The 54007-nt window shown below is 67.7% G+C and carries 49 protein-coding genes, 1 tRNA gene and 2 pseudogenes; 31 read left to right on the top strand and 21 right to left on the bottom strand.

Features of this window, described 5'->3' with window-relative positions; translation table 11 throughout:
• The 3 genes and pseudogenes from clpX to ACEQX1_RS08150 form a co-directional block, all read left to right on the top strand.
• A pseudogene (gene clpX, locus ACEQX1_RS08160) lies at window positions 1-1001 on the top strand (ATP-dependent Clp protease ATP-binding subunit ClpX); the annotation flags it as partial.
• A gap of 246 nt (window positions 1002-1247) precedes the next feature.
• Window positions 1248-3668, top strand: coding sequence for an endopeptidase La (gene lon / locus ACEQX1_RS08155; RefSeq protein WP_081651953.1), 2421 nt, complete (start codon window positions 1248-1250; stop codon window positions 3666-3668).
• 102 nt (window positions 3669-3770) lie between these two features.
• Window positions 3771-4115, top strand: a complete 345-nt coding sequence (locus ACEQX1_RS08150; protein WP_277026358.1) for an HU family DNA-binding protein — start codon at window positions 3771-3773, stop codon at window positions 4113-4115.
• 270 nt (window positions 4116-4385) lie between these two features.
• Here the strand turns inward: ACEQX1_RS08150 and ACEQX1_RS08145 are convergent, their stop codons facing one another.
• From ACEQX1_RS08145 to ACEQX1_RS08135, 3 genes are all read right to left on the bottom strand, one after another.
• Window positions 4386-5018, bottom strand: coding sequence for a cold-shock protein (locus tag ACEQX1_RS08145; protein ID WP_370195524.1), 633 nt, complete (start codon window positions 5016-5018; stop codon window positions 4386-4388).
• Between the two features lie 164 nt (window positions 5019-5182).
• The gene (gene recQ / locus ACEQX1_RS08140) at window positions 5183-7081 is read right to left on the bottom strand and encodes a DNA helicase RecQ (RefSeq protein ID WP_370196703.1); all 1899 of its coding nucleotides are present in this window, start codon (window positions 7079-7081) and stop codon (window positions 5183-5185) included.
• A gap of 127 nt (window positions 7082-7208) precedes the next feature.
• A complete protein-coding gene (locus tag ACEQX1_RS08135) occupies window positions 7209-7793 on the bottom strand; it encodes a DNA-3-methyladenine glycosylase (RefSeq protein WP_370196702.1) in 585 nt (194 codons plus the stop codon).
• Window positions 7794-8004: 211 nt separating this feature from the next.
• Here ACEQX1_RS08135 and ACEQX1_RS08130 point away from each other — a divergent pair, with 211 nt between their 5' ends.
• Window positions 8005-8190 carry a DUF3008 family protein gene (locus ACEQX1_RS08130; RefSeq protein WP_188077467.1) on the top strand — a complete coding sequence of 62 codons (186 nt, stop codon included), beginning with the start codon at window positions 8005-8007 and terminating at the stop codon, window positions 8188-8190.
• Between the two features lie 195 nt (window positions 8191-8385).
• The gene (locus ACEQX1_RS08125) at window positions 8386-9891 is read left to right on the top strand and encodes an inorganic phosphate transporter (RefSeq protein ID WP_370195526.1); all 1506 of its coding nucleotides are present in this window, start codon (window positions 8386-8388) and stop codon (window positions 9889-9891) included.
• Here ACEQX1_RS08125 and ACEQX1_RS08120 read toward each other — a convergent pair.
• Window positions 9884-10357 carry an NUDIX hydrolase gene (locus ACEQX1_RS08120; RefSeq protein WP_230786098.1) on the bottom strand — a complete coding sequence of 158 codons (474 nt, stop codon included), beginning with the start codon at window positions 10355-10357 and terminating at the stop codon, window positions 9884-9886. The genes ACEQX1_RS08125 and ACEQX1_RS08120 overlap by 8 nt on opposite strands.
• A gap of 515 nt (window positions 10358-10872) precedes the next feature.
• Between ACEQX1_RS08120 and ACEQX1_RS08115 the strand changes: the two genes are divergently transcribed.
• The 9 genes from ACEQX1_RS08115 (at window position 10873) to ACEQX1_RS08075 (ending at window position 20789) form a co-directional block, all read left to right on the top strand.
• A complete protein-coding gene (locus ACEQX1_RS08115; RefSeq protein WP_370195527.1) occupies window positions 10873-12216 on the top strand; it encodes a murein L,D-transpeptidase in 1344 nt (447 codons plus the stop codon).
• Window positions 12217-12378: 162 nt separating this feature from the next.
• Window positions 12379-13695, top strand: a complete 1317-nt coding sequence (gene glyA, locus ACEQX1_RS08110) for a serine hydroxymethyltransferase (protein WP_009209296.1) — start codon at window positions 12379-12381, stop codon at window positions 13693-13695.
• Window positions 13696-13782: 87 nt separating this feature from the next.
• Window positions 13783-14289, top strand: coding sequence for a transcriptional regulator NrdR (gene nrdR, locus ACEQX1_RS08105; protein ID WP_370195529.1), 507 nt, complete (start codon window positions 13783-13785; stop codon window positions 14287-14289).
• Window positions 14286-15437 carry a bifunctional diaminohydroxyphosphoribosylaminopyrimidine deaminase/5-amino-6-(5-phosphoribosylamino)uracil reductase RibD gene (gene ribD, locus ACEQX1_RS08100; RefSeq protein ID WP_370195530.1) on the top strand — a complete coding sequence of 384 codons (1152 nt, stop codon included), beginning with the start codon at window positions 14286-14288 and terminating at the stop codon, window positions 15435-15437. The genes nrdR and ribD overlap by 4 nt, the downstream gene beginning before the upstream one ends.
• Window positions 15437-16054: a riboflavin synthase gene (locus ACEQX1_RS08095; protein WP_370196701.1), complete on the top strand. Its 618-nt coding sequence runs from the start codon at window positions 15437-15439 to the stop codon at window positions 16052-16054. Before ribD ends, ACEQX1_RS08095 begins: the two co-directional genes overlap by 1 nt.
• A 147-nt stretch (window positions 16055-16201) precedes the next feature.
• Window positions 16202-16651 (top strand): 6,7-dimethyl-8-ribityllumazine synthase, encoded by a 450-nt coding sequence (locus tag ACEQX1_RS08090; RefSeq protein ID WP_370193021.1) that lies wholly within the window; start codon window positions 16202-16204, stop codon window positions 16649-16651.
• A 2-nt stretch (window positions 16652-16653) separates the two neighbouring features.
• The gene (nusB, locus tag ACEQX1_RS08085; RefSeq protein WP_187391021.1) at window positions 16654-17187 is read left to right on the top strand and encodes a transcription antitermination factor NusB; all 534 of its coding nucleotides are present in this window, start codon (window positions 16654-16656) and stop codon (window positions 17185-17187) included.
• Window positions 17184-18428, top strand: a complete 1245-nt coding sequence (locus ACEQX1_RS08080; protein ID WP_370193024.1) for an MFS transporter — start codon at window positions 17184-17186, stop codon at window positions 18426-18428. Before nusB ends, ACEQX1_RS08080 begins: the two co-directional genes overlap by 4 nt.
• Before the next feature lie 210 nt (window positions 18429-18638).
• Complete coding sequence (locus ACEQX1_RS08075) at window positions 18639-20789, top strand: sodium-translocating pyrophosphatase (RefSeq protein ID WP_370193026.1); 2151 nt, start codon at window positions 18639-18641, stop codon at window positions 20787-20789.
• 86 nt (window positions 20790-20875) lie between these two features.
• On the opposite strand, the gene ACEQX1_RS08070 is transcribed toward ACEQX1_RS08075, so the two are convergent.
• Window positions 20876-21340, bottom strand: coding sequence for an outer membrane protein assembly factor BamE (locus ACEQX1_RS08070; protein WP_024351418.1), 465 nt, complete (start codon window positions 21338-21340; stop codon window positions 20876-20878).
• Window positions 21341-21554: 214 nt separating this feature from the next.
• On the opposite strand from ACEQX1_RS08070, the gene ACEQX1_RS08065 reads away from it, so the two are divergent.
• The 8 genes from ACEQX1_RS08065 (at window position 21555) to ACEQX1_RS08030 (ending at window position 26682) form a co-directional block, all read left to right on the top strand.
• Entirely contained in the window at window positions 21555-22094 is a 540-nt protein-coding gene (locus ACEQX1_RS08065; RefSeq protein WP_370193028.1) for a ubiquinol-cytochrome C chaperone family protein, read from the top strand.
• A complete protein-coding gene (locus tag ACEQX1_RS08060; protein ID WP_228240603.1) occupies window positions 22091-22672 on the top strand; it encodes a DUF177 domain-containing protein in 582 nt (193 codons plus the stop codon). The genes ACEQX1_RS08065 and ACEQX1_RS08060 overlap by 4 nt, the downstream gene beginning before the upstream one ends.
• 88 nt (window positions 22673-22760) lie before the next feature.
• The gene (gene plsX, locus ACEQX1_RS08055; RefSeq protein ID WP_210310320.1) at window positions 22761-23834 is read left to right on the top strand and encodes a phosphate acyltransferase PlsX; all 1074 of its coding nucleotides are present in this window, start codon (window positions 22761-22763) and stop codon (window positions 23832-23834) included.
• Window positions 23831-24817: a beta-ketoacyl-ACP synthase III gene (locus tag ACEQX1_RS08050; protein WP_188077474.1), complete on the top strand. Its 987-nt coding sequence runs from the start codon at window positions 23831-23833 to the stop codon at window positions 24815-24817. Before plsX ends, ACEQX1_RS08050 begins: the two co-directional genes overlap by 4 nt.
• Before the next feature lie 105 nt (window positions 24818-24922).
• Window positions 24923-25291 (top strand): integration host factor subunit alpha, encoded by a 369-nt coding sequence (locus tag ACEQX1_RS08045; protein WP_024351413.1) that lies wholly within the window; start codon window positions 24923-24925, stop codon window positions 25289-25291.
• A 25-nt stretch (window positions 25292-25316) separates the two neighbouring features.
• A complete protein-coding gene (locus ACEQX1_RS08040; RefSeq protein ID WP_370193032.1) occupies window positions 25317-25937 on the top strand; it encodes a MerR family transcriptional regulator in 621 nt (206 codons plus the stop codon).
• 156 nt (window positions 25938-26093) lie between these two features.
• Window positions 26094-26170, top strand: a tRNA-Pro gene (locus ACEQX1_RS08035).
• Window positions 26171-26448: 278 nt separating this feature from the next.
• Window positions 26449-26682: a hypothetical protein gene (locus ACEQX1_RS08030; RefSeq protein ID WP_187391027.1), complete on the top strand. Its 234-nt coding sequence runs from the start codon at window positions 26449-26451 to the stop codon at window positions 26680-26682.
• Between the two features lie 96 nt (window positions 26683-26778).
• Here ACEQX1_RS08030 and ACEQX1_RS08025 read toward each other — a convergent pair whose 3' ends face one another.
• The 4 genes and pseudogenes from ACEQX1_RS08025 to ACEQX1_RS08010 form a co-directional block, all read right to left on the bottom strand.
• The gene (locus ACEQX1_RS08025) at window positions 26779-27405 is read right to left on the bottom strand and encodes an efflux RND transporter periplasmic adaptor subunit (RefSeq protein WP_370196706.1); all 627 of its coding nucleotides are present in this window, start codon (window positions 27403-27405) and stop codon (window positions 26779-26781) included.
• Window positions 27406-27636: 231 nt separating this feature from the next.
• Window positions 27637-27765 (bottom strand): annotated as a pseudogene (locus tag ACEQX1_RS08020) (RND transporter); the annotation flags it as partial.
• Between the two features lie 234 nt (window positions 27766-27999).
• Window positions 28000-30372 (bottom strand): FtsX-like permease family protein, encoded by a 2373-nt coding sequence (locus ACEQX1_RS08015; RefSeq protein WP_370196700.1) that lies wholly within the window; start codon window positions 30370-30372, stop codon window positions 28000-28002.
• Window positions 30369-31079: an ABC transporter ATP-binding protein gene (locus tag ACEQX1_RS08010; RefSeq protein WP_370193036.1), complete on the bottom strand. Its 711-nt coding sequence runs from the start codon at window positions 31077-31079 to the stop codon at window positions 30369-30371. The genes ACEQX1_RS08015 and ACEQX1_RS08010 overlap by 4 nt, the downstream gene beginning before the upstream one ends.
• Before the next feature lie 224 nt (window positions 31080-31303).
• Between ACEQX1_RS08010 and ACEQX1_RS08005 the strand changes: the two genes are divergently transcribed.
• The gene (locus ACEQX1_RS08005) at window positions 31304-31978 is read left to right on the top strand and encodes a hypothetical protein (protein WP_370193038.1); all 675 of its coding nucleotides are present in this window, start codon (window positions 31304-31306) and stop codon (window positions 31976-31978) included.
• Window positions 31979-32011: 33 nt separating this feature from the next.
• Here ACEQX1_RS08005 and ACEQX1_RS08000 read toward each other — a convergent pair whose 3' ends face one another.
• A complete protein-coding gene (locus tag ACEQX1_RS08000; RefSeq protein WP_228240597.1) occupies window positions 32012-32446 on the bottom strand; it encodes a potassium channel family protein in 435 nt (144 codons plus the stop codon).
• A 229-nt stretch (window positions 32447-32675) separates the two neighbouring features.
• Here ACEQX1_RS08000 and ACEQX1_RS07995 point away from each other — a divergent pair, with 229 nt between their 5' ends.
• From ACEQX1_RS07995 to ACEQX1_RS07980, 4 genes are all read left to right on the top strand, one after another.
• The gene (locus ACEQX1_RS07995) at window positions 32676-33047 is read left to right on the top strand and encodes a hypothetical protein (protein WP_370193040.1); all 372 of its coding nucleotides are present in this window, start codon (window positions 32676-32678) and stop codon (window positions 33045-33047) included.
• A gap of 84 nt (window positions 33048-33131) precedes the next feature.
• Window positions 33132-35549: a phosphoenolpyruvate synthase gene (gene ppsA / locus ACEQX1_RS07990; RefSeq protein WP_370196699.1), complete on the top strand. Its 2418-nt coding sequence runs from the start codon at window positions 33132-33134 to the stop codon at window positions 35547-35549.
• A 28-nt stretch (window positions 35550-35577) separates the two neighbouring features.
• A complete protein-coding gene (gene trxC, locus ACEQX1_RS07985; RefSeq protein ID WP_370193044.1) occupies window positions 35578-36024 on the top strand; it encodes a thioredoxin TrxC in 447 nt (148 codons plus the stop codon).
• A gap of 148 nt (window positions 36025-36172) precedes the next feature.
• Window positions 36173-37807, top strand: coding sequence for an MBL fold metallo-hydrolase (locus ACEQX1_RS07980; RefSeq protein WP_370196698.1), 1635 nt, complete (start codon window positions 36173-36175; stop codon window positions 37805-37807).
• Window positions 37808-37880: 73 nt separating this feature from the next.
• Here the strand turns inward: ACEQX1_RS07980 and ACEQX1_RS07975 are convergent, their stop codons facing one another.
• Together ACEQX1_RS07975 and ACEQX1_RS07970 are read right to left on the bottom strand one after the other, a co-directional pair.
• A complete protein-coding gene (locus tag ACEQX1_RS07975) occupies window positions 37881-39311 on the bottom strand; it encodes a phospholipase D-like domain-containing protein (protein ID WP_370193048.1) in 1431 nt (476 codons plus the stop codon).
• A 121-nt stretch (window positions 39312-39432) separates the two neighbouring features.
• On the bottom strand, window positions 39433-40356 hold the full coding sequence (locus tag ACEQX1_RS07970; RefSeq protein WP_370193050.1) for an acetamidase/formamidase family protein: 924 nt from the start codon (window positions 40354-40356) through the stop codon (window positions 39433-39435).
• 227 nt (window positions 40357-40583) lie between these two features.
• On the opposite strand from ACEQX1_RS07970, the gene ACEQX1_RS07965 reads away from it, so the two are divergent.
• Together ACEQX1_RS07965 and ACEQX1_RS07960 are read left to right on the top strand one after the other, a co-directional pair.
• Window positions 40584-41402 carry a universal stress protein gene (locus ACEQX1_RS07965; RefSeq protein WP_370196697.1) on the top strand — a complete coding sequence of 273 codons (819 nt, stop codon included), beginning with the start codon at window positions 40584-40586 and terminating at the stop codon, window positions 41400-41402.
• 138 nt (window positions 41403-41540) lie between these two features.
• The gene (locus ACEQX1_RS07960) at window positions 41541-44261 is read left to right on the top strand and encodes a cation-translocating P-type ATPase (RefSeq protein ID WP_370195728.1); all 2721 of its coding nucleotides are present in this window, start codon (window positions 41541-41543) and stop codon (window positions 44259-44261) included.
• Between the two features lie 26 nt (window positions 44262-44287).
• On the opposite strand, the gene ACEQX1_RS07955 is transcribed toward ACEQX1_RS07960, so the two are convergent.
• From ACEQX1_RS07955 to ACEQX1_RS07925, 7 genes are all read right to left on the bottom strand, one after another.
• The gene (locus ACEQX1_RS07955) at window positions 44288-45076 is read right to left on the bottom strand and encodes a carbon-nitrogen hydrolase family protein (protein WP_370196696.1); all 789 of its coding nucleotides are present in this window, start codon (window positions 45074-45076) and stop codon (window positions 44288-44290) included.
• Window positions 45073-45879, bottom strand: a complete 807-nt coding sequence (locus tag ACEQX1_RS07950) for an ABC transporter permease (protein WP_370195726.1) — start codon at window positions 45877-45879, stop codon at window positions 45073-45075. The genes ACEQX1_RS07955 and ACEQX1_RS07950 overlap by 4 nt, the downstream gene beginning before the upstream one ends.
• On the bottom strand, window positions 45876-46670 hold the full coding sequence (locus ACEQX1_RS07945) for an ABC transporter permease (RefSeq protein ID WP_370195731.1): 795 nt from the start codon (window positions 46668-46670) through the stop codon (window positions 45876-45878). The genes ACEQX1_RS07950 and ACEQX1_RS07945 overlap by 4 nt, the downstream gene beginning before the upstream one ends.
• Before the next feature lie 68 nt (window positions 46671-46738).
• Window positions 46739-47782: an ABC transporter ATP-binding protein gene (locus ACEQX1_RS07940; RefSeq protein WP_370196695.1), complete on the bottom strand. Its 1044-nt coding sequence runs from the start codon at window positions 47780-47782 to the stop codon at window positions 46739-46741.
• Window positions 47783-47856: 74 nt separating this feature from the next.
• On the bottom strand, window positions 47857-48945 hold the full coding sequence (locus tag ACEQX1_RS07935) for a PotD/PotF family extracellular solute-binding protein (RefSeq protein ID WP_228240585.1): 1089 nt from the start codon (window positions 48943-48945) through the stop codon (window positions 47857-47859).
• 33 nt (window positions 48946-48978) lie between these two features.
• Window positions 48979-50040, bottom strand: a complete 1062-nt coding sequence (gene speB / locus ACEQX1_RS07930; RefSeq protein WP_370196705.1) for an agmatinase — start codon at window positions 50038-50040, stop codon at window positions 48979-48981.
• The gene (locus ACEQX1_RS07925; RefSeq protein ID WP_370195724.1) at window positions 50027-51253 is read right to left on the bottom strand and encodes an aminotransferase; all 1227 of its coding nucleotides are present in this window, start codon (window positions 51251-51253) and stop codon (window positions 50027-50029) included. Before ACEQX1_RS07925 ends, speB begins: the two co-directional genes overlap by 14 nt.
• A 295-nt stretch (window positions 51254-51548) precedes the next feature.
• Here ACEQX1_RS07925 and ACEQX1_RS07920 point away from each other — a divergent pair, with 295 nt between their 5' ends.
• Both ACEQX1_RS07920 and ACEQX1_RS07915 read left to right on the top strand, forming a co-directional pair.
• Window positions 51549-52457 (top strand): LysR family transcriptional regulator, encoded by a 909-nt coding sequence (locus ACEQX1_RS07920; protein WP_370195723.1) that lies wholly within the window; start codon window positions 51549-51551, stop codon window positions 52455-52457.
• Between the two features lie 158 nt (window positions 52458-52615).
• On the top strand, window positions 52616-52966 hold the full coding sequence (locus ACEQX1_RS07915) for an RcnB family protein (RefSeq protein WP_370195722.1): 351 nt from the start codon (window positions 52616-52618) through the stop codon (window positions 52964-52966).
• Between the two features lie 12 nt (window positions 52967-52978).
• Here ACEQX1_RS07915 and ACEQX1_RS07910 read toward each other — a convergent pair whose 3' ends face one another.
• Entirely contained in the window at window positions 52979-53806 is an 828-nt protein-coding gene (locus ACEQX1_RS07910; RefSeq protein WP_370195721.1) for an alpha/beta hydrolase, read from the bottom strand.
• Window positions 53807-53852: 46 nt separating this feature from the next.
• Window positions 53853-54007: acyl-CoA dehydrogenase family protein (locus ACEQX1_RS07905; RefSeq protein ID WP_370196704.1), on the bottom strand; the 155-nt coding region annotated here is incomplete at its 5' end.

Here is a 54007-nt window from a genome sequence, read left to right as displayed (position 1 = left end):
CGGTTCACAACCACTACAAGCGTCTCAACCATGCCGGCCAGAACGGCGAGGTGGAGCTGTCCAAGTCCAACATCCTGCTGATCGGTCCGACAGGTTGAGGCAAGACGCTGCTGGCGCAAACGCTGGCGCGGATCCTGGACGTGCCCTTCACGATGGCTGATGCGACCACGTTGACCGAAGCTGGTTATGTGGGCGAAGACGTGGAGAACATCGTTCTCAAGCTGCTGCAGGCGGCGGATTACAATGTCGAGCGCGCCCAGCGCGGCATCGTCTATATCGACGAGATCGACAAGATCAGCCGCAAGTCGGACAATCCCTCGATCACCCGCGACGTGTCGGGCGAGGGCGTCCAGCAGGCGCTGCTGAAGATCATGGAAGGCACCGTGGCTTCGGTTCCGCCGCAGGGTGGCCGCAAGCACCCGCAGCAGGAATTCCTGCAGGTGGATACGGCGAACATCCTGTTCATCTGCGGCGGCGCCTTTGCCGGTCTCGACAAGATCATCTCGGATCGCGGTCGCAAGACCTCGATCGGCTTCGCGGCGAATGTCGCGGGTCCCGACGACCGGCGCACGGGCGACGTGTTCCGTCAGGTCGAGCCCGAGGATCTCCTGAAGTTCGGCCTCATCCCCGAGTTCGTCGGTCGTCTGCCGGTTCTGGCGACGCTCGAGGATCTCGACGAGGCGGCACTGGTCCAGATCCTGGAAGAGCCGAAGAACGCACTGGTCAAGCAGTACCAGCGTCTGTTCGAGATGGAGAATGTCGAGCTGTCGTTCCACGAGGACGCGCTGCGCGCCATCGCCCGCAAGGCGATCGAGCGCAAGACCGGCGCCCGCGGCCTGCGCTCGATCATGGAAGCCATGCTCCTCGACACGATGTTCGACCTGCCGACGCTGGAAGGCGTGCAGGAAGTCGTGATCTCCGAGGACGTGATCGACGGCAATGCCCGTCCGCTCTACATCTATTCCGAGCGGAACGGCGAGAAGGAAAACGTCAGCGCCTGATGTGAATCATCAAGGCGAGGTTTGACGGCTTATGAGCCCGTCCCGGCTTGGCGCCGGGGCGGGCTTTTCATTTTCGAGGACCGTCGCCTGCGACATCGGACAGCACCCGCGTCCCGCTGCCGAATCGCTTGAATAGCAGGCGTGTGACGCCCACATTACGGTCGTGATGGCGCTGGACCCGCGCGCTTCGAAGAAGGCGCAGGATCGGTGGCCGAACACGGCGAGGATGCCGTAGAAAGGAATACCATGTCTGATATGCAAGAACGCCAGGGTGCCGCCGGGGCGGCTCTGTACCCGGTTCTGCCGCTGCGCGACATCGTCGTGTTTCCGCACATGATCGTGCCGCTCTTCGTCGGCCGCGAAAAATCGATCAAGGCGCTCGAGGAGGTGATGGGTGCCGACAAGCAGATTCTGCTTGCGACCCAGAAGAACGCCTCCGACGAGGACCCGACCGCGGATGCGATCTACGAGATCGGCACCGTGGCCAACGTGCTGCAGCTCCTGAAACTCCCGGACGGCACCGTGAAGGTGCTGGTCGAAGGCATGGGCCGGGCGAAGATCGAGAGCTTCTCGCCGCGGACCGAGTGGCACGAGGCCTCCGCCAGCCTGATCGAGGAGACCGAGGAAGACCCGGTCGAGATCGAGGCGCTGGCGCGTTCGGTGGTCTCGGAGTTCGAGAACTACGTCAAGCTGAACAAGAAGATCTCGCCCGAAGTGGTGGGGGCTGCCGGCCAGATCGAGGACTACTCGAAGCTCGCCGACACGGTCGCCTCGCATCTGGCGATCAAGATTCCCGAGAAGCAGGACATGCTGGCGATGATCAGCGTGCGCGAGCGGCTGGAAAAGGCCCTCGGCTTCATGGAATCGGAGATCTCGGTTCTGCAGGTGGAGAAGCGCATCCGCTCGCGCGTCAAGCGCCAGATGGAGAAGACCCAGCGCGAGTACTACCTGAACGAGCAGATGAAGGCGATCCAGAAGGAGCTCGGCGACGGCGAGGACGGCCGCGACGAGATGGCCGAGCTGGAGGACCGGATCAAGAAGACCAAGCTCTCCAAGGAGGCTCGCGAGAAGGTCGCCGCCGAGATGAAGAAGCTGAAGCAGATGTCGCCCATGTCCGCCGAATCGACGGTCGTGCGCAATTATCTGGACTGGATCCTCGGGCTGCCCTGGGGCGTGAAGTCGCGCGTCAAGGTCGATCTGAAGAAGGCCGAGGACGTTCTCGAAGCCGATCATTTCGGGCTCGAGAAGGTCAAGGAGCGGATCGTCGAGTATCTCGCCGTGCAGAGCCGCCAGTCGAAGCTGAAGGGGCCGATCCTGTGCCTCGTCGGCCCTCCGGGCGTCGGCAAGACCTCGCTCGCCAAGTCGATCGCCAAGGCGACCGGCCGCGAATATGTGCGCATGGCGCTGGGCGGCGTGCGTGACGAGGCCGAGATCCGGGGCCACCGGCGGACCTATATCGGCTCGATGCCCGGCAAGGTCATCCAGTCGATGAAGAAGGCCAAGAAGACCAACCCGCTGTTCCTTCTCGACGAGATCGACAAGATGGGTCAGGACTTCCGCGGCGATCCGTCGTCGGCGCTTCTGGAGGTGCTCGATCCCGAGCAGAACGCCAGCTTCGTCGATCACTATCTCGAGGTCGAATACGATCTGTCCTCGACCATGTTCGTGACGACGGCCAACACGCTGAACATCCCGGCGCCGCTGATGGATCGGATGGAGATCATCCGCATCGCCGGCTACACCGAGGACGAGAAGGTCGAGATCGCGTCGCGGCACCTGCTGCCGAAGGCGATCCGCGACCATGCGCTGAAGCCCGAGGAGTTCTCCGTCAGTGCCGATGCGCTGCAGGAGATCGCCCGTCGCTACACCCGCGAGGCCGGCGTGCGGAACTTCGAGCGCGAGCTGATGACGCTCGCCCGGAAGGCCGTCACGAAGATCCTCAAGGGCGAGGAGAGCAAGATCGAGGTCACGGCCGCGAATCTGTCGGACTATCTCGGCGTGCCGCGTTATCGCTACGGCGAGGCGGAGACCGAGGATCAGGTCGGCGTGGTGACCGGGCTGGCATGGACCGAGGTCGGCGGCGAATTGCTGACGATCGAAGGCGTCATGATGCCCGGCAAGGGCAAGATGACGGTGACCGGCAACCTCAAGGAGGTGATGAAGGAGTCGATCTCGGCTGCGGCCTCCTATGTCCGGTCGCGGGCCCTCGACTACGGCATCAAGCCGCCGCTGTTCGAGAAGCGGGACATCCACGTCCACGTGCCGGAAGGCGCGACGCCGAAGGACGGTCCGTCCGCCGGTGTCGGCATGGCCACGGCCATCGTCTCGGTGCTCACGGGTATTCCGGTGCGCCGCGATATCGCCATGACCGGCGAGATCACCCTGCGTGGGCGGGTCCTGCCGATCGGCGGCCTGAAGGAGAAGCTTCTGGCGGCGCTGCGTGGCGGCATCAAGAAGGTTCTGATTCCGCAGGAAAACGCCAAGGATCTGGCCGACATCCCGGACAATGTGAAGAACGGGCTGGAGATCGTGCCGGTGTCGCGGATGGGCGAGGTGCTGCGGCACGCGCTGATCGAGATGCCGACTCCGGTCGAATGGTCGGAAGTGGACGAGCCGATGTCCGGTCAGCCGCTGGTGGAAAACGGCGCCACGGCTGTTGCCCACTAGGCTCACCTTCACATCTTGTTAGTAATGCCGCCGCTCGTCGGCGGCATTTTTTTGCCCCAAAGCCCTGAAAACAGGGGCTTTGGCGTTGCAGAACGTTGTATCATCCGCGAAAGTCGCGGCCGTACTCACGGATCGCTAAGATGCGCGAACGATAAAAGGAGGGTATCCATGAACAAGAATGAACTGATCGCCGCCGTATCCGAGAAGGCTGACCTGTCCAAGCAGGACGCCAGCTCCGCAGTGGACGCGGTGTTCGACACGCTGCAGGCCACCATGGCGAAGGGCGACGACATCCGCCTCGTCGGCTTCGGCACCTTCTCGGTGTCGCATCGCGCCGCCTCCAAGGGCCGCAACCCCTCGACCGGTGCCGAGGTCGACATCCCGGCCCGCAACGTGCCGAAGTTTGCTGCCGGCAAGGGTCTCAAGGACGCCGTCAACAACAAGTAAGTTCTGGCGCGGCCCCCGCGGCCGCAGCAGTGCGAACGTAAAGACACCGGTCCAGGCGACAAGCCTGACCGGTGTTTTGCGTTTTAGGGGCCGGTATCGCACAGCGAACAAAGGCCGGCGTCGTGGCTTGCAGTCAGAAATCGGAGGGAATGTGCGGCAGGGCCGCAGGGCCGGAGCGGGCAGGGCGCCGCTGGCAGGGTGCGGCCCGCGCGGCATGGCGCTGCGGACGGCTGGCGTCGGGGCAGGCGCGAAGGCCCGCCCCGCGGCGTATCAGTCGGCGCTGAGGGTCCGCGCTTCCGGGCCCTTGTTGCCGTGGACGAAGCGGACGGTGACCTTCTGGCCGTCGGCGAGGGTGGTCAGGCCGGAGCGGTTGAGGGCCGTGGCATGGACGAAGACGTCCTTGCCGGCGCCGTCGTCCAGGCCGATGAAGCCGAAGCCCTTGTCGGCATTGTACCACTTGACCGTGCCGGTGGCCTCTTCCTCGGGACCGCCGGGAGCACCGCCGCCCTGCCGCTGCGGCGCGGGACGGGCGCGTGCCGGTGCGGGGTTGCCGGAGCCGGCCGCAACCGAGAGCACCTCGGTGACCTGCATGCCCTTCTGCCCCTGGTCGATCCGGACCGTGAGGCGGGTGCCTTCGGTCACGCCCTCGGCGCTGGCGCCGGCCGCCTCGAGGGCCCGCACGTGCAGGAATGCCTCGGTGCCGTCGGCAGCCTTCACGAAGCCGAAGCCCTTGGTGGCGTTGAACCACATCACTTCGGCGTCGGACGGCAGCGATCCGCCGGACCCGCCAGCGGGCGACGAGCGCTGGAAGTAGCTCGGCTCGGCATCCCGCTCCGCCGGCAAGGCGCCGTCATCATCGAATCCGCGGCGGCGCGTGTCGCGGTGGTCTCGGTATTTACCCATGGTGGTCTCAGCTTGGACATGTTCGGATTGCGGAATATGTAAAGGAAACGGCATCACGCGCAAGCGGCAGAGGATGCGTTTTACATCCTCCGCTCGCGCGATAGCTGTTTCCCGCGAATGATTTACCAGCAAATGGTCGCGCATGCGACGGCGAAATATCGCCGTCAGGCGCGTTCCGCCGCATCGGCGATGACAGCAAGGAAGGTGTCGCCGTAGCGTTCCAGCTTGGCGAGACCGACGCCCGGAACCGCGTGCAAGGCGTCGGCATCGTGCGGTCGCCGCTCGGCCATGGCCCTGAGGGTGGCGTCGGAAAACACCATGTAGGGCGGGACCTGCTGCTCCTTGGCGAGCCGCAGCCGTTCCTGGCGCAGGGCCTCGAACAAAGTCGCCGCGGTCTCGTCCATCCCTTCCGTCGCATGGTCGCTGCGGCGGAACTGGGTGGCCTTGCGGACCCGGTCCTTGCGCAGGATCACCTTGCGCTCGCCGCGGAACACGGCGCGGGCATCCTCGCCCAGCTTCAGGGCGCCGAAAGCGGCGTGGTCGATAGTAAGAAGGCCCGACGCGGTGAGCTGCCGGGCGACGGACTGCCAGACACGCTGTTCGGTATCCTTGCCGGCGCCGAAGACCGGGATGCCGTCCTGGCCGGCGCGCACGACCTTGTCGGTCGCCTTGCCGGTGAGAACGTCGATCACATGGCCCGAGCCGAACCGCTCGCCGGTGCGGTAGACGGCGGCGAGCAGCTTGACCGCCGCCTCGGTGCCGTCCCAGGTCTCGACCGGTGACAGGCAGGTGTCGCAATTGCCGCAACGCCCCTCATGGTGCTCGCCGAAATGCGCGAGGATGGCGGCGCGGCGGCAGTCGGCTGTCTCGCAGATGGCCAGAAGGGCGTCGAGCTTCGCGCGCTCGACCCGCTTGATGGTCTCTTCCGAGCCGCCCTGATCGATCATCCGCCGGCGCTGGACCACGTCCTGCATGCCGTAGGCCATCCAGGCGTCGCTCGGCTGGCCGTCACGGCCGGCGCGGCCGGTCTCCTGGTAATAGGCCTCCACGGAGGAGGGCAGGTCGAGATGGGCAACGAAGCGGACGTCCGGTTTGTCGATGCCCATGCCGAAGGCCACGGTCGCAACGAGGCAGAGATTCTCCTCGTTGAGAAAAGCCGCCTGGTTGGCCGCGCGCACGCTGGCATCGAGCCCCGCATGGTAGGGCAGGGCCCGGATGCCCTGGGTGTTCAGCCAGGCCGCCGTCTCTTCCACCTTGCGGCGTGACAGGCAGTAGACGATGCCGCTGGCGCCTTCATGGCGTTCCAGGAACGACAGGAGCTGCTTCTTCGGATTGTCGCGCTCGACGATGGCGTAGCGGATGTTCGGCCGGTCGAAGCTGGTCATGTAGACCGGCGCGTGGGTCAGCCGCAGGCGCTCGATGATGTCGGCACGTGTCGTCGGATCGGCGGTCGCGGTCAGGGCGATCCGCGGCACCGAGGGAAAATCGTCGGCAAGGGTTTCGAGCAGCCGGTACTCGGGCCGGAAATCGTGACCCCAGGCGCTGACGCAATGGGCTTCGTCGATGGCAAAGAGGGCGATGCGGACACGCGACAGCGTGCGCCGGAACCCCTCGCTGACGATCCGCTCCGGCGTGACGTAGAGAAGGTCGAGCCTGCCGGCGAGAAGGTCGGCGCGCACCGTGTCGCGCTCCTCGTCGCTCATGGACGAGTTCAGGGAGGCGGCGTTGACGCCGGCCTGGCGCAGACCCTCGACCTGGTCGTGCATTAGCGCGATCAGCGGCGAGACGACGATGCCGACGCCCGGGCGGCAGAGTGACGGGATCTGGTAGCAGACCGACTTGCCCGCGCCGGTCGGGAAAAGAACGACGGCATCGCCGCCGGCGACGACCTGATCGACCACCGCTTCCTGCTGGCCGCGAAAGGCCGCGTGGCCGAAGACCGTCCGCAGCATCTCGCGCGGATCGGCCGTCGCGCCGGCATTGGTCGCCTGCGTCGGGCCGTTTCTGTCGAACAGGGGATCGGTCTTGGCCGGCCCGGCGGACCGGCGTCCTTCTTGCTGCATCATCGTCTCCGGGAATCGCCGCGCGAGGGTCGGCCATCGGGCGGCGCAACGCAACTCGTCGGCCGATGTCGGGCCGGCGGCGATCCGTCACGTGTAGGTGGTGGCCCGTGACGGGGCCGCATCGGCGTCATCTGTCGCCCGGTCGGGCGTCGACCGGAAAGCGGGCGCTGAGAAAGCGGGAGCCCGCGAGGCCGAACCGCCACGGCGTCTCGGCGCCCCGGGTGATGCCGATCCGCGGCCCGACGACGATCTGCGGCGATGCGGCTGGCGGCTCCAACCGGAACGGCGGCGCGTCGAGGCGGCAGTTGTCCTGCGCGCCGGTAATCCCGAGAGCCTGGGTGAGTCGTCCCGGACCGGCGCAGAGCTTGCGGATGTCGGCGAGGCCGCGCCGCTCCGCCATGGCATCGAGGCCGAGCGTCGGTTCGATCGCCCGGATCAGGACGGCGCTGGCATTGCCCGGCGCCTCGCAGACGAAATTGAGGCACCAGTGGATGCCGTAGGAGCGATAGACATAGGCCCGGCCCGGTTCGCCGAACATCGCGGCGTTGCGCGCCGTCGCGCCCTTGAAGCTGTGGGAGGCGGGGTCCTGCTGGTCGTAGGCCTCGGTCTCGACGATCGTACCGCCCACGGTGCCGTCGACGACAAGCGTCGCGCCAATCAGGTCCCGGGCGACGGACACGACGTCACGGTCGAAGAAGCGTGTTGGGATCATCATGCTCGGCGGTGGCTGTTCAGGGCGCTTGGCGATCGGCGGTGCTTCGACGACGCATGGCGCGCCGTTTCGTTCCGGCTGCGGCGAGGCGGGACGCATCGATTTCGCGCGTCCGGCACCTTGCCACATAGGTTGCCCACCGGATGGCGGTGGTCGGGAACGGCATCGACGCCATGACGTTTCGCGGTCGAGGCAACTCGAGGAGGTATCCATGCCCGCTCAGTCCAAGTCACAGCAGAAGGCCGCCGGCGCAGCCCTGTCCGCCAAGCGCGGCGACACCAAGGTCTCCGATCTGCAGGGCGCGTCGAAAGGCATGTACGAATCGATGAGCGAGAAAGAGCTCGACGACATGGCGTCCACCGAGCGCAAGGGCAAACCGGAGCACAAGTCCGACTAGCGCCACCGTTCTTCGGCTTGAAGCAACAGCCGGCAGGTGACCCTGCCGGCTGTTGCCGTATCGGGGAGGCGAGTTCGGCCCCCGGGGCCGTGGCGTCTGTGCGACAGCGGCGCCGGCATCGTGAGCCGCGGCGTGCATCGGGGAACACATGTGCTAAGGGCGCCCGACATTATGTGACGGAGCCGTTTTCAAGAAATGCCGAAAAGCGCCCTCGACAAGGATCTGAAAAAGGTCGTTTCACTGGAAACGGCCACCTACGGTTCGGCCCGCTCGGTCGCGGCGCCCGGCATGGCGGTGCTCTTCCTTCTGGGGGCGATGGCGCTGGCCAGCGTCTTCGTGGCCGATGGTCCGCTGACCTATCTCGTCGTCATCGCCGCGGTGATCGCCGGCTACATGGCGCTGAATGTCGGCGCCAACGACGTTGCCAACAACATGGGCCCGGCCGTCGGGTCGAAGGCGCTGACGCTGGCCGGTGCGCTGGCGATCGCCGCGGTCTGCGAGGGCGCGGGCGCCATCATCGCCGGCGGCGACGTGGTCAGCACGATCTCCCGCGATCTCCTGCAGCCGCACGCGGCGATGGAGGCGATCGACTTCATCCTGATCATGATGGCGGCGTTCCTGGCCGCCGGCCTGTGGATTCATCTGGCGACCGTCTTCGGCGCGCCGATCTCCACCACCCACGCCATTGTCGGCGGCGTCGTCGGCTCCGGCGTCGCGGCAGCGGGCGCGGGGATCGTCGCATGGCCGATGCTGGGCGCGATCGTCGCCAGTTGGATCATCTCGCCGGCCTTGGGCGGCGGCATCGCGGCGCTGCTCCTGGCACTGGTCGAGACCCTGATTCTCAACCGCGAGGATCGGCTTGCGGCGGCCCGGCGCTGGGTGCCGGTGCTGGTGGCGCTGATGTCCGGCATCTTCGCCATGTATCTGATGACCAAGGGCCTGAAGCGGCTGTGGACGCCGGAGCCGATGCATGTGCTGGCGGGCGGGCTGGCTTTCGCCATCGTCGGCTGGCTCGTCGCGCGGCCCTGGATCCGTCGGCGTTCCACGGGGATGGACAGCCGCATCAAGACGATCAGCGGCCTGTTCGTGCCGCCGCTGATCTTTGCGACTGCGCTGCTGTCCTTTGCCCATGGCGCCAACGACGTCGCCAATGCGGTCGGACCGCTGGCCGCGATCGTGGCGACCGCCACGTCGGGCTCGACCGCCGACGGGCAGGTGGTCCTGCCGCTCTGGGTGCTCTCGATCGGCGCGATCGGCATCGCCGTCGGCCTCGCATTGTTCGGGCCGCGGGTGATCCGCACCGTCGGCGAGAAGATCACCAAGATGAACGAGATCCGCGCCTATTGCGTCGCGCTGTCGGCCGCGATCACGGTTCTGCTGGCCTCAAGCCTCGGCCTGCCGGTGTCCTCGACCCATATCGCGGTGGGCGCGATTTTCGGCGTCGGCTTCCTGCGCGAGTTCAAGTCGAACCGCGGGCTGGTCAATCCCGGCGTGCAGCCGCGGACACTGTTCCTGAAGACGTCGCGGCTGAACGCGACGCCGGAGGAGGCGGTCGCCAATTTCCAGAAGCGGGAGCGGCGGCGCCTGGTGCGGCGTCAGCACCTGTTCGGCATCGCCGCCGCCTGGGTGATCACTGTGCCCGCGGCGGCCCTGCTCTCGGCGCTGCTCTACCTCGCCATGTCGGCCATGGTCGTCAGCTAGCGGTCAGCCGGCGATAAAGCTTCTCGGTCAGCTCGACGACCGGCTTTTCCGTCAACAGGCGGCGGGTCTCGGCGAAGGTTGCCCAGTGCCGGTAGCGCTGGCGCATTTCCTGCCACGCGTCGTGCTGCTGCTCGACCCGCAGCGGATAGAGCGTCACGTCGAGGACCTTGGTCTGGCGAAGCCCGCGCTTGAGCGTGCGGTAGGTGCCGAGCGGAGCCGGATCGACGTGCCCCTCGACACCGGCTTCCTCAAAGGCTTCCTGCGCGGCGCTCTCCCAGGGGGCCAGACCCTCCATCAGGGAGCCCTTCGGAAAGATCCAGCGGCCGGTCCGGCGCGAGGTGATCAGCAGGAAGACCGGCTGGTCGCCGACCACCGCATAGGGGATCGTCCCGGTCTGGGTGCCCGAGGGGTCGCTGCCGCGCAGCATCGAACGTTCGGCGAGTCTTTCGCGCAGCACTTCCATCATGGGGCCGGTTCCTCTCTCGTTCCGCTCGGCGTGCAGGCCGTCCCGGCGCGCGCAAAGCAGATCATCATCATATCAACTGCATTGAACTTGCCCCGATCTGGCGGCGGCAAGTTGCCTGTAAAGATTGTGTCGCAGCGAGCGCGCGCGGCGCCTGCCAGAGGCAGGGCGGCAGATATCGAATCGCAGCGTATCATCCGTGCATGAGTTATAGGGCGCACCTCGTGCGCTTTCCAGCCCCTGCTGTCGGGTGCGACAGGAAAAGCCCTGTGGCGCCAAGCGTTTGTCTTCACGCTTGCGTGAATCGCGCGACGCATCGGTGGCCGTTCGGACACGGTCGCGGCGAGAGCCCGCAAGGCCGCGCCGAGCGGACTTCCGGCTTCATGCTTTGGCCATATTGGAGTGCGTTACGAGCTTGTAACGCTTGGTCAGCAAGCGAATCCGGCAAGACCCGTCAGCTTCCGTTTACCATGACGGGCTAGGTTCTGCAGGGACGTGCATATCCACGAGGAGTTTCGATGACGATTTCCAACGACGCGTGCAACGGCAAGCGGCTCAGCCGCCGTCGCTTCGTGCTCGGCACGGCGGCCGCCAGTGCAGCGATGCTGCCCGGTGCCGCCTTTGCGCAGAACGCCCTCGGCGAACTGCTGCAGGCGCCGACGCGCGGCAATTGGGACGATCAGTTCGACACGCGCGGCTCCAACGTCCGTCAGGTCGCCTCGAACTCCCCGGTGCTTTCCGAAAACACGATCTATTCGCTGCAGGAGGCGATCAACAGCTATTCCGCCATCGTGCAGGGCGGTGGCTGGCCGATGGTGCCGGAAGGCGAGACGCTGAAGATCGGCGTGCAGTCGCGCACCGTGCCGGTGCTGCGGCAGCGCCTAGCGATCGCCGGCGACCTCGGCAGCAATGCCGGCGGATCGCCCGCCTTCGACACCTATGTCGATGCGGCGGTGAAGCGCTTCCAGGCCCGCCACGGCCTCCCGGCCGACGGCGTCGTCTCTGGGCACACCTACAAGGCGATGAATGTCGGCGCCGATTTGCGTCTCGGCCAGCTCCAGACCAATTTGCAGCGTCTGCGCGAGAAGGTGGCCACCGATCTCGGCCAGCGCTACGTCGTGGTCAACATTCCGGCCGCCTCGATCGAGGCCGTCGAGAATGGCCGCGTCGTGCAGCGCCATACGGCGGTCGTCGGCAAGGTCGACCGGCAGACGCCGATCCTCGACTCGCGCATCACCAATCTCAACCTGAACCCGTACTGGCATGCGCCGGTGTCGATCGTCCGCAAGGACATCATCCCGCTGATGCAGAAGGACCCGACCTATCTGGAGCGGAACGCCATCCGCATCTTCGACGGCAATGGTCAGGAAATCCCGCCGCAGACGATCGACTGGAACACGGAAGAGGCGGTGAAGTACCTGTTCCGCCAGGATCCGGGCAAGATCAACGCGATGGCGTCGGTGAAGATTAACTTCCCGAACCCGCATGCGGTCTACATGCACGACACGCCGCAGCAGAGCCTGTTCTCGGAGCTGATGCGCTTCGAATCGTCGGGCTGCGTGCGCGTGCAGAATGTGCGCGACCTGATCGTCTGGCTGGCCCGCGACGTGCCGGGCTGGGATCGCCAGCGCATCGAACAGGTGATCGCCGCCCGCGAGCGCCAGGACATCGACCTCCTGAACCCGGTGCCGGTGCATTTCACCTACATCACCGCCTGGGCGACCGACCCGACGGTCGTGCAGTTCCGCGACGACATCTATCACCGCGACGGCGTCGAGCAGTTGGCGATGAGCGAACTGACGGCGACGGCCTATGCGCCGAACCAGCAGAACCCCTACGCCCGCGGCGACGACGGCTACTGAGCCACGCCAACGCGACGACATGTGAGCCGGGCGCAGCGATGCGCCCGGCCTTTTTCATGCGCGGCCTTTCGCCGTTGGTGCTGCGCAAGCGGCTATGGTATTGGCGCAGCCATCTCGTGGCAGGACCCCGCCGGGTCGCCGCGCCGCCCGAAGGAGACCATCATGAGCCAGGCCATTCGTAACGATGCGTCGCGCGAGTTCGGCGATTTCTTCACCGCCTCGCTGGCCGACCGCGACCCCGATATCTTCGGCGCCGTCGGCAACGAACTGTCGCGCCAGCGCCACGAGATCGAACTGATCGCGTCCGAGAACATCGTGTCGCGCGCCGTGCTCGAGGCGCAGGGCTCGGTGCTGACCAACAAATATGCCGAGGGCTATCCGGGCCGGCGCTATTATGGCGGCTGCGAGTTCGTCGACGTCGTCGAGACGCTGGCCATCGACCGGGTCAAGCAGCTCTTCGGCTGCGAGTTCGCCAATGTGCAGCCCAATTCCGGCAGCCAGGCCAACCAGGCGGTGCTGCTTGCCCTTTCGAAGCCGGGCGATACGCTGCTCGGCATGAGCCTCGACGCCGGCGGCCATCTGACCCACGGCGCCAAGCCCAATTTGTCGGGCCGCTGGTTCAACGCCGTGCAGTACGGTCTCGATCTGGAGACCGGCCTGATCGACTACGACCAGGTCGAGGCGCTGGCCGTCGAGAACAAGCCGGCGATCATCGTGGCCGGCGGTTCGGCCTATTCGCGGCAGATCGACTTCGCCCGCTTCCGGGCGATCGCCGACAAGGTCGGGGCGTATCTGTGGGTCGACATGGCGCATTTCGCCGGCATCGTGGCCGCCGGGCTTCACCCGAGCCCGTTCCCGCACGCCCATGTCGCCACCTCGACGACCCACAAGACCCTGCGCGGGCCGCGCGGCGGCATCGTCCTGACCAATGACGAGGCGATCGCCAAGAAGATCAACTCCGCGGTGTTCCCGGGCCTGCAGGGCGGACCGCTGATGCACGTCATCGCCGGCAAGGCCGTGGCCTTCGGCGAGGCGCTAACGCCGGGCTTCCGCTCCTATATCGGCGCGGTCTGCGAAAACGCGCGGGCGCTGGCGGAGACGCTGCGCGAGGGCGGCGTCGACATCGTGTCGGGCGGCACCGACACCCATCTGATGCTCGTCGATCTGCGGCCGAAGGGCCTGACCGGCAAGGCGTCGGAGCTGGCGCTCGGCCGCGCCAACATCACCTGCAACAAGAACGGCGTGCCCAACGACCCGGAGAAGCCGATGGTGACCTCGGGCATCCGGCTCGGCACCCCCGCGGCCACCAGCCGCGGCTTCGGCGTGCCGGAGTTCCAGGAGGTCGGCCGGATGATCGTCGAGGTGCTCGACGGCCTGAAGGCGGCGAACTCCGAAGAGGGCAACGCCGCCGTCGAGGCTGCGGTGAAGGAGAAGGTCGTCGCGCTGACGGACCGGTTCCCGATCTACGAAGGCCTCTGACAGCCGCCCGGGCCGGCACGGCCCAGCCAGGGATCATGCGCGCCGGCCATCGGCACGCATGATCGCTTCCAAGATCGAAGAGGTGCCATGCGCTGTCCCTATTGCGGCTCGCAGGACAGTCAGGTGAAGGATTCGCGCCCCGCCGAGGATGGCGGCACGATCCGGCGCCGGCGGGTCTGCCCGGATTGCAACGGTCGCTTCACGACCTTCGAGCGCATCCAGCTCCGCGAGCTTCAGGTGCTGAAGAAGTCCGGCCGCAAGGTGCCGTTCGATCGCGACAAGCTGGCCCGTTCGGTCGAGGTGGCACTGCGCAAGCGCTCCGTCGATCCCGACCGGGTCGAGCGGCTTATCTCCGGCATCGTGCGCCGGCTCGAGCAATCCGGCGAACAGGAAGTGCGGTCCGAAGCGCTGGGCGAGATGGTCATGGAGGCCCTGAAGGGCCTCGATGACGTCGCCTATGTCCGCTTCGCCTCGGTCTATCGTGATTTCCGAGAGGCTAGCGATTTTCAGTCGCTGCTCGGCGAGCTGGGACGCGGCGACGGCCCCGCGGCGATCGACGAGGACGAGACCACGCCCGACGAGCCATCCTCGTGAACGGGCAGGGCACTGCGACGACGAGCCCCGAACGGCCGGCCACTGAGGTGGACCGGCGCTTCATGGCGGCCGCCATCCGCTACGCCCAGCGGCATGTCGGACGCACGGCGACCAACCCGTCCGTCGCGACGCTGATCGTACGCGACGACGGAACCGGCCCGCGCATCGTCGGGCGCGGTATCACGGCGATCGGCGGCCGGCCGCATGCGGAGACGGGCGCGCTCGCCGAAGCCGGTGAGCTTGCGCGCGGCGCGACTGCCTATGTCACGCTGGAGCCCTGTGCCCATCACGGCCGCACGCCCCCCTGCGCCGAGGCGCTGGTGACGGCGGGAATCACGCGCGTCGTTTCGGCGGCGGCAGACCCCGATCCGCGTGTCGACGGCCGCGGCCACGCGATCCTGCGGGCCGGCGGATTGTCGGTCACGCCGCGGGTCATGGCCGCCGAGGCCGCCGCGCCGATCTCTGGCTATCTGACCCGGCACGGCGCCGGCCGCCCGGAAATCCTTCTGAAGATGGCGCTGTCCCGTGATGGCCGGATCGGCATTCGTGGCGGCGGCCAGGTGAAGATCACCGGGGCCATCGCCGACGCCCAGACCCATCTCGCGCGGGCGCGCCACGATACGATTCTGATCGGCGCCGGGACCGCGCAGGAAGACGATCCGCGGCTCGACTGCCGTCTGCCGGGCATGGCCGACCGGTCGCCCAACCGCATCGTGCTCGATCCGCGGCTGCGGACCCCGCCGGATCTGACCATCGCCCGCACCGCCGGCGAGACGCCGACGCTGATCGCCACCCTCGCCAGCGCCGATCCCGAGCGCCGGGCGGCGCTGGCCCGGCAGGGCGTGCAGTTCATCGCCTGCGAGGCCGATCCGGAGACCGGCCGCATCGCACTGCCCGAACTGCTGGAGGATCTGGCGGCGACGGGCGTTGCGAGCGTGCTGGTGGAGGGCGGCGCCGAGACCGGCGCCAGTTTCCTCGACAGCGATCTCGTCGACCGGCTGATCCTGGTGCAGGGGCCGGTGGAGATCGGCGAAGAGGGCGTGCGCGCGCCCATCGATGTCGCCGCGGCGCGCAGTCGCTTCCGCCTGGTCCGCGAATATCGCTTCGGCGACGACCATTGGTACGAGTTCGAGAGAAGGGCCGCCTGATGTTCACCGGGATCGTCACCGACGTCGGCCGGATCGTGCGCACCGAGCGCCTCGATGCGGGCCGCCGCTTCCGCGTCGCCACCCAATACGACCCGGCCGGGATCGCGCTGGGCGCATCGATCGCCTGCTCGGGCGTCTGCCTGACCGTGACGGCGCTGCCCCAGTCGGGCGACGCCGACCGCTGGTTCGAGGTAGAAGCCTGGGAGGAGGCGCTGCGTCTGACCACGGCCGGAAGCTGGCAGGAGGGGAGCGCGCTCAATCTCGAGCGATCACTGAAGATCGGCGACGAGATCGGCGGCCATCTCGTCTCGGGGCACGTGGACGGGCAGGCGGAGATCGTCGCCGTCACCGGGGAGGGCGAGTCCGTCCGCTTCACCCTGCAGGCACCCGGCGAGCTCAGCCGTTTCATCGCCCGCAAGGGCTCCGTCTGTCTCGACGGCACCTCGCTGACGGTGAACGGCGTCGATGGCGACCGCTTCGACGTTCTCCTGATCCGCCACTCGCTGGATGTGACCACCTGGGGCGCGCGAAAAGCCGGCGACAGGGTGAATCTCGAGGTCGACCAGATCGCGCGTTATGCCGAACGGCTGTTCGGCGCACGGTCGGCGGAGAGCTGAGGCTCCGAGCGAGCCGAAGACCTATCGTCTTTTCTGCATGTCTTTGCGGGTTTTGCCCGTCGCGACACGCTTTCGCCGCCTCCATCCTGTTGCGTGCAGGGCGCGCGAGGGGTAACCCACGCCATCGCTTCCCCGAAGGATACCGCAATGGCTGCCAAGCTGAATCTCCTCGTCGTCGAGGCCCGCTTCTATGACCCCATCGCAGACCTCCTTCTGGACGGTGCGACGGCGGCACTGACGGAAGCCGGCGTCGATTTCGACGTCGTCACCGTTCCCGGCGCGCTCGAGATCCCGGCCGCGATCGGCTTCGCCCTCGGCGCGGCGGATGAATCGGGCACCGAGTATGACGGCTTCGTCGCGCTCGGCTGCGTGATCCGCGGCGAAACCTATCATTTCGAGCTGGTGTCGAATGAATCGGGCCGGGCGCTGACCGACCTGACGGTCCATGAATCGATCGCCCTCGGCAACGGCATCCTGACCGTCGAGAACGAGGAACAGGCCCGCGACCGGGCCGACCTGAAGCGCAAGGACAAGGGCGGTGCCGCGGCCCGTACGGCACTGGCGATGATTGCCCTGCGCGAGCGGATGGGAGCCTGATCATGTCCAGTTCCGAACCTCAGGCGCGGCCGGTCAAGCAGGCCAACAAGCGCGGCGCGGCACGGCTCGCGGCCGTTCAGGCCCTCTACCAGATGGAAGTCGGCGGCACCGCGCTGCTGGAGACCGTCGCGGAATACGAGAATTTCCGGCTGGGCAGCGAGATTGACGGGGAGACCTATCGCGAGGCCGATGCCGGCTGGTTCCGGGACGTGGTGTCCGGAGTCGTGCGCAGCCAGACCGAGATCGATCCCAAGATCCACGCATCGCTGCCGACTGACTGGCCGCTGTCGCGCATCGACACGACGCTGCGGGCAATCCTGCGGGCCGGCACCTACGAATTGTCGAACCGCAAGGACGTGCCGGTCGCGGTGATCGTGTCGGAATATATCGACGTCGCCAAGGCCTTCTACACCGGCGACGAACCCGGCCTGGTCAACGCCGTGCTCGACCGCGTGGCGCGCAGCGTGCGGGCCGAGAAGCCCGGCGAGACCCGGACCGCGCGTCGCGGCGCAGCGGGCGGTGAGCCCTCGGCGTGAGCGCCCCGGTCGCCGGAACGCCAGCCGCCGGGCCGGTGCTCGGCGAAAAGACCGTCCGTCGCAACGCCATCATCCTGGCCGCTGCACAGGCCCTGTGCGGCGCCTCCGGGCCCGTCGCCATCTCGATCGGCGGCCTGGCCGGCTCCTGGCTGCTTCTGGCCGACAAGTCGCTCGCGACCCTGCCGGTGACCGGCTACAATCTCGGCGTCGCCCTCGGTGCCCTGCCGGCAGCCGCACTGATGCGCGCCGTCGGCCGGCGCTACGGCTTCATTTCGGGAGCGCTGATCACATCGGCCGGTGGCCTCGTCGCGGCGACCGCGCTCTTCCAGGAAAACTTCTGGCTGTTCGCCTTCGCGCTGATGCTGATCGGCGTCGGCGGCTCCTTCGTCCAGCAATATCGCTTCGCCGCCACCGACGGCGCGCGCCGCTCGTTCCAGTCGCGGGCGATCTCGATCGTGCTGGCCGGCGGCATCTTCGCCGCCGTGATCGGCCCGCAGACGGTGCGCTATACGGCCGACCTGTTCCTGCCGGTGGAATTTGCCGGCGCCTTCATCGGACTGGTCTTCCTGGGGCTTGCCGGCGCGGCCATCCTGTCCTTCCTGCGCATTCCCGACAGTCCCGACGAGGGGCATCCGGCCGATCTCCTGCCGGCGCGGCCGCTGGCGACGGTCGTGGCGCAGCCGCGATTCCTGGCCGGCCTGTGCTGCGGTGTCGGCAGCTTCGCCATGATGAGCTTCGTGATGACCGGCGCGCCGCTGGCCATGGTCGGCTGCGGCCTGTCCAAGGACATCAGCACGCTCGGCATCCAGTGGCATGTCCTGGCGATGTTCGGCCCGAGCTTCTTCACCGGCCGGCTGATCCAGCGCTTCGGCAAGGAGCGCATCGTCGCGACCGGCCTGCTGCTGCTGGCCGCCAGCGCCGCCGTCTCGCTGTCGGGCCTCGCGGTCTGGCAGTTCTGGACCGGCCTCATCCTGCTCGGTCTCGGCTGGAACTTCGGCTTCATCGGTTCGACCGCCATCGTGGCGGAGACCTATCGCCCGTCGGAGAAGAACAAGACGCAGGGCCTGCACGACTTCGTCCTGTTCTCGTCGGTCTCGCTGGCCTCCTTCCTGTCGGGGCGCACCTTCGTCGCCGCCGGATGGGAGACGATGAACATGGTCGTCTTCCCGGTGGTGCTGGTCTGTCTCGTGGTTCTCGTCCTGCAGGCGCGCTTCGCGCCGCTGCAACCGGCCGCCGACTGAGATCCTCGTCCTCGGCGCCTGTCCGGGCCGGACGGACACGAGCCCGAATTCCAGCCCGACCGCGACCGCGTCGTGCCGAAGATCACGGCGCTTGACGGCTTGCCGACTCCATATAACCTCGACCCGCTTGGCAAGGCGGGGAGCCTTCCCCGTCTTCGGCAGAACAATCGAAGATTGCCGGACCAAACCGGCACGGATCGAGGGGACAGCATGCCGACAATTCTCATAGTGGTGGCCCTGTGCGGGCTGCTGGCTCTTGCCTATGCGGGCTGGGCGACGCGATCGGTCCTTGCGGCCGACCAGGGCAATGCCCGGATGCAGGAAATCGCCGGGGCCATCCGCGAAGGTGCCCAGGCCTATCTCGCCCGCCAGTACACGACGATCGCCATTGTCGGCGTGGTCGTGGCGATCGTCACCGCGCTGCTTCTGTCGATCTACGCGGCGGTCGGCTTCGTCATCGGTGCCATCCTGTCCGGTCTGGCCGGCTTCATCGGCATGAACGTCTCGGTCCGGGCCAATGTGCGCACCGCGCAGGCCTGCTCGCGCTCGCTCAGCCTCGGTCTCGGCATCGCCTTCAAGTCCGGCGCCATCACCGGCCTTCTGGTTGCCGGCCTCGCGCTGCTCGGCGTCACCGTGTATTTCTACGTCCTGACGGTCTCGATCGGCCTCGACGTGTCCGATCGCACGGTCATCGACTCGCTGGTCTCGCTCGGCTTCGGCGCCTCGCTGATCTCGATCTTCGCCCGCCTCGGCGGCGGCATCTTCACCAAGGGCGCCGATGTCGGCGGCGATCTCGTCGGCAAGGTGGAAGCCGGCATTCCCGAGGACGACCCGCGCAACCCGGCGACCATCGCCGACAATGTGGGTGACAATGTCGGCGACTGCGCCGGCATGGCGGCCGATCTGTTCGAGACCTACGCCGTGACCGTCGTCGCGACCATGGTGCTCGGCGCGATCTTCTTCGCCGGCACCGACATCATCGAAAGCGTCATGATCTACCCGCTGGCGATCGGTGGTGCCTGCATCCTGACCTCGATCGTCGGCACGTTCTTCGTGCGTCTCGGCTCGAACGGCTCGATCATGGGCGCGCTGTACAAGGGCCTGTGGGCGACGACGCTTCTGTCGATCGTCGGCATCGCCGTCGCCACCTGGGCGACCATCGGCTTCGGCGACATCGGTCAAGCGGCGTCGGGCATGACCATCAACGGTCTCAACCTGTTCGTCTGCGGCATCATCGGCCTCGTGGTGACCGGCCTGATCGTCTGGATCACCGAGTACTACACGGGCGTGGGCTTCCGGCCGGTCCGCTCGATCAGCGAGGCGTCGGTGTCGGGCCATGGCACCAATGTCATCCAGGGCCTCGCCATCTCGCTGGAATCGACGGCGCTGCCGACGATCGTCATCGTCGCCGGCATCATCTCGACCTTCCAGCTTGCCGGGCTCTACGGCACCGGCATCGCCGTGACGGCCATGCTCGGCATCGCCGGCATGATCGTGGCGCTCGACGCCTTCGGTCCGGTCACCGACAATGCCGGCGGCATTGCCGAAATGGCCGGCTTGCCGGCGGATGTCCGCAAGTCCACCGACGCGCTCGATGCGGTCGGCAACACCACCAAGGCTGTCACCAAGGGCTATGCGATCGGCTCGGCCGGTCTCGGCGCGCTGGTGCTGTTCGCGGCCTATAATTACGACCTGGCCTATTTCGTCGAGCAGGCGAATGCCGGCAATGGCTTCGAGTATTTCCGGGGCGTCGAACCGGATTTCGCCCTGACCAATCCCTTCGTCGTGGTCGGTCTGCTGCTCGGCGGGCTCATCCCGTTCCTGTTCGGCGGTATCGCGATGACCGCCGTCGGCCGTGCCGCGAGCTCGGTAGTGGACGAAGTGCGCCGACAGTTCCGCGAGAAGCCGGGCATCATGGCCGGCACCGAACGGCCCGACTATGCACGGGCCGTCGACCTGCTGACCAAGTCGGCGATCCGCGAGATGATCGTGCCGTCGCTGCTGCCGGTGCTGGCGCCGATCGTGGTGTATTTCGGCGTCTACCTGATCGCCGACAAGAGCCAGGCGTTCTCGGCGGTGGGCGCGATGCTGCTCGGCGTCATCGTCACCGGCATATTCGTCGCCATCTCGATGACCTCCGGTGGCGGGGCCTGGGACAATGCCAAGAAGTCTTTCGAGGACGGCTTCGTGGACAGCGCAGGTGTGCGTCACGAGAAGGGTTCCGACGCCCACAAGGCCTCGGTGACCGGCGACACGGTGGGCGATCCCTACAAGGATACGGCCGGACCGGCGGTCAATCCGGCGATCAAGATCACCAACATCGTCGCGCTGCTGCTGCTCGCGGTGCTGGCGCACAACTGATCGCGGCTTAGGCGAAACGCAAAAAGGCCCCGCAGGCGAAAACCTGCGGGGCCTTTTCGTTGACGCGGTAGCGGTGTCGGCGAACCCTAGAGGTTCGGGCCCGGCGAGCCGCTGCCGGTATCGGACAGGATCTGGCCGAGGAAGGTGCGGTCCTGACCGCCGGTCGGCGTGGTGCGCGAGATGAAGTCGAAGGGCTGGCCGTCCTGCAGGCCGTAATTGGCGATGCGCTCGACCCGGCCCTCGCCGTCGAAATAGACCGACAGGACCCGCTGGTCGACGAGCTGCGGCTTCATGAAGGCGACCGGCCGGACCCGCTTCTGCGAGATGTAGTAGAACACCTCATTGTCGAAGGTCGCCGTGGTCGAGGGCGAGCCCAGTGCCAGCAGCACCTGTTCGCGGCTCGAGCCGACCGGCACGAGTTCGACGGTCTTTTCGTCGATCACGTAGCCCTGGGTCAGCACTTCGCTGGTCGTGCAGTTCGACAGGGCCAGTGCGGCCAGAACGGCGGCCGAGGCGAGGAGAGGGCGCTTGAGTCGGACGGAAGGCTTCACGCTGTCTTACTCCTTGAGGCCATCGCCGATACGCGGCTGGCAGGTCCGTTGCCGCGACGCGGGAGTGCCGGCCGGCGGCATGTCCGCAAGCGGACGCCTCCGGCTGACGCGCGAGCGCGGCGGATGCGTTTTGGTAAAGCACCTGCGGGAGCGTTGCAATCGATCCGGCGCTGTGGCACCGCCCATGGCAGTGTAGCCATCGATCGGCCCAGCAATGTTTCAACGTTTCAGAGCCAACCGTCGCCTCAAGGCGCGCAACCGCGAGGTCGTCGACGATCTCTACGCCGCGCTGGTGATCCGATCGCGCCAGGACGACCTCTATCTCGCCTGCGCCATTCCCGACACCGTGATGGGACGCTTCGAGGCGCTGTCGGTGCATGTCTTCCTGTTCCTGCGGCGCTGCCGGGACGAGCCGACCCTGCGGCCGCTGGCGCAGGAAGTGGTCGATCGGTTCATCACCGATATCGAGGATTCGATCCGCGAACTCGGCGTCGGCGACCCGTCCGTGCCCAAGCGCATGCGCAAGCTGGCCGGCGTCTTCTACGAGCGGGTGTCGGTCTATGATGCCGCGCTCGACGCCGACGACGCGGCGACGCTGTCGGCCGGCCTGAGAGGCCGGGCGGTGCCGGCGGACGCGCCGGAGGATGCAAGCGCGCGCCTTGCGACCTACATGATGGCGGAAAACGAACGATTTGGAGCGATCGCGGCCGAGACGATCCTGGCCGGTACGCTCCAACCAGGGACCAGACCATGAGCAATCCGCAGACCGGGCCCGACCCGATCCGACTTCACATCGCCGCCGAGAAGCTGCCGCGCGACGGCCTCGAGATCCACTACGAGGCAAACGAGGCCGAGCGCGTCGCGCTGGCCCGGCATCTCGATATCCTCGAGGTTCGCGAGCTGCGGGCCGACCTCACCGCCTCGCGCTGGCGCGGCGAGGGGGTGAAGGTGAAGGGCAGCCTGCGCGCGACCCTGGTCCAGGAGAGCGTCGTGACGCTGGAGCCGGTCAGCCAGGCGCTGAACGAGGCGTTCGAGACCACCTTCGTGCCGGAAGGCTCGCGGCTGGCGCCGGTGCCCCAGACCGGCGAGAACGAGATCCACGTCGATCTCGAAAGCGAGGACCCGCCGGAGACCTTCCGCGGACCGCAGATCGACGTCGGGCCGTTCCTGATGGAAGCGGTGTCGCTGGGGCTCGATCCCTATCCGCGCGAATCCGACGTCGCCTTCGAGGCCGTCGATACCGACCCCGACCCCAAGGCCGGCGTCCGCTCGGCCTTCGACGTGCTCACCACGCTGGTGCCGCGCGAGACCAAGGACGCCAAGGGCGAATGACTGTTTCAATTCGGCGGTTGCTGTTCACGCGTAAACCGATATCTTCGCGCCGCGCGGCCAGGACGCCGTGCGCAAAGGCGAGAGACCATTGATTTCAAACACTGGTATCACGATTTCGGTCGACGCCATGGGCGGCGACCACGGCCCTTCCGTCGTCTTGCCGGGAGCCGCCATCGCGCTCCAGCGGCATCCGGGCACGCGGTTCGTGCTGTTCGGTCAGAGCGAGGCGGTGCTGCCGGTGCTCGACCAGCATCCCGAACTGAAGGCGGCCTCGACCTTCCACCATTGCGAGATCTCCATCCGCATGGATGACAAGCCGTCCCAGGCGCTGCGGCAGGGGCGGTACAAATCGTCCATGTGGCGCGCCATCGAGGCGGTGAAGACCCATGAGGCGGATGTCGCGGTTTCGGCCGGCAACACCGGCGCGCTGATGGCGATGGCGAAATTCTGCCTGCGCACCATGGCCAATATCGAGCGCCCGGCCATCGCGGCGATCTGGCCGACGCTGCGCGGCGAGAGCATCGTCCTCGACGTGGGCGCCACGATCGGCGCCGACGCCCAGCAGCTGATTGATTTCTCGATGATGGGCGGCGCCATGGCGCGTGCGCTCTTCGGCGTCGAGCGGCCGACGGTCGGCCTCCTCAACATCGGCGTCGAGGAGGTGAAGGGCCAGGACGAGATCCGCGAGGCGGGCCGCCTGCTCAAGGAGACGCCGATCCCGGGCATCGACTATCGCGGCTTCGTCGAGGGTGACGATCTGGGACAGGGAACGGTGGACGTGGTGGTGACCGAGGGCTTCACCGGCAACATCGCCCTGAAGACCGCCGAGGGCACGGCCCGGCAGATCAGCGCCTATCTGAAGGCGGCGATGAACCGGACCTGGATGGCCCGCGCCGGTTATCTGCTCGCCCGCAGCGCCTTCCAGCGGCTGCGCGACAAGATGGATCCGCGCAAGGTCAATGGCGGCGTCTTCCTCGGCCTCAACGGCATCGTCATCAAGAGCCATGGCGGGACCGACGCCGAAGGCATCGCGGCGGCGATCGATCTGGCCCATGCGATGGCCCGGCACGGCCTGCGCGAGAAGATCGAAGCCGACCTGGAAAACTTTCACCTGCGTGTGTCCGACGACGTACCGGCGACCCCCGAGAGCAGCAGTCAATGACGATGTCCATCCGATCCGTGATCCGCGGCACGGGCTCCGTTCTGCCCGCACGCACGATGCGCAACCAGGACTTCGCCGGCATCGTCGAGACCTCCGACGAGTGGATCCGCCAGCGCACAGGCATCGAGGCGCGCCATATCGCCGGCGAGGGGGAGACGACGGTATCGCTTGCCGAGGGCGCGGCCCGCAAGGCGCTGGACGCGGCCGGCCTGACACCCGCCGATATCGACGTGATCATCCTGGCGACCGCCACGCCGAACAACACCTTTCCGGCCTCCGCCGTGCAGGTGCAGCACAAGCTGGGCATTACCCATGGCTTCGCCTTCGACGTCCACGCGGTGTGCAGCGGCTTCGTCTACGCGTTGACGACCGCCGATCTCTACCTGAAGGGCGGTGCCGCCAAGCGGGCGCTGGTCATCGGCGCGGAAACCTTCTCGCGCATTCTCGACTGGGAAGACCGCTCCACCTGCGTCCTGTTCGGCGACGGCGCCGGCGCGGTGGTGCTGGAAGCGGTGCCGGCGGACGCTGCCGATGCCGGGTCGGCCCAGGGCATCATCACCAGCAAGCTGCGCTCCGACGGCTCCCACCAGGGCAAGCTCTATGTCGACGGCGGCCCGTCCACGACCGGCACCGTCGGCAAGCTGCGCATGGAGGGCCGCGAGGTCTTCAAGCATGCGGTCGGCATGATCACCGACGTGATCGAGGATTCCTTCGCGGCGGCCGGCATCGGGCCGGACGACGTCGACTGGTTCGTGCCGCACCAGGCCAATCGCCGGATCATCGACGCTTCGGCGCGCAAGCTGGGAATTGCGCCGGAAAAGGTGGTGATCACCGTCAATCAGCACGGCAACACCTCCGCCGCCTCGATTCCGCTGGCGCTCGACGCGGCCGTGCGGGACGGCCGGATCAAGCGCGGCGACCTCGTCCTTCTGGAGGCGATGGGCGGCGGGTTTACGTGGGGGGCAGTTCTGATCCGCTGGTAGACATCGATCCTTGATTCACATGCTGTTTTCGTTAATGTTCGCAACGAACAAGGCGCTGCCCGCATGTTTCGCCCTGCGGTCTTCCGGCAAAGTTAGGGGACATTGATGGGAGAGAGAACTCTCACCAGAGCGGATCTTTCGGAGGCCGTCTTTCGCAAGATCGGGCTGTCGCGAACCGAGTCTGCGCAGCTGGTGGAAATGGTCCTCGACGAGATGTGCTCGACGATCGCCAGCGGGGAATCGGTGAAGATCTCGTCCTTCGGGTCGTTCCTGGTGCGCGAGAAGAACGAGCGGATCGGCCGCAATCCGAAGACCGGCGAAGAAGTGCCGATCCTTCCGCGCCGCGTTGCCGTGTTCAAGCCCTCCAACGTCCTCAAGGACCGGATCGTCGAGGCGCATGTGCAGCGGCAGGACGGCGGCAGCGCCGACAAAGAGACCGAATCCATGGCCATGCTGAACGCGGCGGCCGAATAGCCGAAACGGCTCGACGATTGCGACCATGACCGACAAGAGCGCCGACGCCTTCCGGACCATCAGCGAGGTCGCCGACGAACTCGACCTGCCGCAGCATGTGCTGCGGTTCTGGGAAACCCGTTTTCAGCAGATCAAGCCGATGAAGCGGGGCGGGGGGCGCCGCTATTATCGGCCCGACGATGTCGAGCTGCTGCGCGGCATCCGCTACCTGCTCTACGTCAAGGGTTTCACCATCAAGGGCGTGCAGCGGATCCTCAGGGAGAACGGTCCGCGCTTCGTCGTTGCCATAGGAACCGGCGACATGGCCGCGCTGGCCCAGATCCAGGCGGGTCGCGCGGGACTGCCCGCTGCCGCCGCCCCCGCGGCCGAGGCGCCCCAGCCGCCGCTGCACGATCTCGATCTGATCGCCACCGAACCGCTGCCCGAACCGCCGACGCCCGAGGCCGCGCCGGCGCCGATGGCTGCGCCCGAACCGGAGATGCGGGAGCCGGATGAGCCGGCCAGGCCACGCGGCGGTTTCCTGAAGCGCTATCGCGAGCCTGCCGCAGATGCCAGCATCGGGCTTCCGGCCGAAAGCATCGCCGCCCTCGACGACGTGATTCTCGAACTTCTCGAGTGCAAGCGCCTGCTCGACCAGGTCCGCTGACCGGCCGGTACGGGCTGCCATTGCGTGACTACTGCCGCCTTGCCGCCGCTGCGTGCCGGGCCACCGCATGCGCAGCCGATCGACACCGGACGATAGCGCTTTCGCGCCGATTTTCCTGTTGCACCGAAAGCGTCCGGCCTCTAGGAGTGACGCAGTCGGAGCGTAGCGCAGCCTGGTAGCGCACCTGAATGGGGTTCAGGGGGTCGGAGGTTCGAATCCTCTCGCTCCGACCAGCTTTCCCACCTGACATCGCTAAATGATTTTCGAGACGACACGGTCTGTCCGTGCCGTTCACGGCGCGGCGCCTGAGCTTGTCCCGTAGGGCGTCGCCATCGCCTGTGCAGGCGCGCTTGCAGCGAGCCCGTCCGTCATGGGCGGGCGGTTGTGTCGAGGCGTGGCCGGTCCGTCTGCGATGGGCATGCGGCAATGTGCTCGCCGGTCGATCCGCAACCTATCGCGCTACGGGCTGTTTGACTCTGTGAGTTGGAACACGAAACGGAGCACGTACTGCATGGTCAAGAAAGTCAGTTCGACCGAGGCCCGGCAGGGAAGCAGGGGGCGTCCGGTCCTCTTGATCCTGATCGCCGGTCTATTCCTCATCGTGGTCGGTTATTTCATCGTCGGAGCGATCGGTTATTCGACGCAGCCCGACGGCGATACGCTGGAGCCGGATTCCACCCGGACCACGTCCGAACAGACCGACAGCGTCGTCGTGTCCCCGCAGGACTCGCAGACCGCCGATTGACCGTTGCGGCGTGCCGGACGGCGCAGCACCGTTCGGCAAACTCATGTGACGCATAGTCTCGGGGGCCGCGGCGTCCCGGCATCGCATCGTCAGCCTTCAAAGCGCATCCATATCGCGGGACACGACGCTGACCCCGTCGGTGACGCTGTCGCTGGGAAACAGGATGACCCGCGCGCCCTCCGGTAAGCCGTCCCGCAGTTCGGCCATCGCGTCGTCGCGGTGATCGATGTCGACCGGCCGCATGACCGCGCGGCCGTCCTCGACCACATATACATTCCACGCGTCGCCGGAGCGGAACAGCGCGCCGAGCGGCACCCGGCGGACGGCGTCGGCCTGCCAGAGGGCGATCCTGACGAAGACGCGGTAGCGGTGGCCGGGCAGGCGCGTCTCGGCGTCGGTCGGGTCCATGTCGAGCCGCACATTCACCCGCTGCTCCTCGATGCCCAGGGCGGACACCTTGGTGAAGGCGGTCGGCTCGATGCGGCGCACCTTCGCCGTCAGATCGGGCCCGCCCCAGTCGGCAATGATCGCCGTAGCCCCCTCGCGCACCCGGACCGCGTCCGAGGAGAGAAGGTCGACGACCACCTCCAGCCGGCGCGGGTCGCCGATCTCGGCCAGGGCAGTGCCGGCCGCCACCACCGCCTCGCTCTCCACCGGCACCGAGATCACCACGCCGTCGGTCGGCGAGAGCAGGGGAACGCAGCGGTCGGACAGGGAGCCCACCGAGGGCGCGTCGTCCGGCTGGATCAACCGCACCTGGGCGCTTACCAGTTCACTCTGCCGGAGCGCCACCTGGTTCTCGGCGCGCTGCAGCGCGGCCTGCTTGAGTTCGACGGCGGTTCTTGCCGCCTCCAGCGCGGCATCGGAGATGATGTTGGTTTCCTTCAGCTTCTCGGCACGTTGCAGCTCCGATTCGGCCTGTTTGAGATCCGTCGCGGCGAAGGTCAGGTCGGTCTCGGCGAGTTCGATCCCCGCGCGGGCAACGCCGACGGCAGCGGCCAATTCGCGTTCCGAACGCATGTCGATGAAGCTCGGATCGATCGGATGCAGCGTGGCGATCAGGCTGCGATCGGCCACCAGCCGGTCGCCGACATGCAGGGGGCTGCGCTCGGTTCGGGCCGCATAGGGCGCCGACACCGTGTAGACGTCGCGGTACTGGGCGATGCCTTCCTCGTCGACGGTGACGGTGAGAGGGCCGGTGGTCACGACGGCGATGTCGACGGGGATCGGCTTCGGGCGCAGGGCCTCGTAGGCGGCGAAGGCGAGACCGCCGAGGACCAGCGCGAGCAGGACGTATTTCAGCCAGCGTGCCATGGATTACTCCCTCGTCTTCAGGACGCGGATCAGGTCGAGGCGGTCGACCCGGCGACGCACCAGCAGGGCGGAGCCCGCGGCGGCCGCCAGAACGATGAGGCTCGCCTTGGCGAAGATGGCGGGCTCCAGCACCAGCGGGATCTGGAAGAGGTCGCTGGCGAATCCGTCCGTCACCAGCATCGCGAAGCCGGCCCCCAGCGCCCAGCCGAGGGGCTGCGCAAGGATGACGACCAGCAGGAGTTCGGTCAGGAGGACCTGCGAGACCTCCATCCGGGTGAAGCCGAGCACCCGCAGGCTGGCGAGTTCCCGCGCCCGTTCCGACAGCTGGATACGTGCCGAATTGTAGATCACGCCGAAGACGATGATGATCGCCAGCGTCAGGTAGAGGGTCGTCATGATCGAGATGTTGCGGTCGATCGTCTCGCGAAACTTGTCGCGCGACAGGGTCTGCAGACCGAGCGACGCGATCGCCGGCGTCGACTTGATCGCCGCGTAGAGGGCATCGAGCGCGGCCGTGTCGACCGCCAGATGCGCGCCGCCGACGCGCGGTCCCTCGCCGGTGAGGCGCGACAGGGCGTCGATGTCCATGAAGACGCCCAGCCCGAGAAAGCTCTGGACGACGGCGCTGATGCGTACGGTGGTCGTGATCTGGCGGCCGGTGAGTACCTCGACATTCGCCGTTCCGCCCTGGGTCAAACCGAGCACCTGGGCGACGCGTTCGGAAATGACGACGCCGTCGGATGGCAGCACCATCGGATCGAAGCTCGCGTCCAGGACCCGGGAAAGCGTGGTTGCCGGCGGCTTTCCGGTGATGGCGAGGCGGCGTGACCGATTGCCGTTGCTGAGGATGACCGGCACGCTGAGATAGGGCTCGGCGGCGACGACGCCGGGCAGATGGCGCACGGCCGCCATGACGGAGGGCTGCGCCGGTTCGCCGAAGGCGAGGCTCGCATGCTGCCGATCGGCTCGCCAGAACACCGTTTCCACCATGAAGTCGACCGAGTCGCGCGCAAACAGCGCCGTGACCAGAAGCGCGACGCCGAGAGCCATGCCGAGGCTGGTCAGCGCGGCACGGACCGGCTGATGCAGCAGCTGGCGGAACGCCATCACCGTGAGCTTGGAGAAGAGGTTCGACAGTCCCAGGCGGGCGAGAAGCGACCGGCCGAAGCGTGCCGGCGCCGGCGGACGCATCGACACGGCGGGATCAAGCGCCAGGACGGACAGGATCGCCTTCATCGCCCCGGCCAGCGCCGCGGCGATCGAGATGCCGGCGGCGATGGCATAGAGGTCCGGGCTCGACTGGAACACCAGAAAGGGAAAGGAGAAGAACTCGCCATAGAGGCGGGCGAGCCCGCGCCCCAGCCAGGTTCCGGCGCCGGCGCCGATCGCCACGCCGACCGCCGAGATCGCGATCACCAGCTTGGCGTAGTGCCAGGCGATCGTGCGATCGTAATAGCCGAGCGCCTTCAGGAGGCCGATCTGTTCGCGCTCCAGGGCCACCAGCCGCGTCAGCACGATGTTGATGAGGAAGGCCGAGACGAGCAGGAAGATCGGCGGGATGATCCGCGCCATGGCTGCGAGCTGGTCCAGCTCGGCGTCGAGAAAGGCGTGCGACATCTGATGCTTGCGCCCATAGGCTGCCATGCCGCCATAGGGCTCGAGCAGGCGGTCCACCGCCATCAGCACCGCCGGCTCGCTGGCGCCGGGCATCAGCCGCAGGACCAGATTGTTGAACGCCTCCTTGCGGTCGAACACCGGGCCCAGCACGTCCTCGGGCATATAGAGGATGGCGTAGCGGCGCGGGTCGGGGACCATGTCGCCCGGCCCGATCGTGTAGATGAACTCCGGCGACAGGACCGTTCCGGTGATCTGCAGCCGTTCCTTGCGTCCGTTGAGGATCGCCGAAAAGCTGTCGCCGATGCGGAAGGCGTGGGCCTTGGCGAAATCCTCGTTGACGGCGACCTCGTTGGCCCGGCCGGCTTCGGGGAGCCTGCCGCGACGCACCAGCAGCCGATTGACCCGGGGTTCGCCATGGGCGGGGAGCGAGATCACCTGACCGGAGGCGGGTTCGCGCATCTGCGGCAGGTCGAGCAGCACCCGGCGGCTGATCCGCATCTCGAAGGAGGCGACGCCGGGAATCTCCGAGATCGCCTTGTCGAGCGACAGCGGCGCCCGGTTCGCCTCGGCCACGACATGGGCGAAGCGGTAGCGCTCGTAATAGGCCTCGCGGGTCAGGAGCAGGGAGCGGTGCGCACCGACCGCGATGATGATCGTCATCACCCCGCAGGCCATGACCAGCGCCACCGCCAGGCCCTGCGCCCAGAGGCGCATGAGATCGCGCAGGAGTTTGCGGTCCAGCGCGCCCACCGGGATCACCAGCTCACCTGGCTCGGGGCCAGGCGCGTTTCGTTGCGGTGCGTGCTCTCGATCCGCCCGTCGACGAACTGGAAGACGCGGTGGGCGATCGCCTGGATGCCGGCATTGTGGGTGATGATGGCGGTGGTCGTGCCGAGGGTCCGGTTGATGGCGGTCAGCGCCTCCAGCACCATGATGCCGGTCGCCGAGTCGAGCGCACCGGTGGGCTCGTCGCACAGCAGCACTTCCGGCTGCTTCGCGATGGCCCGGGCGATGGCGACGCGCTGCTGCTCGCCGCCCGACAATTGCGCCGGGAAATGGTCGCGGCGCTCGGTCAGCCCGACGAGTTCCAGCGCCTGCGACGGTGTCATCGGATTGCGCGCGATCTCGGTGACCAGCGCGACGTTCTCGCGGGCGGTCAGGCTGGGGACAAGATTGTAGAACTGGAAGACGAAGCCGACATGGTTGCGCCGGTACAGCGTCAGTTCGCGGTCGCTTGCGCCGCTGAGGTCATTGCCCTGAAAGCTGACGCGGCCGTCGGTCGGCCGGTCGAGCCCACCCATGATGTTGAGAAGCGTCGACTTGCCGGAGCCGGACGGGCCGAGCATGACCACGACCTCGCCGGCCGCAAGCTCGGCACTGACGCCGCGCAGCGCCCAGACGTCCGCACCGCCGGTCCTGTAGACCTTCGTGACGTCCTGCATCGCAAAGACAGCATTGTCCGTCATGCGGCCAGACGAGCATCCGCGGAGCCGGGAGACCTTGACCTGCCTCAATCCGCCGGACCCTGCGGTTGATCGGGATCAAGGCCGCGCGCCGCGGTCGGGGCCATCCTGCACGATGCCCGGCGTGCGCGCCGTCGGTCCGGGCGCGCGGGACATCCGCCGCATCAGGCATCCGGCGTCAATGCTGCATCGCGCCGGCCGCGCTGTCGTTACCAGGGAGATTGGCCATGAACGACGTGACACAGGTGCGCGAGGCCGTGGGCGTCTTCCACGACCGGACGCAGTTCCAGGCGGCGATCGACGATCTGCTGCTCGGCGGCTTCGATCGGGCGGAGATCAGCCTTTTGGCCAGCCGCGCGGCCGTCGAAGCGAAGCTCGGCCACCGCTACACATCGGTGCGCGACCTGGAGGATGATCCGGCCGTCCCCGTCGTCGCCTATGTCTCGAAAGAGAGCCTCGGCGATGCCGAAGGCATGGTCGCGGGGATGCTCATCTATGTCGGTGCCGTCGCTGCGGCCGGCGCCATGCTGGCCTCCGGCGGCACGCTTGCCGCGGCGATCGCGGCTGCTTCGGTTTCCGGCTGTATCGCCGGCTCGCTCGGCAGCGTCCTCGACCGGACGATCGAGCGCCAGTATTCGCGGCGCCTGGAAGAGCAGCTTGCCGATGGCGGGTTGCTTCTGTGGGCGCATGTCCGCGATCCCGAGCACGAGGTCCGCGCCGTGGACATCATGCGGCGCAATGGCGGGACGGACGTTCACGTCCACGATCTGACTGTCGCAGCGAAGGAGACCGCCGAGATGAAGCGCCGGATCGGTGACCTTTTGGACGAGGCGGGGAAGGAATCCTTTCCGGCCAGCGACGCGCCGTCCTTCAATCCGGGAACGGCCGGCGGGCCGCACTGACGCTTCCGCGGCCGATCTTGGCGCGGCGGGGCATCAGAAATGCACGCCGATCCTGAACGGCCCGTGACGGGTCGAGGCGGCGACGAGATAGGCGGTCGACCAGCCGATCAGGATGAAGCCGCCGACCCCTTCCAGCGCCCCCAGCAACCGCCATTCCGGCAGCAGCACCACGTCGCCATAGCCGACCGTGGAGAAGGTCGAGGTCGAGAAATACAGCGCCTCGTCAAAGCTCTGATGGGCGCCCAGCAGCATGTAGGCGAAGGCCCAGAGCCAGATCTCGATCGTGTGCAGGGCGAACAGGCCGAGCACGGTCCCGAGCATCGACAGGGACCGCCCGAGAGCGTGGCGGTTCAGGTTCAGCCAGCGGATCACCCACGCCATGGCGCGGGTGAGCGCGACGAGGCCGAGCGTGTGAACGAGGACCGTGAGCGCGATCACCAGGGTGCCGATGGCGAGATTGAGCAGCAACAGCGTCTCTCCGATGCGTCGATTGGGCCCGATGGCGCGCAGCGCCGATGCAGCGCGGGCCGGCCACTTTTCAGAAGCCGCGGCACGGCAGCATCCCGGACCATGGGTAAAGCGACGATCGCTGCGTGTGCTTGCGCCAGATCAATCCCGTCGGGGTGATCCTCCCCCATTGTGACATCGGCCGGTTCCCCGATCCGAAACCCGGGGGCCGGCGGGGAAGGAGCCCATCATGGTCACGACCGATCTGAACGCAATCCTGGCGCGGTGCGAGGCCGCGCCCGACCCCGACCCTGCGCTGGACGCCGAGCTTCGCACGGCCCTTCATGAGCATGCGTCGTCAGTCGAGAGCGCCGTGGACGCCGACCTCGCCCTGGCGTCCGCCGACGGGGCTCTGGCGATGGTCGCGAAGACCCTTCCGGGCTGGAGCATCATCCTGCGGGGCGGCACGGGTCCTGGCGGGCACTGGCACTGTGTGCTGCGGGAGGGCGAAGGCCACCACGACGATCAGACCGTGGCGGCGGCCCGCGGCAACACCCCGGCCATGGCGATTGCCACCGCGACCTTGAAGGCGATTGCCGGGTTCAAGGCCGGTTACCGCTGATCGCACGCGCCCTCGCGCAGCATTTTTGACGCGGCTTGAACGATGGTTCGCGGCCATCCGTCCGGACATCGAAGGAGACGGAACATGCCCGACAGGGAAATCCTCTGGTTCGAATCGACCGGGCGCGGTGACGTGGCGCGGGTCGGCGGCAAGAATGCCTCGCTCGGCGAAATGGTGCGTGCGCTGGCCCCGGCCGGCGTGGCGGTGCCGCCGGGATTTGCCACGACCGCGGACGCCTACCGCCGCTTCGTGACGGCCAACGGGCTCGATGCCGTCCTGCGCGACACGCTGGATGCACGCGCCGCCGGCAAGATCACCCTGGCCGAGGCCGGCAGCACGATCCGCGCCGCCTTCGTGCGCGGCGACTGGCCCCCCGAGATGGCGGCGGCCATCGGCGAAGCCTATCGCGAGCTGTCGCGGCGTTCGTCCATCGAGGATGTCGACGTGGCCGTCCGCTCCAGCGCGACGGCAGAAGACTTGCCGGACGCCAGCTTCGCCGGGCAGCAGGAAACCTTCCTCAACGTGTCCGGCCCGTCCGCCGTGCTGGACGCCTGTCGTCGCTGCTACGCCTCGCTGTTCACCGACCGGGCGATCGCCTATCGCGAGGCCAAGGGCTTCGACCATTTCAAGGTGGCCCTGTCCGTCGGGGTGCAGCGGATGGTGCGGTCCGATCTCTGCGGGTCGGGGGTGATGTTCTCGCTCGACACCGACACCGGCTGCGACAACGTCGTGCTGATCAATGCCGCCTGGGGGCTCGGCGAGAATGTCGTGCAGGGCGCCGTCGATCCGGACGAGTATCAGGTGTTCAAGCCCTTTCTCGACGATCCGGCGCTGACGCCGATCATCCACCGGGCGCTCGGGGCCAAGGACGAGAAGATGGTCTACGCGAGGAGCGGAGACCGGCCGGTCAAGAACGTCGCGACGTCGCTCTTCGAGCGTCGGCAGTTCGTGCTGGATGACGCCGACATTCTGGCGCTGGCCCGCTGGGCGGTGATCATCGAGGCCCATTACGGCTGCCCGATGGACATGGAATGGGCCAAGGACGGCCGCGACGGCGCGCTGTTCATCGTCCAGGCGCGGCCCGAGACGGTGCAGTCGCGGCGCGAAATCGGCGCGGTGAAGCGCTACCATGTCGGCGCGCATGGCCGCGAGCTCTGCGCCGGCCTGTCGATCGGGGAGGCCGCCGTCTCGGGCCCGGTCTGCGTGATCAGGGATGCCAGCGAGATCGCACGCTTCGTCGACGGATCGGTGCTGGTCACGGAGATCACCGATCCGGACTGGGTGCCGATCATGAAGCGCGCCGCAGCGATCGTCACCGACCATGGCGGACGCACCTCGCATGCCGCCATCGTCAGCCGCGAACTCGGCCTGCCGGCGATCGTCGGCACGGGCAATGCCACGCAGATCCTGCATGACGAGCAGGAGGTGACGGTCTCCTGCGCCGAGGGCGAGGTCGGCTTTGTCTATGAGGGCGAGGCCGAGGTGACGGCCGACGTCCTCGATCTCGCCGATGTCCCGCCGACCCGGACCCGCATCATGCTGAACCTCGCCAATCCCGCCGCGGCGATGCGCTGGTGGCGGTTGCCGGCCGACGGGGTCGGGCTGGCGCGGATGGAATTCGTCATCAACAACGCCATCAAGATCCACCCGATGGCGCTGGTCCATCCCGAGCGCGTCGCCGACGCGGCGGAACGGGAGGAGATCGCCGAGATCACCCGCGGATACGGGGATAAGCCCGCCTTCTTCGTCGACCGGCTGGCCGAGGGGCTCGCCCGCATCGCCGCGACCGTCCATCCGAAGCCCTGCATTGTGCGGATGAGCGACTTCAAGACCAACGAATATGCCCATCTCCTCGGCGGCCGGGCCTTCGAGCCCGAGGAGGAGAACCCTATGCTCGGCTTCCGCGGTGCCTCGCGATACGATTCGCCCCAGTACCGCGAGGGCTTCGCGCTGGAATGCCGGGCGATCCGCAAGCTGCGCGAGGAGATGGGCTTTACCGGCGTCATCGTCATGATCCCATTCTGCCGCACGCTTGAGGAAGCCGATCGCGTGCTCGCGGTGATGGCCGAGAACGGGCTGGTGCGCTGCGAGAACGGATTGCAGGTCTATGTGATGTGCGAGATTCCCGCCAACGTGATCCTGGCAGGCGAGTTCGCCACAAGGTTCGACGGCTTCTCGATCGGCTCCAACGACCTGACCCAGCTGACGCTGGGCATCGACCGGGATTCGGACCTTCTCGCCGCCTCCTTCGACGAGGAGAACCCGGCGGTGAAATGGATGATCCGCCACGTGATCGGCGAGGCGCACCGGGCCGGCGCCAAGGTCGGCCTCTGCGGCCAGGCGCCCAGCGACAATTCGGCCTTCGCGGCCTTCCTCGTCGAATGCGGCATCGATTCGATCTCCGTCACGCCGGACAGCTTCGTCGCCGTGAAGCAGCATGTCGCACGCGCAGAGGCCGGCGAGGGGGTAGCCTCGCGTCCGGCGGAGGCTGCGCTATCATGACCGGGCAACAATTTCGAAGGCTGATGCCATGAGCGATAACCTCGTCGTCTGCGCCAGATGCGGCGGCATCAACCGTATCGCGCCGGACCGGCCGGCGCTCGCCGCCAGATGCGGGAAATGCAAATCGAAGCTGTTTGCCGGTCATCCCGAAGATGTCGACGCGGCGGTCTTCAATCGTCAGGTCTCCCGCAGCACGATTCCGGTTCTGGTGGATGTCTGGGCGCCCTGGTGCGGCCCGTGCCTGTCCATGGCGCCGGCCTATGCGGCGGCAACCGCGGAACTCGAACCGCATGTCCGCCTGATCAAGCTCAATTCCGACGCCGAGCAGGCGGCCGCTTCCCGCCTGTCGATCCGCGGCATCCCGACGATGATCCTGTTCGCCAAGGGGCGGGAGGTGGCGCGGACCTCCGGCGCCATGGGAACGGGGCAGATCGTGCAATGGGTCCGGGACCACTTGCTGTCGGCAAGCGCCTGACGACGGAACGCGCCTGTCGCACCCGGGGCCGTCGTCCCCGGAGCGAGAACTATAGGAGGCCGAGCGGCAGCATCCGTCTTCGGCGTCCTCCGCCCGGGCCCTGCCGCCGTTCCCTTCCATCCCGGACCCCGAGCCTGAGGAGACGCCCGTGGACGACCATCCGGCACTGCAGACAGAAGGACGCGACACGCTCGCCGAGCCCGTCCTGCGCTTTCACGGTGCGGCGCGTGCCGTCACCGGCTCCTGCTACGAGCTCGAGGCGGACGGCAGGCGGATACTGATCGACTGCGGTCTGTTCCAGGGCTCGAAGGCCGAAAAGGAACTGAACTATCGCGACTTTCCCTTCGATCCGAAGGGCATCGACGCGGTGCTCCTGACCCACGCCCATATCGACCATTCCGGACTGCTTCCCAAGCTGACGAAGGCGGGTTTTGCCGGTCCGATCTTCGCGAGCCGCGCGACCGAGGATCTGTGCACAGTGATGCTGCCCGATTCCGCCTACATCCAGGACACCGAGGTCGCGCATCTGAACCGGCGCAACAAGCGCCGGGGCCGGCGCACGGTCGTGCCGATCTACGACGGCGCCGATGTGGTGAACTGCCTGAAGCAGTTCGCGCCCGTGGCGCTGGGCGACTGGTTCACCGTCGCCGGCGGCATAAGGGCGCGCTACTGGAACGCCGGGCACCTGCTCGGCTCGGCCTCCATCGAGCTCGAATGTCCGGCGCCCGGTGAGCGTCCGCGGCGCCTGCTGTTTTCCGGCGACATCGGACCGGAGCACAAGCTGCTGCAGGCCGATCCATCGGCGCCCTCCGGCTTCGACTACGTCATCTGCGAGAGCACCTATGGCGATCGCGACCGGGAGGGGGCGAGCGAGGCGGATCGCCGCCGGCTATTGCGCGAGGCGGTGGAGGCCGCGCTGGACCCGGACGGGGCGCTGCTGATTCCGTCCTTTGCGGTGGAGCGGACCCAGGAACTGCTCGTCGACCTGCAGATCCTGATCGAGAGCGGCGATCTGCCGGCGGTGCCGATCATCATCGACTCGCCGCTGGCCACCCGCGCCACCGGCGTCTTCGCCCGGCATGCCAGGGAACTGGATCATGGCGAGATCCTGTCGCGGGCGCTGACATCGCCGAATATCCGCTTCACCGAATCCGCCGAGGAGAGCAAGGCGCTCGACCGGCTGAAGGGCTTTCACATCGTCATCGCCGCCAGCGGCATGTGCGAGGCGGGGCGGATCCGCCATCGGCTGCGCAACTGGCTGTGGCGGCCGCAGGCGACGGTGCTGTTCGTCGGCTTCCAGGCCCAGGGAACGCTCGGCCGCATCCTGCGGGACGGGGCGTCGACGGTCCGCATTCAGGGCGACGAGGTGATCGTGCGGGCCAAGATCCGGGCGATCGATCTCTATTCGGGCCATGCCGACGGGCCGGAATTGCGGGAATGGCTCTCCGAGCGCTGCCCGGTGGCGGCCGGCGTGTTTCTCGTCCATGGCGAGGTGGAGGCCATCGACGCACTGAAAGCGCGGCTCACGGGCGTGGTCGCCCAGGAGCGCATCGTCATCCCGCAACTTGACGCGGCGTTCAGGCTGACGGCGCGGTCGGCCGTTCCGGTATCCTCGGAACCCGCCTCCCGTATCGATCCGGACCAGCCGGGCCATCTGGACTGGCACAACGAGGTGTCCCGCCTGCTTCTCGACATCAACGAGCGGCTGGAGAACGCGGCCGGCGACAAGGCGCGGGGCGTGATGATCCGAAAGCTGCGCCGAGCCATGAGCGAGGCCGATTGAACCGAAGGGCGACCGTGCGGCAGGGCTGCGGCACGGGTGGCGCGCATGCTCCGATCGCCGCCGCTGGCGGTGATCAGCCGAGCAGCTTGCGGAACGTCCGTTTGAGCCGGCCGGGGCGCAGCGGGTCGGCGAGGTTGGATTCGGCCAGCATCTCCTCGTCCGGGGTGAGTTCGCGCATCGGCAGCGGCACCAGGCGGCGGCCGTTCGTGGCGCTGACCCTGTCGACGAGGGCGATCATCGATCCGCCGTCGGCCAGCGCGTCGCGAACCGCGTCCTCGGAGAGGTCGAGATGCTCGGCGAGAAGATCGTCCCGGATATGGGCGATCCGCTTCGCGACCGCGGGATCGTCCTCGGATTCGATGACGAGGTCGCACTCACTGTCGTAGCCCATGGACCGGTTGTTGAGATTGGCGGAACCGATCTTCAACAGGCGGACGTCGGCGATCATGATCTTGGCATGGACGTAGATCGGCGTGCCGGCGGCGTTCACCGGATAGACCAGCCGGAAGCGGTCGTTGTGGTCGGCCTGGCGGACGATCTGCATCATGCGGATGCGTGACGAATCCATGAACTCGGCTTCCAGCCAGCCATCGGCCGTGTCGGGATTGACCACGAGGATCTCCGGCCCGTCCGGTTCGGCCAGCCGTTCGGCGATCGCCTCCGCGATCCGGCGGGAGGCGAAATACTGGCTTTCGATATAGAGGCGGTGCCTGGCCGTCGCGATGGCCGCCAGCGTCGCGCGTTCGATCTCGGTTACCTGCGGACGTTCGAGATGCTCGGGCACCGTACGGCAGATCGAGACGTCGATATTCTCGAAATCCACCGTCACGTCGCTGGGCCAGATGTCGAAGTCGCCGGCGAAGGGGCCGAGCATCTTGCCCGTCGCATGGGCCCAGCGGCTGCGGGCAAGATCGGAGAGCGCCTTGGCCGCCGGACCGGTGACGCAGGTCGTCGCGTCGTGCCAGGGGCCGAGCGGCGCCTTGCGGGGCGACAGGCGGCCCGGGCTCGCCTCGGCGTGTTCGCGGGTGTCCCAGCGCCCCGTGGTCATGTCGATGCCGCCGCAGAAGGCCAGTGCCTCGTCGATGACCAGCAGTTTCATGTGATGTGTCGAGAGCGGCGGATGCACGCCGTCGAGCCGCATCTGCACCGGGCCGGACAGTTTCCAGCGGAGCAGGGTGAGGGGCGTCTCGCCGCGGCCGATCGAGTACATCATGCCGGTATCCCATTTGAGGATCCGGATATCGAGCTCGGGCCGGCGCTTGCCGAGCCATGTGAGGAACGGGCCGACGGGGTTGGGGCCGTCCAGCGTCTTGCCTTCCGGCTCCAGGTCGATCCGCGCGTCGAAATCCCAGCCGATCAGGAGGATCGAATGCCGGGCCTGCAGCATGGCGTCCTTGGCCGCCTTGAAGAAGTCGGCGGCGTCGATGATGACCGACAGTCTGTCGGCCCGTTCCCGGCGCCAGAACCAGTCGTCCGTCTGCTCGTCGAGCGCATGCGCGTTCATACAGTCTTCCAGTGGCGTTTCGTTGACGGGAACGAAGCTAGCAGCAGACCCGCGCACGGAAAGCCCGTCGCGCAACGATCTTGTCGCCGATCCTCCGAAACCTTCGGAAACGGCCCGGTGGTCACGCGGCGGCGCCGGCCCGTTCGAGGTCCTCTCTCGCAATCCGGCAGGCGACGGAATAGGCCGGGTTGAAGACGTTGGCGACGTCGTAGCGGACCGTCTGGCCGAGGAAGTGGCTCGCCGTCACCGAGTCCATTGCGTAGTCGCGGGACAGCCAGTCCAGCATTTCCGTCGTGGCGTGCTGCAGGGCCTGGTCGAGGGGGCGGGCATTGCCGAGGGTGAAGATGCCCTGCGCATCCTCGCCGCGCGGCCAGCCGATGGTGCGGCCCTTGTCGATCTCCACGGTGAAGGCGACCTCGAAGGAGGTCTCGATGCCGGTGCCGACGATCTCGCCATCGCCCTGGCAGGCGTGGCAATCGCCGAGAAAGAACAGGGCGCCGGGCCGGAAGACCGGGAATGACAGGGTCACGCCGGCCGTGATGCCGCGATAGTCCATGTTGCCGCCATGGGGACCGCTGGTGGCGGTGGAGATGGCCTGGCCGAGCGCCGGCGCGACGCCGCAGCAGCCGATCATCGGCGCCAGCGGCAACACCCAGTCGCGTAGCCGCGTCGGCGGGTTCTCCAGCCGCACGGCGCCGGCATCCTTGTCGATGATCCACTCGACCCGCTCGCGCTCCGGCATCTGCGCGGCGCGCTGCGGATCGACGACGTTCGGCGCCAGGACGGAGAAGGTCCAGCCGCGGTCGCGGTTCGGCGTCATGCGCTCGATGGTGACGCGCAGCGTATCGCCCGGCTCGGCGCCTTCGACGAGGAAGGGACCGGTCATCGGGTTCGGCCGCGCGCCGACGAAGGCGCCGGTGGCGTCGGCGCCCCAGGCGTCGAGCGTGTCGGTGATCACGGTGTCGCCCGGCGCAATGCTCAGCGCCGGCTCGTGCGGGCCCAGCGTGTTGTGGAAGCGTGTCGGCTGGAAACGATGTTCGGCCACGGGACAACTCCGGTCATTCGCGTTCCCTCTGCCTATAGCCGCGGGGACGGGGGGCGGCCAATGCCGCCCGGCGACAAAACGGCGGCGCGCCGCGAAATCCCGTCCCGTCTCCGCGATCGGCCCGCCGGGTCTTGGCGGATTTGCGCGAGGTCAAGGGTGCTCGTGCGGCGTCGGGCTATGGTCGGGTGAATGACGGCCCCGTCGCGGCCGAGCCAAGGGAGTTTTCCATGTACCGGACGATACTGGTCTGCCTCGACAACAGCGAGCGCGCCGGCGCGATCCTGCGGACGGCGCTGGCGATCGCCGAGCGGCAGGGCGCCCATCTGGTCGGTCTGCATGTCGTGCAGGACGTGGTGGTCAGCATTCCGACCGAGGTCTCGCTGGAATATATCGACCAGGCCCGGCAGGCCGCGCAGAGCGAGGCCGATGCCATTGCCGAGGTCTTCAAGACGGCGACCGCGAACGCCAGCGTCTCGACCGAATGGCGGCGCGAGGAGCCGATGGCAGGCGATGCGGACACGGTCTGGACGCGGAATGCCCTCGTGGCCGATCTCGTCGTGGTCGGGCAGGCGGCCGGCGGCGCCGACGTGCCACTGACCGATCTCCTGATCGAGACCGGGCGACCGGTGCTGTTCGTGCCCTATGCCGGCGAATATGCGCAGGTGGGCAAGCAGCCTCTCGTCGCCTGGAACGGCAGCCGCGAATCGGCGGGCGCCGTGTTCGATGCGCTGCCGCTTCTGAAGGACGCGTCACTGGTGCGGGTGCTCTGCATCGACCCGGACAAGGCGGGCGCCAAGGCCGGCCTGGCCCCTGCCGACGACATGGCGCTGGCGCTGGCCCGGCACGACATCAGGGCCGAGGCGGCCCGTTCGCACAGCGGCGAGATCTCCGTCGGCGACGAGGTCCTGGCGCAACTCGTGGATCACGGCCACGATCTTCTGGTGATGGGCTGCTACGGCCATTCGCGGCTGCGCGAGATGCTCTTCGGCGGCGTCACCCGGCATATCCTGCAGCACATGACCGTGCCGGTTCTGATGTCGCGATAGGGCGCCGATGACGCGCAAGGCGGTTTCGCCCGCCCGGTCGAACAGGGCCCCGCGGTGCGGCGGGTTGTATCCTGCCGGCACGCCCCCTCACGCCAAGATCCGGGCCGCGCAATGATTGTGAGCGATCCGATGAGCCCAATGAGCGCAGATCCGGAGCCGGGCCAGCAGCCGGCGGATGGATGGCACGCGCTCGACGAAGCCGCGACCTTCGGCAGGCTCGGCACGGCAGCCGCCGGGCTCGACGATGGCGAGGCGGCACGGCGACTGGTCGAGTACGGCCCGAACGCGCTGCCGGAGCCGCCGTCGCGCTCGCTGGCGCTGATCGTCCTCGGTCAGTTGAAGAGCCCGCTGATCTATCTCCTGCTCGCCGCTGCGGCCGTATCGCTCGTCCTTGCGGAGATCGACCAGGCGGTCTTCATCTTCATCGTCCTGGCCATCAACACCGCCATCGGCGCGGCGCAGGAATCGCGGGCGGAAGCCAACACCGCCGCGCTGCGCACGGCGATCACCACCGTCTGCCGCGTCTGGCGGCAGGGGACGGTGCGTCTGACGGACAGCAAGGCGTTGGTGCCCGGCGACGTGGTGATCCTGGAGGCCGGTGACCGGGTCCCGGCCGATCTGCGATTGCTGTCCGCCTCCGAACTCCAGGCCGACGAATCCGCGCTCACCGGGGAATCGCTGCCGGTGGAGAAGGCCGCCGGCGGGGCGCTGGCACCGGACACGCCGCTTGCGGAGCGTGCAACCATGCTGTTCGCCGGCTCGACGCTGCATCGCGGACGCTGCCAGGCGATGATCGTCGCCACCGGCACCCATACCGAGCTCGGGCAGATCGCCGGCTCGCTGCAGGAGGCCTCGGCGCCGCCGCCGCTGACCGTCAAGCTCGACCGTTTCACCCGCATGCTCGGCCTCGTCGCACTCGCCCTGGTGGCGGTCGTCGTTGCCCAGCAATTCAGCACGGGGGCCTCGCTGCAGGCGACTTTCTTCGTGGCCGTGGCGCTGGCCGTCTCGGTGATCCCGGAAGGGCTGCCGGTGGCCGTCACCGTGGCCCTGTCGGTGGCGACGCGCCGGATGGCCCGGCGCAACGTCATCGTGCGGCATCTGCCGGCCGTCGAGGGCCTGGGCGCCTGTACGGTGGTGGCGACCGACAAGACCGGCACGCTGACGCGCAACCAGCTGACGGCCAAGCGGCTGTGGTTGCCCGGGCACGGGGCGGTCGCGATCGAGGGCGCCGGCTTCGAACTGGGTGGCCGGCTGCTGCAGGGAGAGGCGCCGCTCGCCCCGCCGGCGCAGGAGGCGGCCCGGGATCTCGCTGCCGCTGCCGCGCTCTGCAACGACGCGGCCTTCGATCCGGACGGCGGTGAGGCGGGGCGCAGCGGCGACACCGTCGACCTGGCCTTTCTCGTTCTGGCGATGAAGAGCGGACTGGACGTCACCGCGCTGCGCCACGCAGCACGGCGGATCGCCGAACTGCCGTTCTCGGCCGAGCGCAAATATGCCGCGAGCCTCGACGAGCAGGGCGGTACCCTCCGCCTGCACGTCAAGGGCGCGGCGGAGGTGCTGGTGCCGCGCTGCCTCGGCGTCGATGTGGACGCGGTGCTGGCGCTCGCCGACGAGATGGCCGGGCAGGGCTATCGCGTCATGGCGGTTGCCGCGAGGACCCTCGGCCGGGACGAGACCGCGGGCCGCCTGCCGCCGATGGACCAGCCGCTGGAAGGGTTGACCCTTCTCGGCCTCGTCGGCTTCATCGACCCGCTGCGCACGGAAGCGAAGGCGGCCGTCGCCGATTGCCGCGGCGCCGGCGTCGCGGTGAAGATGATCACCGGCGACCATGCGGCCACGGCACTGTCGATCGCCCGCGATCTGGGCATCGCGGCCCGGCCCGAGGAGGTGATGACCGGCCGCCAGATGGACGATCCGGCCACGGGTACAGACGCGCGCATCGCGGCGACGTCCGTGTTTGCCCGGGTCGAACCGGCCCACAAGGTGCGGATCGTCGAGGCCTTGCAGCGCGGCGGTCATGTCGTGGCGATGACCGGCGACGGCGTCAACGACGCGCCGGCGCTGCACCGGGCCGATCTCGGCGTCGCGATGGGGCGCGACGGCACCGACGCGGCCCGCGACGCGGCCGATCTCGTTCTGACCGACGACAATTTCGCCTCGATCACCGCCGGCATCCACGAAGGCCGCGCCGCCTACGCCAATATCCGCAAGGTGATCTATCTGGCGATCAGCACGGGCGCTGCCGAGGCGGTGTTCTTCCTGATGGCGCTGTTCACCGGCTTTCCGGTGCCGCTGACGGCGGTGCAACTGCTCTGGCTGAATCTCGTCACCAATGGCGGTCAGCATGTCGCGCTGGCGCTGGAAAAGCCCGAGCCGGGCCTCCTGTCGCGGCCGCCGCGGCGCTCGGGCGAGGCGATCTTCGATGGCCTGATGATCCGCCAGACGGCTCTGTCGGGGGCGGTGATCGGCATCGTCGGCTATCTGGTTTTCGCCTGGGCGATCTCGGCGGGCTGGAGCGAGTTCGAGGCCCGCAACGTCCTTCTGTTCCTGATGGTCGCCTTCGAGAACGTGCATGTGATGAATTGCCGGTCGGAAACGATTTCGGCGTTTCGGGTGCCCCTGGCGAACAACTGGCCGCTGCTCGGCTCGATCATCGCGGCGCAGGCGATCCATATCGGCGCCGCCTTCACGCCGGGCCTGCGCGACGTGCTCGACCTTGCGCCGATCCCGTGGGAGCAATGGGCGCTGCTGGTGCCGATGGCGCTGTCGGTGCTGGTCGTCATGGAGATCGACAAGGCACTGCGTGCTCAACGGCAGCGGCGTCGGCCGGCCGGGCCGGAACCGGCAACCGCTGGGTGACGCACGGTCGTGTCAGGGATGGTGCCTCAGCGCCCGGTCGGCAGGCGGGCGGCGACCTCGGCGAGATACGGGTTCTGGTCGCGGCTGGCGCCGTATGCGCCGGGGTCGAGATCGGCGAGGATCGTCGCCGCGTCGCTTTCGCCGGCCGAGGCCAGCACCGAGCCGTCCGGGCCCGCAATCACCGACAGGCCCTGATAGGCAAAGGTGCCTTCGCTGCCGCAATGGTCGGCATAGATGACGAAGAGCTGGTTCTCGAAGGCGCGCACCGGCACGACATTCTGCGCGATGAAGCGCGCGCCGTCGCTCCTGGGCAATGCCGTCGGCACGATGATCGCCTCGGCGCCTCGCAGCGCGAGGTCGCGGCACAGTTCGGGGAATTCCACGTCGAAGCAGACGAGCAGGCCGCAGCGCAGGCCGGCGATCTCGACGATGGGCGAGGGCGCATCGCCGGGCCGGAACAGGCCCTTCTCGTAGTCGCCATAGAGCATGCGCTTGGCGTAGAGGACCGGCGCACGGCCCGGTGCAATGAGCGCGGCGGCGTTGTCGACGCCGTGAGGCATGCGGATCGCAAGCCCCATGGCGATGGCGATGCCGAGCCGGTCGGACGCATCCTGCCACTCGGCAAGGCTGGCGTCTGCGTCCTTCGCGGTGTCGGCAATCGTCGGCCCGGCACCGTAGCCGGTCCGCGCAAGCTCGGGCAGGACGGCGAGGTCGGCACCGGCTGCGGCCGCGTCCTCAAGGCTGCGCAGGATCGCCGCGTGCCGGTCGGCTGCGTCGGTCATCGCGGCGTCCATCTGGATGGCCGCGACCTTCACTTGCCGTCTCCGTTGGACCAGGCGCCCAGAAGGCGTGGCAGGTCGCCGAAGCGGGCGACGAAACCGAACACCACCACCGCCACGGCGACGAAGAGGATCGAGACCGAGGCCATGGTCGGCGTGTAGCCGTAGCGCAGGGCATTGAAGATCTTGATGGGCACCGTCTCCAGCGTGAAGCCTACCGTCATGTAGGCGACGATGTACTCGTTCAGCGAGAGGACAAAGGCGAAGGCGAAGCCCGAGATGATGTAGGGCGCGATCATCGGCAGCACGATGGTCGTCAGGATGGTCCGGTCGTTGGCCCCCATGGTGCGCGCGGCCTCGGTCACCTCGCGGTCGATGGTCTGGAAGCCGAGCGAGATGGTCACCAGCGGCAGGCTGGTGAAGAAGATCGCGTGGGAAATGACCACCGTGTACCAGGCGCCGTAGCCGCCCATCGTCGCCCAGAAGGACAAAGCGCCGAGCGCGGTGATCACCGGCGGCAGGACGAAGGGCGAGACGCCGAGCAACTGCACGGCCCGGCCGATCGCCGTGACCCGGCGCCACAGCGCATAGGCGATCGGCAGGGCGATGAGGACGGCGATGGTCGCCGCGCCGAGGGCGATCAGCACCGAGGTGGTCAGCGCGCCACGCCAGCCGTCGTCGGCGAAGATCTGGCCGTACCAGGCGAGCGAAAAACCCTCGGGCGGGAAGGTCAGGCTGCGCTTCTCGTTGATCGAGACGCCGGCGATGACGACGATCGGCGCCGCCATGAACAGCCCGACGGCGGCGAAGAACAGGCGGGTGAGGAACGTGCCGATCATGCCGCGCGTCCCTTCCGGCCGAGCGTCGTGGTCAGCAGCACGAGCGACAGGCTGGTGACCACCAGGAACACCGCCATTGCCGCCGCAAACGGCATGTTCGACTGGTAGATCGCCTGGTCGGTGATCAGCACCGACAGGGTCCAGTGCTCCGGCCGGCCGAGGAGTTGCGGCAGGAGATAGGCCCCCAGTGCGAAGACGAAGACGATGATAAAGGTGGCGATCAGCGCCATCCTCAGCGCCGGCAGGATCACCGTGAAGAAGGCCCTGAGCGGCGAGGCGCCGAGGGTGCGGGCGGCTTCGGCCAGCGACGGGTCGAGCCGGGAGAAGGACGGGTAGAGCACCAGCACCGCATAGGGGAAGGCCTGGTAGGTCATGCCGGCAAGGACGGCGAAGAAGCCGGGCGTCCAGGCATCCGGGTTCTCCATCAGGCCGAGGGACACGAACAGGTTGGAGAGGCCGGCCGTGCGGCTGAGCAGGGTCGACCAGGAAAAGCCGATGATCACCTCCGACAGGGAGAGAACCGCCAGCATCGCCACCAGCCAGGGCACCTGCCATTTCCGGCGGAGCTTGGTCAGCAGATAGGTGAAGGGTGCGCCGACGATCAGGCAGAGCGCCGAGACCAGCGCCGACAGGCCGAGCGAGAAGACGAGGATCTTGCCGAAGAACAGGCTGAGAAAGCGGGCATAGTTCGCCGTGGTCAGCACCGGCTGGTAGAAGCCGCCGGCGACCCGTTCGAACAGCGAGACGGCGATCATCAGGCCGAAAGGCACGACGAAGAAGGCGAGCAGCATCAGCGCCGGAAAGATCAGCGGCGCCTGTTCACGCCAGCCTCCGGCCTTCGTTCCGGGCGCGGCGGCGCTCACGCGGAAGCTCCGGCGGGGAAGACGACGATGGCGGCGGGATCGAGCGCCAGGGAGACAGCGTCGCCGACCAGGAGATCGTTCCGGCCGGCGGCGCGCTGGGCGACGATGCGGCCGGCGGCGGTGGCGAGATACACCTCCACGGCCGATCCCATGTCGCGGACGAACTCGACGGTGGCGGGCAGGGGCGCGGCGCCCTCGCGCTCGACGCTGACGTCCTCCGGCCGGATCGAGATTTCCGCCGTGGCGCAGCCGGCCGGCAGTGTCAGGCCGGGGACCGGCGCATCAGCGATGGTCGCGCCGCCATCGGCGGCATGGGCGGTCAGAAGATTGGTCTGGCCCAGGAAATCGGCGACGAAGGCGTTGGCAGGCCGGCGGTAGATGTCGATCGGCCGGTCCATCTGCTGGATGCGGCCCCCCTTCATGACGACGATGGTGTCGGCCATGGTCATGGCTTCGCGCTGGTCGTGGGTGACGACGATGGTGGTGATGCCGAGCCGCTCCTGCAGCTGGCGCAGTTCGACCTGCATCGCTTCGCGCAGCTTGGCGTCGAGGGCGGACAGGGGCTCGTCGAGGAGGAAGAGCTTGGGCGAGACGGCGAGCGCCCGGGCGATGGCGACGCGCTGGCGCTGGCCGCCCGACAATTGCGCCACCGACCGGTCGGCGACGCCGGGCAGGCGCACGAGATCGAGCAGTTCGACGACGCGGGCATCGCGCTCGGCACGGGGCCGGCCACGGATCTTCAGGGGATAGGCGATGTTCTCGCCGACGCTCAGATGCGGAAACAGCGCCAGCGACTGGAACACCATGCCGAAATCGCGGCGGTGAACCGGGCAGTCGTTGATAGTCTCGTCGTTGAAGCGGATGGTGCCGGCGGTCGGGGTTTCGAGACCGGCGATCATCCGCATCAAGGTGGTCTTGCCGCAGCCCGACGGCCCGAGCAGGCAGACGAAGCTGCCGGCCGGCACGTCGAGGACGGCGTCGTCGACGGCGAGAACCGAGCCGTAGCGCTTGGTGACGTTGGCAAGTTCGAGTGCGCTCATCGGCCTGGACGTTTCCTGGTTCTGGGGTCCGGCCGCCCTTGTCGAGGCGGCCGGTGAATGGGCGGGCGTCGGGCTCAGCCGACGATGAGTTCGGTCCACTTCTGGTTCAGCCAGTCGGACTTCTCGACATAGAGATCATAGCGCGGAACGATCGGGTCGATCTCGGAGGAGACCGCCGCGAATTCCTCGTCGGTCAGATCGAGAAGGTCGCGCTTGATCACCGGTGCTGTGCCGACCTTGCGGGCGAGCAGGCTCTGGACGTCCGGCTGGGTCATGTAATCGATGAACTCGTGGGCGATTTCGCCCTTCTCGGAGGCCTTGGAGATCGCCCAGCAGCCCGAGTCGGAGATGCCGCCTTCCTTCGGGAAGGTCGAGCGGACCGGGAAGCCGTCGGCCGCGGCGAGGCCCGTGACGTCGTGATAGTACTGGCCCATGGGGATTTCGCCGGATTTCAGCGCCTGCTCGAACTGGGCTTCGTCGCGGTACCAGAGCTGGACGTTCGGCTTCACCTCGGCGAGCTTGTCCATCACCTTCAGGATGCCCTCCTCGGTGTCGAGCACGTCGGTGCCGCCGAAGAAGGTCTTGGCGGTGACTTCCAGAAGGAACGAGTTGGAGACGAGGGCGAGAAGGCCGAGCTTCTCCTTGTTGGCCGGGTCCCACAGGGCCGCCCAGCTTTCCGGCGCGTCCGGATAGGTGTCGGTGTTGGTGACGAGGTTGATGTACCAGGCCACGGCACCGACGCCGGCAACGCGGCCGTCGGGATAGTTCACGACGAAGGGCGGCAGGACGTCGCCGGAGTTGGCGATCCTGTCCATGTCCAGCGGCTGCCAGAGCTCGGTCGCGAGGCCCTTGCGCATGGCGACCTGAGACATCATCGACACGTCGGCGGGAGCGACACCGGCGCGGGCGGCCTGCTCGAGCTGCACCAGCCAGGCTTCGCCGGTCGGCTCGGCGACGCTTTCGACGGCGATGCCGGTGGCCTCGGTGAAGGCCGGGAAGACGTTCTTGTCGAAGGAATCTTTGAAATAGCCGCCATAGACGCCGACCTTCAGGCTCTTCTCCTGAGCCCTGAGGATCGACGGCATGGCCAGCGTGGCGCCCGCGGCGCCGGCTGCGGCGAGCAGATGCCGCCGGTTCAGGATGAGCGGGGACTTCCGGGTCATGACTTCATCTCCTTGGTTGCTACGTGACGTCGATCAGCGGGCAGCGCCGGAACGGTCCGGCGTGAAATCCAGAAGGCTCAGAAGCTCGAACAGCATCTGCGCGCCGGCATGGGCGGTGTTGGTGGTGGCGTCGTATTGCGGGGCGACCTCGACCACGTCGCCGCCGATCATGTTGATCCCGGCGAGGCCGCGCAGGATCATCTGCACTTCGCGGGTTGTCAGGCCTCCGATCTCCGGCGTGCCGGTGCCGGGAGCGAAGGCCGGATCGAGGCTGTCGATGTCGAAGGAGACATAGACCGGACCGTCGCCGACGACGGCACGGGCCTTGGCGATCACCGCGTCGAGGCCGAGGCCGGGGATCTCCTCGGCATGGATGACGGTCATGCCGGATTCGAAGGAGAACTCCCACAGATATTCGGAGGCGCCGCGAATGCCGATCTGGATGGTGCGCTCGGGATCGAGCACGCCGTCCAGCACCGCCTGGCGGAACGGGCCGCCATGGTGGAACTTGCAGCCGTCGAAGGGCCCGGACGTATCGCAATGGGCGTCGATATGGATCATCCCGGCCGGACGGTCGGCGCCGAGTGCCCGCAGGATCGGCAGGGTGATCGAATGGTCGCCGCCGACGAAGAGCGGCAGGACGCCGGCGCCTGCGATCGTCGCGGCGGTGCGCTCGATATCCTCGTGCGACGTGGCGAGATCGAAGCGGCTGCGAAACGGCACATCGCCGATGTCGGCGACCTTGAGACTGGCCGTCGGCATGGTCTTCAGGACGTGATTGTAGGGTCCGACGCGCTCCATGGTGCGCAGGGCGCGGGGGCCGAAGCGTGAGCCGTTGCGGTTGGTGACGCCGAGATCCATCGGCACGCCGATCATCGCGACGTCGAGGTTCGAGAGGTCCGGCGCGGCCCAGTCGATGGCGCGATGGGGGGCGTCGAGCAGGGTCGGCACGCCGGCATAGGGGGCGACACGGGTGCCCTTGGGATCGAAGAGCCGGTCGGCCACGGCCGCGAAGCCCTTGTCGTAGATGACCCGCTCGTTGTCGCCGGCGAAGCGCTGCCGCAGCGCTTCCAGTTTGCCGCTATCCATGGAAATTCCTCGCTGGACGGTCTGGTTCGTTGGCAAAGGCGCCGGCGGACAGGCCGAGGCCGATCCGGCGCGCCATCTCGCGGATGCCGTCCGCATCCACATTGGCGAAGGCGATCCGCAGATGCCGGTCCTGGCCGGGGCCGAAGAAGCTGCCGGGCAGGACGAGCACCCCGAGTTCGCGCGTCAGGGCCTCGGCGACCGCCTCGGCCGGCCGGTCCGCGAAGGGATGGCGCACATAGGCGAAATAGGCGCCGATCTGGTCGAGCTCCCAGCCCGGCAGGCTGGCGAAGGCAGCGCGGAAGATGTCGGCCCGTCGTGCGATCTCGTCGCGGTTTGCGTCGCGCCAGTCGGCCAGTTCCCCGATGGCCCAGGGCAGGGCCGCCTGGGCCGGACGGGGCGCGCAGATCTGGATGCAGTCGATGACCTTTTCCAGTTCGGCGATGGTCGCCTTACCGGCGATCATGGCGCCGACCCGGTGGCCGGGAATGGCGTAGGATTTGGAGAAGGAATAGAGCGCAATCAGGTTTTCACGCGCATCGGTTTGGGCAAAGAGCCCATGCGGCTTGCCGAGCGCCGGGTCGAGGAAGTCGCGATAGGTCTCGTCGAGGACGAGATACATCCCGCGCGACACGCAGACGTCTAGGAGTTCGGCGAGGCGTTCCGGCGGATAGACAGCGCCAGTCGGGTTGTTCGGGCTGACCAGCACCAGCGCCCGGCAGCGCGGGTCGAGCACCGCCTCCAGACCGGCGACGGAGGGCAGGAAGCCGTCGGCCGCCTCGGTCGGCAATGGGCGCGCCTCGATGCCGAGCATTTCCAGCGTCATCTTGTGATTGAAGTACCAGGGGGCAGGCAGCACGACCACGTCGCCGGCGCGCGCGACGGTCAGCATGGCGGCGAAGAAGGCCTGGTTGCAGCCGCTGGTGACGGCGACGCGGCCGGCCGCGACGGGCGTGCCGTAGCGCGCGGCGACATGGCCGGCATAGGCCTCGTGCAAGGCGCGGTCGCCGAGAATGTCGCCGTAGCGAGCACCGGCCGCCGACGCGGCGGCTTCGGCCAGGCGCGTGGCGAAGCCGGCCGGCGGGGCATGGTTCGGAACGGCCTGGCTGCAATCGATCAGCGGGCCGTGGCTTCCGTCATAGGCGGCGATCCAGCGGCCGGCACGCGCGATGGGCGGCACCGAGACGGCGGTCAGCAGCGGATTGGGCAGCGGCGCAGTCACCGGCAATCCGGATGGGCGTTGGCAGGCCGCGACATGCGACCCGTGCGGGGCGCAGCCTCAGCGGGGTTCTGCAGGACGCTCGACGGGCCTCTCACCGGGATATCGCCGCCTCCAAACGGATCATGGATACTCTCTCCGACTGCCTGCTCACCCGATGATGGCAGCGACCGGCTGCTTGCGGATTGCTCAAACCGGGCCTGTGCCCTTTTCCTCATCATGTGCCGCGCTGGACGCATGGTGGAATATCGGCCTATCAATTCAAACATTGAAAAACGTCAAAGTGGTGCGGTCGCTCATGCGCGTTTCCGGAAGTGATCTTCGCCTGCTGCAGGTCTTCGACGCGGTGGTGCGGCATGGCGGATTCGCGGCCGCGGCGGTGGATCTGAATGTCAGCCAGTCGACCATCTCCAACCACATGACGGCGCTGGAGGAGCGACTGGGATTCGTCCTGTGCCAGCGCGGCCGCGGCGGCTTCCACATGACCGAGAAGGGGCGGGCGGTCTGGGAGGCCGGGCGCCAGCTGGAAAAGGCGCTCCAGGACTTTTCCACCGATGTTGCCTCGGTGCGGGGCGAACTGCGCGGCGAATTGCGGATCGGCATTTTGGACGCGGTGGTCTCCGATCCGGCCAACCGCCTCGCCGACGTCATCGCCGCCTATGGCCGGATCGCGCCGCATGTTCGGCTGGTGATCGCGCAGGAGCGGCCGCAGGATCTGCAGCAGAAGGTGCTCGACGGGCTCTATCACTGCGCCATCGGCAGCTATCGCAACCGGATCGATGGCATCGTCTACGACCGGCTGCATGACGAGCGCCACAGCCTCTATTGCGGACGCCTGCACGAGGCGTTCGAGGCCGACGATGCCGAGCTGACCGATGCGCGTCTTGCGGCCATGCCTTTCGTCCACCGCGGCTACTGGCGGGACGAGGACACGCTGCGCCAGCTCGACTGGCGCGTCGAGGCGACGGTCTTCCAGATCGAGCCGCAGCTCATCCTGATCCAGTCCGGCCGCTATATCGGCCTCCTGCCGAACCATTACGCGGCGGAGGGGGTGGCGGCCGGCACGCTGCGGGCGATCCGGCCGGAGGAGATCGGCTATACCTGCGAGTTCGAATTGTTCTCGCCACGCAATCGCCGGCCGAGCGATGTCGCCGCCGCCTTCATCGAGACGGTGCGCACGGTCTGGCCGTCGGCGCAGGACACCTGAAGCGTTCGGCCTTCGCTTCGCTTGGCGACGCCGCAGGCGGTCACGGCAGTGCTCCGTGCTTCAACCATGACTGCGGTTACACTTCGTAACATACTGGTTCATATGCGGTTCATGTGCCGAGGCCTACCGTCCTCTCACCACCAACGAGGACACATATCATGTTCAAGCGCACACTCATCGCCATCGCGGCCGTCTCCATGCTGGCCGCTCCGATGGCCCAGGCGCAGGCCCAGAGCCGGCACGACAACAACCGTCCCACCGCACAGCAGAGCCAGTCTCGCGACCACGGCGCCCAGCGTAAGCAGGCCCAGCGCCCGGTCGCCGCACGGGCCAAGTTCAGGTCCGGCCAGCGCTACGGCAACTGGAAGCGTCACCAGAGCGTGAAGGATTTCCGCCGGCACGGCCTGCGCGCGCCCGGCCGGGGGCAGAACTGGATCAAGGTCGACAACCAGTATCTGCTGATCTCGGCGGCCACCGGGCTGATCCTCGGCCTTGCCGCCGCCCGCTAAGCCGGACGCCTGTCACCCCGCCAGCAGCGCAACCGCGTCGCTGGCGGGGTCTTCCAATACATCGATGACGTCGAAATGGTGCCGCCCTGGCGCTTCGATCGCCGTGGTGCGCAGGCCGAGCCCGCGCCAGGCGCTGGCAAGCAGCGTGTTCTGCCGGCGAAATTCGGGCAGTTCGTCGCCGCCGACGAGACAGGTGAGGGCCGCGTCGCCTTGTGGTTCCAGCAGCGCCGGGCTCTCGGCGCGGGCTTCGGCCAGATCGAGGGCCAGGATCTCGTTCATCTGCGTCTTCAGGAGCGGACGCAGGTCGTGAACGCCGCTGATCGACAGCACCCGGTCGATCCGGGCGGCGGTCGCCTCGGAGAGCGGCGAATCCGTGCAGATCATCCGCGTCACCAGATGGCCGCCGGCCGAATGGCCGAACAGGCGGATCGGGCCGGAAACCTCCGCGGCGACCGTGTCGAGGAAGCGCGCCACATGAATGGTGATCTCCGCGATGCGCACCGTCGGGCACAACGGATAGGACGGCATGGCGACGGCAAAGCCGCGCGCCAGCGCGCCGGTCGCCAGATGCGACCATTCGGACCGCCCGAACGCCTTCCAGTAGCCGCCATGAACATAGACGGCGAGACCGGCGGGTGTGCCCTCCGGCAGGAAGAGATCGTAGACCGCCCGTTCGCCCTCGCCATAGGGGCAGGCTAGGCGAGCGCGACCGGTGGCTTCCAACTCGTTGCGGAAGGCGGCTGCCCGTTCGCGCCAGCGCGGCGGATAGGTCTCGGCCCCGGCAATCGCGCCGGCATTGCCATAGGCCGTGTCGAAATCCGTGATCGCCGCGTCCACCATCTGGCTTATACCTCGTCGTCCTTCGTGTCGTTCGCTGCGGCGCGGCTCAGAAGAAGGCCTGGAGGCCGGTCTGAGCCTTGCCGAGGATCAGCGCATGGACGTCGTGCGTGCCCTCGTAGGTGTTGACGGTCTCCAGGTTCTGGGCGTGGCGCATGACGTGGTACTCGCCCATGATGCCGTTGCCGCCATGCATGTCGCGGG

The sequence above is a fragment of the Aurantimonas sp. genome (assembly GCF_964217435.1).
Taxonomy (GTDB): Bacteria; Pseudomonadota; Alphaproteobacteria; order Rhizobiales; family Rhizobiaceae; genus Aurantimonas; species Aurantimonas coralicida.
This window is presented reverse-complemented; position numbering and strand designations above follow the sequence as displayed.

Bases quoted from the DNA above. Each gene is read 5' to 3' on its own strand.
- lon (WP_081651953.1), top strand. From the start codon at position 1,248: ATGTCTGATATGCAAGAACGCCAGGGTGCCGCCGGGGCGGCTCTGTAC.
- ACEQX1_RS08145 (WP_370195524.1), bottom strand. From the start codon at position 5,018: ATGGGTAAATACCGAGACCACCGCGACACGCGCCGCCGCGGATTCGAT.
- recQ (WP_370196703.1), bottom strand. From the start codon at position 7,081: ATGCAGCAAGAAGGACGCCGGTCCGCCGGGCCGGCCAAGACCGATCCC.
- ACEQX1_RS08135 (WP_370196702.1), bottom strand. From the start codon at position 7,793: ATGATCCCAACACGCTTCTTCGACCGTGACGTCGTGTCCGTCGCCCGG.
- ACEQX1_RS08130 (WP_188077467.1), top strand. From the start codon at position 8,005: ATGCCCGCTCAGTCCAAGTCACAGCAGAAGGCCGCCGGCGCAGCCCTG.
- ACEQX1_RS08125 (WP_370195526.1), top strand. From the start codon at position 8,386: ATGCCGAAAAGCGCCCTCGACAAGGATCTGAAAAAGGTCGTTTCACTG.
- ACEQX1_RS08120 (WP_230786098.1), bottom strand. From the start codon at position 10,357: ATGATGGAAGTGCTGCGCGAAAGACTCGCCGAACGTTCGATGCTGCGC.
- ACEQX1_RS08115 (WP_370195527.1), top strand. From the start codon at position 10,873: ATGACGATTTCCAACGACGCGTGCAACGGCAAGCGGCTCAGCCGCCGT.
- glyA (WP_009209296.1), top strand. From the start codon at position 12,379: ATGAGCCAGGCCATTCGTAACGATGCGTCGCGCGAGTTCGGCGATTTC.
- nrdR (WP_370195529.1), top strand. From the start codon at position 13,783: ATGCGCTGTCCCTATTGCGGCTCGCAGGACAGTCAGGTGAAGGATTCG.
- ACEQX1_RS08095 (WP_370196701.1), top strand. From the start codon at position 15,437: ATGTTCACCGGGATCGTCACCGACGTCGGCCGGATCGTGCGCACCGAG.
- ACEQX1_RS08090 (WP_370193021.1), top strand. From the start codon at position 16,202: ATGGCTGCCAAGCTGAATCTCCTCGTCGTCGAGGCCCGCTTCTATGAC.
- nusB (WP_187391021.1), top strand. From the start codon at position 16,654: ATGTCCAGTTCCGAACCTCAGGCGCGGCCGGTCAAGCAGGCCAACAAG.
- ACEQX1_RS08075 (WP_370193026.1), top strand. From the start codon at position 18,639: ATGCCGACAATTCTCATAGTGGTGGCCCTGTGCGGGCTGCTGGCTCTT.
- ACEQX1_RS08065 (WP_370193028.1), top strand. From the start codon at position 21,555: ATGTTTCAACGTTTCAGAGCCAACCGTCGCCTCAAGGCGCGCAACCGC.
- ACEQX1_RS08060 (WP_228240603.1), top strand. From the start codon at position 22,091: ATGAGCAATCCGCAGACCGGGCCCGACCCGATCCGACTTCACATCGCC.
- ACEQX1_RS08050 (WP_188077474.1), top strand. From the start codon at position 23,831: ATGACGATGTCCATCCGATCCGTGATCCGCGGCACGGGCTCCGTTCTG.
- ACEQX1_RS08045 (WP_024351413.1), top strand. From the start codon at position 24,923: ATGGGAGAGAGAACTCTCACCAGAGCGGATCTTTCGGAGGCCGTCTTT.
- ACEQX1_RS08040 (WP_370193032.1), top strand. From the start codon at position 25,317: ATGACCGACAAGAGCGCCGACGCCTTCCGGACCATCAGCGAGGTCGCC.
- ACEQX1_RS08030 (WP_187391027.1), top strand. From the start codon at position 26,449: ATGGTCAAGAAAGTCAGTTCGACCGAGGCCCGGCAGGGAAGCAGGGGG.
- ACEQX1_RS08010 (WP_370193036.1), bottom strand. From the start codon at position 31,079: ATGACGGACAATGCTGTCTTTGCGATGCAGGACGTCACGAAGGTCTAC.
- ACEQX1_RS08005 (WP_370193038.1), top strand. From the start codon at position 31,304: ATGAACGACGTGACACAGGTGCGCGAGGCCGTGGGCGTCTTCCACGAC.
- ACEQX1_RS07995 (WP_370193040.1), top strand. From the start codon at position 32,676: ATGGTCACGACCGATCTGAACGCAATCCTGGCGCGGTGCGAGGCCGCG.
- ppsA (WP_370196699.1), top strand. From the start codon at position 33,132: ATGCCCGACAGGGAAATCCTCTGGTTCGAATCGACCGGGCGCGGTGAC.
- trxC (WP_370193044.1), top strand. From the start codon at position 35,578: ATGAGCGATAACCTCGTCGTCTGCGCCAGATGCGGCGGCATCAACCGT.
- ACEQX1_RS07975 (WP_370193048.1), bottom strand. From the start codon at position 39,311: ATGAACGCGCATGCGCTCGACGAGCAGACGGACGACTGGTTCTGGCGC.
- ACEQX1_RS07965 (WP_370196697.1), top strand. From the start codon at position 40,584: ATGTACCGGACGATACTGGTCTGCCTCGACAACAGCGAGCGCGCCGGC.
- ACEQX1_RS07960 (WP_370195728.1), top strand. From the start codon at position 41,541: ATGAGCGCAGATCCGGAGCCGGGCCAGCAGCCGGCGGATGGATGGCAC.
- ACEQX1_RS07950 (WP_370195726.1), bottom strand. From the start codon at position 45,879: ATGATCGGCACGTTCCTCACCCGCCTGTTCTTCGCCGCCGTCGGGCTG.
- ACEQX1_RS07945 (WP_370195731.1), bottom strand. From the start codon at position 46,670: ATGCTGCTCGCCTTCTTCGTCGTGCCTTTCGGCCTGATGATCGCCGTC.
- ACEQX1_RS07940 (WP_370196695.1), bottom strand. From the start codon at position 47,782: ATGAGCGCACTCGAACTTGCCAACGTCACCAAGCGCTACGGCTCGGTT.
- ACEQX1_RS07935 (WP_228240585.1), bottom strand. From the start codon at position 48,945: ATGACCCGGAAGTCCCCGCTCATCCTGAACCGGCGGCATCTGCTCGCC.
- ACEQX1_RS07920 (WP_370195723.1), top strand. From the start codon at position 51,549: ATGCGCGTTTCCGGAAGTGATCTTCGCCTGCTGCAGGTCTTCGACGCG.
- ACEQX1_RS07915 (WP_370195722.1), top strand. From the start codon at position 52,616: ATGTTCAAGCGCACACTCATCGCCATCGCGGCCGTCTCCATGCTGGCC.
- ACEQX1_RS07910 (WP_370195721.1), bottom strand. From the start codon at position 53,806: ATGGTGGACGCGGCGATCACGGATTTCGACACGGCCTATGGCAATGCC.